General features: G+C 67.9%; 56 protein-coding genes (2 of these 56 cut by a window edge). 21 read left to right on the top strand and 35 right to left on the bottom strand.

Annotated elements, in window-relative coordinates:
- The 6 genes from RN02_RS08480 to RN02_RS08455 all read right to left on the bottom strand — a co-directional run.
- Positions 1–277, bottom strand: the start of a protein-coding gene (locus RN02_RS08480) for an AAA family ATPase (protein ID WP_009615810.1). Its footprint begins 734 nt before the window's first position; 277 of the gene's 1,011 nt are visible here — the first part of the coding sequence; the start codon lies at positions 275–277; its stop codon lies beyond the left edge, outside the window.
- Positions 274–1,548: a DUF4350 domain-containing protein gene (locus RN02_RS08475; RefSeq protein WP_043314075.1), complete on the bottom strand. Its 1,275-nt coding sequence runs from the start codon at positions 1,546–1,548 to the stop codon at positions 274–276. Before RN02_RS08475 ends, RN02_RS08480 begins: the two co-directional genes overlap by 4 nt.
- Positions 1,545–3,116, bottom strand: a complete 1,572-nt coding sequence (locus RN02_RS08470) for a DUF4129 domain-containing protein (protein ID WP_043314074.1) — start codon at positions 3,114–3,116, stop codon at positions 1,545–1,547. Before RN02_RS08470 ends, RN02_RS08475 begins: the two co-directional genes overlap by 4 nt.
- Positions 3,103–4,086 carry a stage II sporulation protein M gene (locus RN02_RS08465; protein WP_043314106.1) on the bottom strand — a complete coding sequence of 328 codons (984 nt, stop codon included), beginning with the start codon at positions 4,084–4,086 and terminating at the stop codon, positions 3,103–3,105. Before RN02_RS08465 ends, RN02_RS08470 begins: the two co-directional genes overlap by 14 nt.
- Positions 4,083–4,808, bottom strand: a complete 726-nt coding sequence (locus tag RN02_RS08460) for an RDD family protein (RefSeq protein WP_043273289.1) — start codon at positions 4,806–4,808, stop codon at positions 4,083–4,085. The genes RN02_RS08465 and RN02_RS08460 overlap by 4 nt, the downstream gene beginning before the upstream one ends.
- Before the next feature lie 90 nt (positions 4,809–4,898).
- Complete coding sequence (locus tag RN02_RS08455; protein WP_043314073.1) at positions 4,899–5,666, bottom strand: integral membrane protein; 768 nt, start codon at positions 5,664–5,666, stop codon at positions 4,899–4,901.
- 116 nt (positions 5,667–5,782) lie between these two features.
- Between RN02_RS08455 and sbcB the strand changes: the two genes are divergently transcribed.
- Positions 5,783–7,216, top strand: a complete 1,434-nt coding sequence (sbcB, locus tag RN02_RS08450; protein WP_043314072.1) for an exodeoxyribonuclease I — start codon at positions 5,783–5,785, stop codon at positions 7,214–7,216.
- A gap of 82 nt (positions 7,217–7,298) precedes the next feature.
- Here sbcB and mvaT read toward each other — a convergent pair whose 3' ends face one another.
- The gene (gene mvaT, locus RN02_RS08445; RefSeq protein ID WP_009615827.1) at positions 7,299–7,673 is read right to left on the bottom strand and encodes a histone-like nucleoid-structuring protein MvaT; all 375 of its coding nucleotides are present in this window, start codon (positions 7,671–7,673) and stop codon (positions 7,299–7,301) included.
- Between the two features lie 251 nt (positions 7,674–7,924).
- Here mvaT and purU point away from each other — a divergent pair, with 251 nt between their 5' ends.
- From purU to RN02_RS08430, 3 genes are all read left to right on the top strand, one after another.
- Positions 7,925–8,776, top strand: a complete 852-nt coding sequence (purU, locus tag RN02_RS08440) for a formyltetrahydrofolate deformylase (RefSeq protein ID WP_009615828.1) — start codon at positions 7,925–7,927, stop codon at positions 8,774–8,776.
- Between the two features lie 185 nt (positions 8,777–8,961).
- Positions 8,962–9,147 (top strand): hypothetical protein, encoded by a 186-nt coding sequence (locus RN02_RS08435; protein ID WP_043314071.1) that lies wholly within the window; start codon positions 8,962–8,964, stop codon positions 9,145–9,147.
- 26 nt (positions 9,148–9,173) lie between these two features.
- Positions 9,174–10,157, top strand: coding sequence for a zinc-dependent alcohol dehydrogenase family protein (locus RN02_RS08430; protein ID WP_043314070.1), 984 nt, complete (start codon positions 9,174–9,176; stop codon positions 10,155–10,157).
- Between the two features lie 212 nt (positions 10,158–10,369).
- On the opposite strand, the gene RN02_RS08425 is transcribed toward RN02_RS08430, so the two are convergent.
- The 3 genes from RN02_RS08425 to upp all read right to left on the bottom strand — a co-directional run bounded on the left by RN02_RS08425 (position 10,370) and on the right by upp (position 13,513).
- Positions 10,370–11,371: a lysylphosphatidylglycerol synthase transmembrane domain-containing protein gene (locus RN02_RS08425; RefSeq protein ID WP_043314069.1), complete on the bottom strand. Its 1,002-nt coding sequence runs from the start codon at positions 11,369–11,371 to the stop codon at positions 10,370–10,372.
- A gap of 210 nt (positions 11,372–11,581) precedes the next feature.
- Positions 11,582–12,871 (bottom strand): uracil-xanthine permease family protein, encoded by a 1,290-nt coding sequence (locus tag RN02_RS08420; RefSeq protein WP_043314068.1) that lies wholly within the window; start codon positions 12,869–12,871, stop codon positions 11,582–11,584.
- Positions 12,872–12,874: 3 nt separating this feature from the next.
- A complete protein-coding gene (upp, locus tag RN02_RS08415) occupies positions 12,875–13,513 on the bottom strand; it encodes a uracil phosphoribosyltransferase (protein WP_009615833.1) in 639 nt (212 codons plus the stop codon).
- Positions 13,514–13,729: 216 nt separating this feature from the next.
- On the opposite strand from upp, the gene RN02_RS08410 reads away from it, so the two are divergent.
- Genes RN02_RS08410 through RN02_RS33875 form a run of 3 tightly spaced genes read left to right on the top strand, consistent with a single transcriptional unit; the run spans position 13,730 to position 14,905 of the window.
- Positions 13,730–14,287 carry a hypoxanthine-guanine phosphoribosyltransferase gene (locus RN02_RS08410; protein WP_009615834.1) on the top strand — a complete coding sequence of 186 codons (558 nt, stop codon included), beginning with the start codon at positions 13,730–13,732 and terminating at the stop codon, positions 14,285–14,287.
- Between the two features lie 3 nt (positions 14,288–14,290).
- Complete coding sequence (locus RN02_RS08405) at positions 14,291–14,767, top strand: WbuC family cupin fold metalloprotein (RefSeq protein WP_043314067.1); 477 nt, start codon at positions 14,291–14,293, stop codon at positions 14,765–14,767.
- Positions 14,768–14,905, top strand: coding sequence for a hypothetical protein (locus RN02_RS33875; RefSeq protein ID WP_177331046.1), 138 nt, complete (start codon positions 14,768–14,770; stop codon positions 14,903–14,905).
- Positions 14,906–15,160: 255 nt separating this feature from the next.
- Here RN02_RS33875 and RN02_RS33705 read toward each other — a convergent pair whose 3' ends face one another.
- The gene (locus tag RN02_RS33705; protein WP_161796238.1) at positions 15,161–15,316 is read right to left on the bottom strand and encodes a hypothetical protein; all 156 of its coding nucleotides are present in this window, start codon (positions 15,314–15,316) and stop codon (positions 15,161–15,163) included.
- A 143-nt stretch (positions 15,317–15,459) separates the two neighbouring features.
- Here RN02_RS33705 and RN02_RS08400 point away from each other — a divergent pair, with 143 nt between their 5' ends.
- The 3 genes from RN02_RS08400 to RN02_RS08390 all read left to right on the top strand — a co-directional run bounded on the left by RN02_RS08400 (position 15,460) and on the right by RN02_RS08390 (position 16,924).
- The gene (locus RN02_RS08400; protein ID WP_009615837.1) at positions 15,460–15,945 is read left to right on the top strand and encodes a hypothetical protein; all 486 of its coding nucleotides are present in this window, start codon (positions 15,460–15,462) and stop codon (positions 15,943–15,945) included.
- Between the two features lie 81 nt (positions 15,946–16,026).
- Entirely contained in the window at positions 16,027–16,314 is a 288-nt protein-coding gene (locus tag RN02_RS08395; protein WP_043314066.1) for a PA4642 family protein, read from the top strand.
- Between the two features lie 208 nt (positions 16,315–16,522).
- Complete coding sequence (locus RN02_RS08390) at positions 16,523–16,924, top strand: VOC family protein (protein WP_009615843.1); 402 nt, start codon at positions 16,523–16,525, stop codon at positions 16,922–16,924.
- A 61-nt stretch (positions 16,925–16,985) separates the two neighbouring features.
- On the opposite strand, the gene mqo is transcribed toward RN02_RS08390, so the two are convergent.
- On the bottom strand, positions 16,986–18,470 hold the full coding sequence (mqo, locus tag RN02_RS08385) for a malate dehydrogenase (quinone) (RefSeq protein WP_009615846.1): 1,485 nt from the start codon (positions 18,468–18,470) through the stop codon (positions 16,986–16,988).
- Between the two features lie 513 nt (positions 18,471–18,983).
- Here mqo and RN02_RS08380 point away from each other — a divergent pair.
- A complete protein-coding gene (locus tag RN02_RS08380; RefSeq protein ID WP_009615848.1) occupies positions 18,984–19,571 on the top strand; it encodes a YajG family lipoprotein in 588 nt (195 codons plus the stop codon).
- 64 nt (positions 19,572–19,635) lie between these two features.
- Here the strand turns inward: RN02_RS08380 and RN02_RS08375 are convergent, their stop codons facing one another.
- Positions 19,636–19,845 carry a hypothetical protein gene (locus tag RN02_RS08375; protein WP_009615850.1) on the bottom strand — a complete coding sequence of 70 codons (210 nt, stop codon included), beginning with the start codon at positions 19,843–19,845 and terminating at the stop codon, positions 19,636–19,638.
- A gap of 271 nt (positions 19,846–20,116) precedes the next feature.
- Here RN02_RS08375 and RN02_RS08370 point away from each other — a divergent pair, with 271 nt between their 5' ends.
- Positions 20,117–20,404, top strand: a complete 288-nt coding sequence (locus RN02_RS08370) for a hypothetical protein (RefSeq protein WP_043314065.1) — start codon at positions 20,117–20,119, stop codon at positions 20,402–20,404.
- 60 nt (positions 20,405–20,464) lie between these two features.
- Here RN02_RS08370 and RN02_RS08365 read toward each other — a convergent pair whose 3' ends face one another.
- Entirely contained in the window at positions 20,465–21,622 is a 1,158-nt protein-coding gene (locus RN02_RS08365) for a 1-acyl-sn-glycerol-3-phosphate acyltransferase (RefSeq protein ID WP_043314064.1), read from the bottom strand.
- Positions 21,623–21,758: 136 nt separating this feature from the next.
- Here RN02_RS08365 and RN02_RS08360 point away from each other — a divergent pair, with 136 nt between their 5' ends.
- From RN02_RS08360 to RN02_RS08345, 4 genes are all read left to right on the top strand, one after another.
- Complete coding sequence (locus RN02_RS08360) at positions 21,759–21,941, top strand: CPXCG motif-containing cysteine-rich protein (protein WP_043314063.1); 183 nt, start codon at positions 21,759–21,761, stop codon at positions 21,939–21,941.
- On the top strand, positions 21,941–22,207 hold the full coding sequence (locus tag RN02_RS08355) for a putative signal transducing protein (RefSeq protein ID WP_043314062.1): 267 nt from the start codon (positions 21,941–21,943) through the stop codon (positions 22,205–22,207). Before RN02_RS08360 ends, RN02_RS08355 begins: the two co-directional genes overlap by 1 nt.
- 18 nt (positions 22,208–22,225) lie before the next feature.
- Positions 22,226–22,843, top strand: coding sequence for an SOS response-associated peptidase (locus RN02_RS08350; protein WP_043314061.1), 618 nt, complete (start codon positions 22,226–22,228; stop codon positions 22,841–22,843).
- A gap of 463 nt (positions 22,844–23,306) precedes the next feature.
- Positions 23,307–24,677, top strand: a complete 1,371-nt coding sequence (locus RN02_RS08345) for a spinster family MFS transporter (RefSeq protein ID WP_043314060.1) — start codon at positions 23,307–23,309, stop codon at positions 24,675–24,677.
- A 276-nt stretch (positions 24,678–24,953) separates the two neighbouring features.
- On the opposite strand, the gene RN02_RS08340 is transcribed toward RN02_RS08345, so the two are convergent.
- From RN02_RS08340 to RN02_RS08300, 9 genes are all read right to left on the bottom strand, one after another.
- On the bottom strand, positions 24,954–28,007 hold the full coding sequence (locus RN02_RS08340; RefSeq protein WP_043314059.1) for a multidrug efflux RND transporter permease subunit: 3,054 nt from the start codon (positions 28,005–28,007) through the stop codon (positions 24,954–24,956).
- A gap of 88 nt (positions 28,008–28,095) precedes the next feature.
- On the bottom strand, positions 28,096–29,208 hold the full coding sequence (locus RN02_RS08335) for an efflux RND transporter periplasmic adaptor subunit (RefSeq protein WP_009615867.1): 1,113 nt from the start codon (positions 29,206–29,208) through the stop codon (positions 28,096–28,098).
- Between the two features lie 223 nt (positions 29,209–29,431).
- Positions 29,432–30,529 (bottom strand): DUF1513 domain-containing protein, encoded by a 1,098-nt coding sequence (locus RN02_RS08330; RefSeq protein ID WP_043314058.1) that lies wholly within the window; start codon positions 30,527–30,529, stop codon positions 29,432–29,434.
- Between the two features lie 139 nt (positions 30,530–30,668).
- A complete protein-coding gene (locus RN02_RS08325) occupies positions 30,669–31,730 on the bottom strand; it encodes an imelysin family protein (protein WP_009615871.1) in 1,062 nt (353 codons plus the stop codon).
- A 10-nt stretch (positions 31,731–31,740) separates the two neighbouring features.
- On the bottom strand, positions 31,741–33,159 hold the full coding sequence (locus RN02_RS08320) for a di-heme oxidoreductase family protein (protein WP_043314057.1): 1,419 nt from the start codon (positions 33,157–33,159) through the stop codon (positions 31,741–31,743).
- 174 nt (positions 33,160–33,333) lie between these two features.
- On the bottom strand, positions 33,334–34,680 hold the full coding sequence (locus RN02_RS08315) for an imelysin family protein (RefSeq protein WP_043314056.1): 1,347 nt from the start codon (positions 34,678–34,680) through the stop codon (positions 33,334–33,336).
- Between the two features lie 128 nt (positions 34,681–34,808).
- Positions 34,809–36,881, bottom strand: coding sequence for a putative bifunctional diguanylate cyclase/phosphodiesterase (locus RN02_RS08310; protein WP_043314055.1), 2,073 nt, complete (start codon positions 36,879–36,881; stop codon positions 34,809–34,811).
- Between the two features lie 193 nt (positions 36,882–37,074).
- Complete coding sequence (gene sodB, locus RN02_RS08305; protein ID WP_043314054.1) at positions 37,075–37,656, bottom strand: superoxide dismutase [Fe]; 582 nt, start codon at positions 37,654–37,656, stop codon at positions 37,075–37,077.
- A gap of 310 nt (positions 37,657–37,966) precedes the next feature.
- Positions 37,967–38,569, bottom strand: coding sequence for a LysE/ArgO family amino acid transporter (locus RN02_RS08300; RefSeq protein WP_043314053.1), 603 nt, complete (start codon positions 38,567–38,569; stop codon positions 37,967–37,969).
- Positions 38,570–38,744: 175 nt separating this feature from the next.
- Here RN02_RS08300 and RN02_RS08295 point away from each other — a divergent pair, with 175 nt between their 5' ends.
- The gene (locus RN02_RS08295; RefSeq protein ID WP_009615882.1) at positions 38,745–39,644 is read left to right on the top strand and encodes a LysR family transcriptional regulator ArgP; all 900 of its coding nucleotides are present in this window, start codon (positions 38,745–38,747) and stop codon (positions 39,642–39,644) included.
- Here RN02_RS08295 and RN02_RS08290 read toward each other — a convergent pair.
- The gene (locus RN02_RS08290; protein ID WP_043314052.1) at positions 39,631–40,683 is read right to left on the bottom strand and encodes a saccharopine dehydrogenase family protein; all 1,053 of its coding nucleotides are present in this window, start codon (positions 40,681–40,683) and stop codon (positions 39,631–39,633) included. The two genes, RN02_RS08295 and RN02_RS08290, sit on opposite strands and share 14 nt — an antisense overlap.
- A gap of 178 nt (positions 40,684–40,861) precedes the next feature.
- On the opposite strand from RN02_RS08290, the gene RN02_RS08285 reads away from it, so the two are divergent.
- The gene (locus tag RN02_RS08285; RefSeq protein ID WP_043314051.1) at positions 40,862–41,851 is read left to right on the top strand and encodes an NAD-dependent epimerase/dehydratase family protein; all 990 of its coding nucleotides are present in this window, start codon (positions 40,862–40,864) and stop codon (positions 41,849–41,851) included.
- An 81-nt stretch (positions 41,852–41,932) separates the two neighbouring features.
- Here the strand turns inward: RN02_RS08285 and RN02_RS08280 are convergent, their stop codons facing one another.
- The gene (locus RN02_RS08280) at positions 41,933–42,202 is read right to left on the bottom strand and encodes a hypothetical protein (protein ID WP_024128440.1); all 270 of its coding nucleotides are present in this window, start codon (positions 42,200–42,202) and stop codon (positions 41,933–41,935) included.
- A gap of 261 nt (positions 42,203–42,463) precedes the next feature.
- Between RN02_RS08280 and RN02_RS08275 the strand changes: the two genes are divergently transcribed.
- The 3 genes from RN02_RS08275 (at position 42,464) to RN02_RS08265 (ending at position 44,289) form a co-directional block, all read left to right on the top strand.
- The gene (locus tag RN02_RS08275; RefSeq protein ID WP_043314050.1) at positions 42,464–43,303 is read left to right on the top strand and encodes an ATPase; all 840 of its coding nucleotides are present in this window, start codon (positions 42,464–42,466) and stop codon (positions 43,301–43,303) included.
- Between the two features lie 258 nt (positions 43,304–43,561).
- On the top strand, positions 43,562–44,047 hold the full coding sequence (locus tag RN02_RS08270) for a hypothetical protein (RefSeq protein ID WP_043314049.1): 486 nt from the start codon (positions 43,562–43,564) through the stop codon (positions 44,045–44,047).
- A complete protein-coding gene (locus RN02_RS08265) occupies positions 44,044–44,289 on the top strand; it encodes a hypothetical protein (protein WP_009615887.1) in 246 nt (81 codons plus the stop codon). Before RN02_RS08270 ends, RN02_RS08265 begins: the two co-directional genes overlap by 4 nt.
- Before the next feature lie 424 nt (positions 44,290–44,713).
- On the opposite strand, the gene RN02_RS08260 is transcribed toward RN02_RS08265, so the two are convergent.
- From RN02_RS08260 to RN02_RS08215, 10 genes are all read right to left on the bottom strand, one after another.
- Complete coding sequence (locus tag RN02_RS08260; protein ID WP_043314048.1) at positions 44,714–45,763, bottom strand: alkene reductase; 1,050 nt, start codon at positions 45,761–45,763, stop codon at positions 44,714–44,716.
- 57 nt (positions 45,764–45,820) lie between these two features.
- Positions 45,821–46,984: an MFS transporter gene (locus RN02_RS08255; protein WP_043314047.1), complete on the bottom strand. Its 1,164-nt coding sequence runs from the start codon at positions 46,982–46,984 to the stop codon at positions 45,821–45,823.
- A 47-nt stretch (positions 46,985–47,031) separates the two neighbouring features.
- Positions 47,032–47,343, bottom strand: a complete 312-nt coding sequence (locus tag RN02_RS08250) for an ArsR/SmtB family transcription factor (protein WP_043273253.1) — start codon at positions 47,341–47,343, stop codon at positions 47,032–47,034.
- Positions 47,344–48,045: 702 nt separating this feature from the next.
- Positions 48,046–48,576 (bottom strand): inorganic diphosphatase, encoded by a 531-nt coding sequence (gene ppa, locus RN02_RS08245; protein WP_009615962.1) that lies wholly within the window; start codon positions 48,574–48,576, stop codon positions 48,046–48,048.
- A gap of 82 nt (positions 48,577–48,658) precedes the next feature.
- Positions 48,659–49,477, bottom strand: a complete 819-nt coding sequence (locus RN02_RS08240; RefSeq protein WP_009615963.1) for a zinc-dependent peptidase — start codon at positions 49,475–49,477, stop codon at positions 48,659–48,661.
- A 7-nt stretch (positions 49,478–49,484) separates the two neighbouring features.
- Entirely contained in the window at positions 49,485–50,144 is a 660-nt protein-coding gene (locus tag RN02_RS08235) for a DedA family protein (protein WP_043314046.1), read from the bottom strand.
- Positions 50,145–50,391: 247 nt separating this feature from the next.
- Positions 50,392–51,282 (bottom strand): substrate-binding periplasmic protein, encoded by an 891-nt coding sequence (locus tag RN02_RS08230; protein ID WP_009615965.1) that lies wholly within the window; start codon positions 51,280–51,282, stop codon positions 50,392–50,394.
- A 92-nt stretch (positions 51,283–51,374) separates the two neighbouring features.
- A complete protein-coding gene (locus RN02_RS08225; RefSeq protein WP_009615966.1) occupies positions 51,375–51,839 on the bottom strand; it encodes a GNAT family N-acetyltransferase in 465 nt (154 codons plus the stop codon).
- A 270-nt stretch (positions 51,840–52,109) separates the two neighbouring features.
- The gene (eutC, locus tag RN02_RS08220) at positions 52,110–52,922 is read right to left on the bottom strand and encodes an ethanolamine ammonia-lyase subunit EutC (RefSeq protein ID WP_043314045.1); all 813 of its coding nucleotides are present in this window, start codon (positions 52,920–52,922) and stop codon (positions 52,110–52,112) included.
- A 10-nt stretch (positions 52,923–52,932) separates the two neighbouring features.
- Positions 52,933–53,649: the 3' portion of an ethanolamine ammonia-lyase subunit EutB gene (locus RN02_RS08215; protein WP_043314044.1), read on the bottom strand. Its footprint extends 678 nt past the window's final position; only the last 717 of its 1,395 coding nucleotides appear in the window; its start codon lies beyond the right edge, outside the window; its stop codon occupies positions 52,933–52,935.

The raw sequence follows: 53,649 nt of genomic DNA, 5'->3' as shown, positions 1-53,649 counted from the left end.
TCAGGTCGGGGGTGAACTGGATGCGCGCGAAGGCGCCGTCGAAGCAACGGGCCAGGGCGCGCACCAGGAGCGTCTTGCCCAGCCCCGGCACGCCCTCGACCAGGATGTGGCCGCCGGCGAGCAGGGCGGTGAGCACGTCGTCGATCACCCCGACCTGGCCGATCAGGGCCTTCTGCAGTTCGTGGCGCAGGGCCTGGGCCAGCTGGCTGGCGCGCTGGCGCTGGGCCGCCGGGTTGGCGGACGGGGTGGCGCTGGGTTCGGGCGTCTGTTCGCTCATAGGGCATTCCTGAGGCTTTGCAGGTGGGCGACCTGGCGGGTGAATTCGGCGGCGCTCATGCGTGGCGCCGGGTAGGGCCGCATGGCCTGGCTGATGGCGCTGACCGGCAGGCGCGTCATGCGCCCGAGCAGTTGCCACTGTTCGGCGATCGGCAGGCGTTCGAAGCCCGGCTGGCGCTGCCGCGCGCGGCGCAGCACGTCGCGCTGCAGGCCTTGCACCAGGGCCACGTGGCCGCGCTGGCGGAGCAGGAAGTCGGCGCCGGCGCGCAGGTGTTCCACCAGTTGCCGGCGGGCGCGGCTGGGCACCGGTTGCAGCGGGCCCTGGCGCTGGCCGGCGCGCCACAGCAGCAGCGCCAGCAGCAGGGCGAGGGCGACGAGCGCCTGCGGGTAGTTGCGCAGCAGCAGGTTGAGCAGGCTGTCGCCGTCGGCGCGGTAGACCAGGGTGACGGCGCTGTCCTGGGTCAGGTACCAGAGCAGCCAGGCGTTGTCGTAGGCGTCGAGGTTGGCGGTCTGCCAGATCCAGTTGTCGGTCAGCACCGTGACCAGGCCGTCGCCCAGCTGCAGTTGCAGCAGGTGGGTGGCGTCGTGGCTGTTGGCCCAGGCGTAGGCGAGGTTCTTCGAGTCGTAGAGGTGGTACTCGGTGTCGAAGCCGATGTAGGCCGGGGCCTGCTCGTTCTCCAGGTAGAGCTTGGTCAGGTCCGGGTAGGCGTCGGCGTCCTCTTCTTCGCCGGCCTTGGCCGGGTCCGCCGCGGGGGACGCTGGCTGCTCGACGCCCTTGGGCGGCGGCACCTTGGCCGGCGGCGTGGCCTCGCCATCGGCCTCGGGCTTGTCGGCGCTGGCGCCCTTGTCCAGGTCCTCGGTCAGGTATTGCTGGATGCCCAGTGGGTCGAGCAGCAGGTCGCCGCTCTTGCCGTCCTTCTCGTCCCACAGGCGCTCGGCGGTGACGATCAGGTGGCCGCCGCGGCGCGCCCAGTCGAGCAGGGCGCGGTTCTGCGCGGGGGTGACGTTCTCGCGGCCGCCCAGCAGGATCAGGGTGTGGCCCTGGCTGGGCAGGTTGTCGAGCACCTCCAGGCCCTTGGCGCTGTCGACCCGCAGGCCGCGGCCGCGGAGGAAGCGTTCGGCGGCCAGGTAGGGGTTGGCCCGCACCTCGGGGGAGGGGCCGTGTTCGATCTTCTCCGGGTAGGGCCGCAGGTTCTGGTACAGGTACCAGGCCACGGCGGCGCCGACCAGCAGCACCAGCACGCCGAGCAGCCAGCGGGTGGAGCGGTTCATGCCGGCGCTCCCGGGCCGAACAGCCGGCGCCAGCCGTCGCACAGCGCCTGGCGCAGTTCGCCGGGCGGCGGGCGGTGGCCGTAGGCGAGGGCCTGCCAGTGGCCGGTCAGCTCCCGCGCGTAGCTGTCCAGCTCGGGTTGCTGCAGGCCTTCCACCTGGCTCAGCACTTCACCTTCGGTGCTGGAGTCGCGCAGCGGCACCCGGTAGTCGTGCAGCAGGCGGCTGAGCAGGGCGCGGTAGAGCAGGCCCAGCGCCGCGCGGGGCTGCTCGTCCCAGAGCCGTTCGGCAGTGCTGGCGACGTCCTCGGGCAGGCTTTCCGGCGCCAGTTCCAGGCCGAACAGCACCGCCGGCGCCTCGCGCGGGGCCTTCTGCGGCAGGCCCAGGCGGCTGGCGAACAGGCGCAGCCATTCGCGGTAGCGCCACAGCAGCAGGACCACGGCGGCGATCAGCGCGGCCCACAGCAGCGTCTGCAGCGATTGCAGGATCAGGCCCAGCGGCCGCCAGTGGGCCAGGGCCTCGAAGAAGGCCTTGAGGTCGTCCTCGTTGCCCTTGCCGGCCTTCTCCCTGGGCGGCTCGCCCAGGCGCCAGCGGGTGACCGTCTCGCTGTTGCGGAAGGGCGGGGCGTCGAGCAGGGCGTCGACGGCCTGGCGCGACTGCTCGCTGGTCAGCTTCTGGTGCAGCAGGCGCGCGGCTTCGGGGCCGTTCGGGTCCTGGTTGGGCAGCGGGCAGCTGGTGGCGCTTTCCGCGGCCCAGGGCGCGCTGCCGGGCAGCATCGCCAGGGCGCCGGCGCACACCAGCAGCAGGGCGTAGGCGCTGCCCACCAGGCGCTGGCGCAGGCGGCGGAACACCAGTTCGATGTCCCAGGCCTCCAGCTCGGTGCGGCGGTTGAGGTAGAGGGTGAAGCCGCAGGCCACGTAGACCGGCTCCCAGACCACCAGGACCAGCGCGTAGAGCAGGTTGGACAGGTGCTCCAGCCACTGCCAGTCGCCTTGCAGGGCGTCCAGCAGGGCCTGCCATTTCCAGTCCGACAGCCATTGCTGCGGCAGCATCAGGTAGAGCAGCGCCATCAGCCCCAGGTACAGGGCCAGCTCGAAGTGCATGCCGACCACCGTCAGCCAGGTGGCGCCGCCGGCGTTGCGCTGGCCCAGCACCACCAGGCGCTGGCTGCGCGCCGCGCCGGCCAGGCCCTCCAGTTGCAGCACCGGCAGGTCGAAGCTGCGCGTCGGGCTGAAGCGCCGCCACAGCAGGCTGGGCAGCAGCTGGCGCCGCAGCAGGCCGGGGAAGGCGCGCAGGGCTTCGCGCAGCGTCGGGGTGTCGGCGAACAGGGCGCGAGAGAGGATGTACAGCGGCAGGCGCTCGAAGGCCGGCTTCAGCCACCAGAAGATCAGGATGGCCAGGCTGGAGTAGTCCCACAGCAACAGGCTGAGCACGGCGAACACCGGCAGCGTGACCAGTGCCCAGCTGGCCATCAGCAGCCCGGCATGCCGCCGCGCCAGGAGCACGCCGAGGTCCAGCGCCTCCCAGGCGCTGCGCGGGCGGATCGCCACGCTGGCGTCAGTCAGGCGCATGGCGTTGGCGTCCGGCGAACAGGAAGTAGCTGCCGACCAGCAGCCAGAGCGCGGCGCCGACGCCGTACTTGACCGTGGCCGGGAAGCGCGTGAGCGAGGACCAGTAGCCCTCGACGAAGGCGGCGACGAGCAGCAGCAGGATCACCCCGGCGACCAGTTGGATGGCCTTGGCCGCTGCCTGGCGCAGTGCCTCGCCGCGGCTCAGGCGCCCCGGGGCGAGCAGTGCCCAGCCGAGCTTGAGCCCGGCGGCGCCGGCGAAGGTGACGGCGGTCAGCTCGAAGGCGCCGTGGCCGATGACGAAGGACCAGAAGGTCTGCACGTAGCCGATCTGCGTCAGGTGGCCGGCCACCGCGCCTATCATCAGGCCGTTGAAGAACAGGAAGAACAGGCTGCCCAGGCCGAACAGCAGGCCGCTGGCGAAGGTCTGGAAGGCGATGCCGATGTTGTTCATCACGTAGAAGGCGAACATCTGCCAGTTGTCCCCGGCGCCGCGCTCGCCCAGCGGGCCCAGGCGTGCGGCGTCGGGGGCGTACATGCCTTCCATCTCCGCCACCCGTTCGGCGCTGAGCACGCTGTAGACCAGGTCGGGGAAGCAGTACACCAGCACGCCCATGAGCAGCAGGGTGCCGTAGAACAGCAGGCTGGCGACGGCGATGGCGCGCCACTCTTCGCGCACCAGGCGCGGGAAGCCGGCCAGCAGGAAGCCGATCAGCCGCGAGCCGAGGTGGCTGCGGTGGCGGTAGAACTGCTGGTGGCCGCGCATGGCCAATTGCTGCAGGTGGTCGATCAGGTGGCTGCTGTAGCCGCGGTCCTGGGCCAGGGCCAGTTGCTGGCAGAGGCTGCGGTAGTCGCTGGCGAAGTCGCCGTCGCGGGTGGATTCCTCGCGCTTGCCGCTCTCCAACTGCTCCAGGCGCTTGGCGAAGCGTTTCCAGTCGTTGCGGTGGCGCTGCTCGAACAGGCTCTGCTTCATGGCGCCAGGCCTCCGCCGAGCAGGCCGCTGGCGATGCCGGCCAGGCGCGCCTCGGCCTGTTCCGCGGGCACGCCCAGGGGCTCGGCGAGAATCCCCGCCAGCTCCTCGCGGCGCGCCGCCGACAGGCCCGCGGCGCGTTCGCTGAAGCCGGTGACGGCGCGCTGCTCGGCCAGGCTCAGCGGGCACGGCGGCAGTTGCGGCGGCACCTGGGGAACCGGCGGCCGGCTCGGCGGCGGGTCGCGGTAGATCACCAGGGTACCGGCGGCCAGGTCGCCCAGGCGCTTGAACGCCGGGTTGGACAGGCAGGCGAGCAGGCCCAGGGTGTAGCCGAAGGGCAGGATGTCGGCGAAGCGCAGCAGGTTGCGCAGCAGCGAGGCGGGCCAGCCGACCGGCGTGCCGTCGTCGTGGACCACGCGCAGGCCCATGACCTGCTTGCCGGGCGAACGCCCCTGGTTGAGCACTTCGAAGAGGACCATGTACCACCAGGTGACGAGGAAGGTGAGCAACAGGCCGAGGCCGGTGCCCAGTTGGCCGAGGAAGGCCAGCAGGATATACATCACCAGCATCAGCAGCACGCGGATGCCCAGGTCGATCAGGTAGGCCAGGGCGCGGGCCACCGGCCCGGCCGGGCGCAGGAGCAGGTCGATGCCTTCCGGGGTTTCCACCTGGTAGCGGGTGTCCAGCGGCGGGCTGGCGGGGCGTGGTGGCGCGGCGGCGATCAAGGGCGTTGGCAGTCGCTAGAGGGAAAGTCCGATGCTAGCCAGCGCCGCCCTGCTAGGCAACCAGGGCGGCGGGCAATTCCGGGCTGTTTCTCAGTTGGCCGGCGGCAAGACGCCGAAGATGGTGCGGTAGAGCACGCCGATGGCGATGAAGGCCAGCGGCAGCGTCCAGACCAGGCCGATCAGCAGCGGGATGGCGCTGAGCAGCATGATCAGGCCGAGCGCCAGGAACAGGCCGAAGACCTTGAACCAGTGCTGGCCGATGGCTTTGCGCGAGGCCTCCATGGCCTGCCAGGGCGACAGACCGCGCTCGGCTACCAGGGGAACCGCCAGGGCGTAGGCGACCCCCAGGTAGATGCCCGGCAGCAACAGCAGCAGGATGCCCAGATAGAACAGTGCGCTCACCGCCAGGGCGGTCAGGAAGATCGGTGTGAAGCGGCTGAAGTAGACGAAGATTTCGTTGATGGTCGTGGGCTGGCCGGCGGCGCGGCGGATGCCGATCATGTTCAGCCCGACCAGTAGCGGGGAACAGAGGGCACTGGAGATGACACCGACGCTGACCTCCAGCGCCTCGTTGCCGAGCGGCGCCGCACCGCCCATGGCGAGGTGGGCGAAAGACAGGATGAAGCCCAGGACGAAGCCGGTCAGGTTGACCGCCACAAAGTAGACGATGGCGCCGGCGATCAGGGTGCCCTTGCTGCCTTTGACGAGGCGCCAGGCCTCGTTGATCAGCCCGTCGACGCTGAAGTTATAGCCGCGTGCCAGGGCCTCCTCGATGCCGGGGGCGCTCGGCCCCGAGGCTGGCTGCTGCAACTGGCTGGCCGGTGTCGCGTAGGGGTTCTGTTCGAATTCCTGGTTCATATGAGCCAATCCCTGGTGATGTGAAAGAAACCGCGCCTACACCATAACCCATACCGAGGTTCCGGGCAGCCCGCAGGGGGATGGTAGACTGCCCGGCCAGGCCAAGGGAGAGCGTCATGACCGCCAGCATCTTCTGGTACGACTACGAGACCACCGGCATCGACCCGCGCCGCGACCGCCCGTTGCAGGTCGCCGGCATCCGCACCGACGAGGCGCTCAACGAGATCGAGGCGCCGCTGAATTTCTACTGCCGCCCCAGCGACGACATATTGCCGCACCCGGCGGCCTGCCTGATCACCGGCATCACCCCGCAGCGCCTGGAAGAGCAGGGCCTGGGCGAAGCCGAGTTCATGACCCGCCTGCACGCCGAGCTGTCGCGCCCGGGCACCTGCGTGGCCGGCTACAACACCCTGCGCTTCGACGACGAAGTCACCCGCTACAGCCTCTACCGCAACTTCTTCGACCCCTACGCCCGCGAATGGCAGGGCGGCAACAGCCGCTGGGACCTCATCGACCTGGTGCGCACCGCCTACGCGCTGCGCCCGGAAGGCATCCAGTGGCCGCTGAACGACGAGGGCGTGGTCACCCTGAAGCTGGAGCGTCTGACCGAGGCCAACGGCCTGGAGCACGGCCAGGCCCACGACGCGCTGTCCGACGTGCGCGCGACCATCGCCATGGCCCGGCTGCTCCGCCAGCGCCAGCCCAAGCTCTACGACTTCCTCTACCGCCTGCGCGGCAAGCACGCGGTGCTCGACCAGGTGCAGTTGCTCAAGCCGCTGGTGCATGTGTCCGGGCGTTTCTCGGCGGCGCGCAGCTTCCTGTCGCTGGTGCTGCCGCTGGCCTGGCACCCGCGCAACCGCAACGCCCTGATCGTCTGCGACCTGGGGCTGGACCCGGCGCCGTTGCTGGAACTGGACGCCGAGACCCTGCGCCAGCGCCTGTACACCCGCCGCGAGGAGCTGGGCGAGGGCGAACTGCCGGTGCCGCTGAAGCTGGTGCACGTCAACCGCTGCCCGGTGCTGGCGCCGCTGGCGGTGCTGCGCGAGCAGGACCAGGCGCGCCTGGGCATCGACCTGGCGGCCTGGCAGGCGCGCGCGCAGGTGCTGGTCGAAGGCAAGCCGCAGTGGCAGGACAAGCTGGCCGCGGTATATGAACAAGAGAACTTCCCCGGCGTCGCCGATCCGGAACAGCAGCTATATGACGGTTTTATCGGCGACCGTGACCGGCGGCTCTGCGAACAGGTACGCCAGGCGGACCCCGTGCGCCTGGGACGAGAACAATGGCCATTCGACGATCCGCGCCTGGTGGAACTTCTGTTCCGTTATCGCGCGCGGAATTTTCCGGAAACTTTGTCTACGGCCGAGCAGGAACAATGGCGGGAGTTCTGCCGTTGCCGGCTGATGCTCGACGAGTACGGCGCGCCCAATACCCTGGCGAACTTCGAAGTGGCTCTGGCCGAACAGCTCGAAAATACTGGGCTGCAGGGTAGGGCATTGCTGCAGGAGTGGCAGGCATATGCCGCGGCTTTGCGTCAGCGTTATTGCCTTTAGTGTTCCGCGAGTTCTTCGCGGGCAATAAAAAACGCCAGCCGAAGCTGGCGTTTTCGCAATGCGCGTGACGCGGCGGGCGGGCTCAGCCCAGCAGGGTGGCCCAGCTCTCGACGGTGTCGGCGCCCCACTTGGCCTTCCATTCCTTGAGCGTCTTGTGGTTGCCGCCCTTGGTTTCGATGACTTCGCCGTTATGCGGGTTCTTGTATTGCTTGACCTTGCGCGCGCGCTTGCTGCCGGTGGCCTTGGCGGCACGCGGGGCCTTGCTCAGTTTGGCGTCCGGATCGAGCAGCGCGAGGATGTCGCGCAGGGACTTGCCATAGCTGCCCATGAGCGTGCGGAGTTTCTCTTCGAACTCCAGTTCCTTCTTCAGCTTGTCGTCCTTTTCCAGGGACTTGAGGCGCTCTTGAAGTTCCTTGATGGCTTCTTCGGTGGCGCGGTACTCATTGATCAGTGACATGTCGGCGTACCTTGTCTTGAGGTCAAGCGTTGCTGGAATATTAGTACTCCCAATAATAGTCAGCCGATTTGTTCGAGTAAACCATTGGATAAAGTTTTCTGGCTACTTAACGTAATATTTAAGTTGCTTCGATAGACGTATTGTCCGCGCACTTAAATCAGGACCTGTCCGAATGTCCCTTGGCGGCGGTCGCGGTTTTCCCGGGCAGCCGCTAGAATGGCGGCCTTCGCGAAGTATCTGGAGCCACACCCATGCGCACTTTCCGACTGGTGATCGCCTGTCCCGACGGGGTCGGTATCGTCGCCAAGGTGAGTAATTTCCTGGCCACTTACAACGGCTGGATCACCGAGGCCAGTCATCACTCCGACAACGACAACGGCTGGTTCTTCATGCGGCACGAGATTCGCGCCGACTCCCTGCCGTTCGACCTCGACGGGTTCCGCCAGGCCTTCGCCCCCATCGCCCGCGAGTTCAACATGGTCTGGCGCATCACCGACTCGGCGGTGAAGAAGCGCGTGGTGCTGATGGCCAGCCGCGAGTCGCACTGCCTGGCCGACCTGCTGCACCGCTGGCACAGCGGCGAGCTGGACTGCGAAATCCCCTGCGTGATCGCCAACCACGACGACCTGCGCAGCATGGTCGAATGGCACGGCATCCCCTACTTCCACGTGCCGGTGGATGCGAAGAACAAGCAGCCGGCCTTCGACGAGGTGTCGCGGCTGATCGACGAGCACCAGGCCGACAACGTGGTGCTGGCGCGCTACATGCAGATCCTGCCGCCGGACCTGTGCCAGAAGTACCGCCACCAGGTGATCAACATCCACCACAGCTTCCTGCCCTCGTTCATCGGCGCCAAGCCCTACCACCAGGCTTCGCTGCGCGGCGTGAAGCTGATCGGGGCGACCTGCCACTACGTCACCGAGGAACTGGACGCCGGCCCGATCATCGAGCAGGACGTGGTGCGCGTGAGCCACCGCGACAACGTCGAGGAGATGGTGCGCCTGGGCAAGGACGTGGAAAAGATGGTGCTGGCGCGCGGTTTGCGCTATCACCTGGAAGACCGCGTGCTGGTGCACGATAACAAGACCGTGGTGTTCGACTGAGGACCTGTCCACGATCTGCTGCGCGTCGGCATAACGGCGTTAAAAACAGGCGAGCGATGCTCATTTAGCGGACTAAACTGCGCTCTCTCGCCTGTTTCTGCCTTGTTCTGCTCTAGCTCGCGAGATCGTAAACAGGCCCTGAGCCGCGTCGGCCGGGCGAACCCGCATTGCAGGAGAGCCCGGCCATGTCCGACGAGAAAGCCCCCGGCACAGCCACCCCGCCGCCCACCCTGGGCGAGGGCTGTACCAGCCGCTACGACATCGATGCGCTGAGCGAGGAGGACGGCACCGAGTTCCCCGGCGCCGCCGAACTCTGGCGCGAACTGCAGGACGACGGGCCGCGCCCCGAGGCGCCGCCGAAGAAACCCTAGCCGATTCGCCCGTGTGGAGGTGACCCATGCGCGCCATGCTGCTCGAACAGGTGGGCCAGCCGCTGCGACTGCGCGAGCTGCCCGTGCCGCAACCCGGCCCAGGTGAGCTGCGCGTGCGCGTGGCGGCCTGCGGGGTGTGCCGTACCGACCTGCACGTGGTCGACGGCGAGCTGCCGGCGGTGCCCCTGCCGGTGATCCCCGGGCACGAGATCGTCGGCTACGTCGATGCCCTGGGCGCGGGCGTCGAGGGTTTCGCCTTGGGCCAGCGGGTCGGCGTGCCCTGGCTGGGGCATACCTGCGGTCACTGTCCGCCCTGTACCCGCGACCAGGAAAACCTCTGCGACGCGCCGCAGTTCACCGGCTACACCCGGCCGGGTGGCTATGCCGAGTACGTGGTGGCCGATGCGCGCTTCACCTTCGCCCTGGGCGAGGCGGGCGACGACGCCGAGCTGGCGCCGTTGCTCTGCGCTGGGCTGATCGGCTGGCGCTCGCTGGTCAAGGCCGGCGACGGCCGGCGCCTGGGACTGTACGGCTTCGGCGCGGCGGCGCACATCGTGCTGCAGGTGGCGCGCTGGCAGGGGCGCGAGGTCTATGCCTTCAGCCGTCCCGGCGACCACGCCGCCGAGGCTTTCGCCCGCTCATTGGGCGCAGTCTGGGTCGGGCCGTCCGACCAGGCGCCGCCGCAGCCGCTGGACGCGGCGATCATCTACGCCCCGGCCGGAGAGCTGGTGCCTGTCGCGTTGCGTGCCGTGCGCAAAGGTGGCCGGGTAGTGTGCGCCGGCATCCACATGAGCGACATCCCGAGCTTCCCCTATTCGATCCTGTGGGGCGAGCGCGAGCTGGTCTCGGTCGCCAACCTGACCCGCCGCGACGGCCTGGAGTTCTTCCCCGTCGCCGCCCGGGCCGGGGTGCGTACCGAGGTGCAGCGCTACCCGCTGGAGCAGGCCAACCAGGCCCTGGACGACCTGCGCCACGGGCGTTTCCAGGGCGCGGCGGTGTTGGTGCCGTAAAGGGTGGGGGCCTGGTGTGGAGGCCCGGCCATCGCGGACGGAGTCCGCTCCTACGACCGTGCCTCCCTGGCGCTGTCTCGCGGTGGCGCTGATGGGTATCGCTTCGCTCAACACCATCCTACGAAAAGCCATGCTTGCTCATGCACCTCCCCATCCGCGCCATTCCCCTGTAGGAGCGCGCCCTGCGCGCGAAACCGCCGGCAGGGCCGGCGCTAGGCGTCGCGGTTGCGCAGGCCGACCAGGCGGCGCAGCAGCGGGCGCCCGGCCATGATGGCGAACACCGGCGCGCCCGCCACCAGGTAGAAGTAGTAGGTCACCACCCGCCAGACCAGGATGGCCGCGGCCGCGGTCGGCTTGCCTACCAGCGGGCTGAGCATCGCCAGCGAGGTCAGCTCGGTGCCGCCGGCGCCGCCCGGCAGCAGGGTGGCCAGGCCGGCGGCCAGGGACAGCAGCTGGATCAGGAAGGTCCAGGCCCAGTGCAGTTCCACGCCCATGGCCTGGAGGATCAGGTAGAGCACCGAGAAGCGCAGCAGCCAGTGGCTGCTCGTGAGCAGGAACACCAGCGCCAGGCGCCGGCGCGGCTGCTTGAGGCTGGTGGCGATGCTGTCGCGGAAGTGCAGCAGCTTGCGCGCCCAGTGCAGGCGCCGCCGCGGCTTGACGCCCAGGCGCGCCAGCAGGCGGCCGTTGGCGCGGATCACCCGGCGCTGGAAGCGCGCCAGCAGCACCACGCCGAACAGGATGCCGCCCAGCAGCACGGCGCTGACCAGCAGCGAGGATTCCAGGTTCGGGCTCAGGCTGTGGGACAGCGTGTAGCACAGCACCACCAGCAGGGCGCTGAGGAAGAACAGCAGGTCGCTCAACTGGTCGACGGCGAAGATCGCGCTGCTCTGCGCCGGGCGCAGGCCGCGGCGGGCCAGCAGGGCCATCAGCGTCAGCGGCGCGCCGCTGCCGCCGGGGGTGGCGTAGAAGGCGAATTCCGAGGCCATGATGATGCCGATCGACTGCCGCTGGCTCAGCGGCCCGGCGCGGCCGGCCAGCAGCACGCGCAGCTTCTGGGCGTTGATCAGCCAGCACAGCAGGATCATGCCGAGCAACAGCAGCAGGTTGTCCAGCGGGAAGCTCGCCAGTTGCTCGAGCATCGGCCGGCCGCCCAGCACCAGCGGCACCAGCGAGGCGCCGAGCAGGGCGATCAGCAGCCACCAGGCGCGGCTCATGGCCGGGCCTCGCGGCGAGTGGGGCGCGCTCCGTTCAGTTCGGGGCGCGGGGTGTTGCGGCAGACGAAAATGACGGTTACCTCCGGGACTGTGCGCTTCCCTCTTCTGTGGACTACCGCTTCGGGCAGGCGTTCGCAGTCGCTGAGGGGAGTCTACGGCAGCCTCGGCAGTGGCGCCCCGGTCCTTTCGTCGGTCCGGGGCATCCGGGGCTCACGGGTGTTCGGTTTCCTTGGCGCCTTCCTCCAGCGCCTTGTTCTGCCAGCCGTCCTCGCCGGGCAGGAGCAGGTTCAGGACGATGGCGACGATGGCGCACAGGGCGATGCCCTTCAGGCCGAAGTCGTCCGGGCCGGTGCCCGAGCCGATCAGCACGCCGCCGATGCCGAACACCAGGGTCACCGAGACGATGCACAGGTTGCGCGCCTGGGACAGGTCGACCTTGTGGCGGATCAGGGTGTTCATGCCCACCGAGGCGATGGTGCCGAACAGCAGGCAGAGGATGCCGCCCATCACCGGCACCGGGATGCTCTGCAGGATGGCGCCGAACTTGCCGACGAAGGCCAGGCCGATGGCGAACGCCGCCGCCCAGGTCATGATCTTCGGGTTGTAGTTCTTGGTCAGCATCACCGCGCCGGTGACTTCGGCGTAGGTGGTGTTCGGCGGGCCGCCGAACAGGCCGGCGGCGGAGGTGGCGATGCCGTCGCCCAGCAGGGTGCGGTGCAGGCCCGGGGTCTTCAGGTAGTTCTTGCCGGTCACCCCGCCCACGGCGATCACCCCGCCGATGTGCTCGATGGCCGGGGCCAGGGCCACCGGGACGATGAACAGGATGGCCTGCCAGTTGAATTCCGGCGCGGTGAACTTCGGCAGCTCCAGCCAGGGCGCGGCGACGATCTTGGCCACGTCGACCACACCGAACATGAACGACAGCGCGTAGCCCACCAGCACGCCGCTGATGATCGGCACCAGGCGCAGCATGCCCTTGCCGAACACCGCGACTATCAGGGTGGTGATCAGCGCCGGCATGGAGATCAGCATGGCGGTGCGGTAGGGGATCAGCTCGGCGCCGTCGCCGGCCTTGCCCATGGCCATGTTGGCGGCGATGGGGGCCATGGCCAGGCCGATGGAGATGATCACCGGGCCGATCACCACCGGCGGCAGCAGGCGGTCGATGAAGCCGGTGCCCTTGATCTTCACCGCCAGGCCCAGGAAGGTGTAGACGAAGCCGGCGGCGACCACCCCGCCCATGGTCGCGGCCAGGCCGAACTGGCCCTTGGCGAGGATGATCGGAGTGATGAAGGCGAAGCTGGAGGCCAGGAACACCGGCACCTGGCGCCCGGTCACCAGCTGGAACATGAGGGTGCCGAAGCCGGCGGTGAACAGCGCCACGTTCGGGTCCAGGCCGGTGATCAGCGGCATCAGCACCAGGGCGCCGAAGGCGACGAAGAGCATCTGCGCGCCGGCGATGACCTGGCGCCACAGCGGGTCGTTGAATTCATCGGCCATGGATCAGTTTTCCTTCTGCTTGGTGCCGAAGATCTTGTCGCCGGCATCGCCCAGGCCGGGGATGATGTAGCCGTTTTCGTTCAGCCCCTGGTCGATCGAGGCGGTATAGATGATGACGTCCGGGTGCGCCTCGGCCACCGCCTTGATGCCCTCGGGCGCGGCCACCAGCACCATGGCGCGGATTTCCCTGCAGCCGGCCTTCTTCAGCAGGTCGATGGTGGCGACCATGGAGCCGCCGGTGGCCAGCATCGGGTCGATGATCAGCGAGCGGCGCTCGGCGATGTCCGGCGCCAGCTTCTCCAGGTAGGTGTGCGCCTGCAGCGTCTCTTCGTTGCGCGCCACGCCCACGGCGCTGACCTTGGCCCCGGGGATCAGGCTGAGCACGCCGTCGAGCATGCCGATGCCGGCGCGCAGGATGGGCACCACGGTGATCTTCTTGCCGGCGATCTTCTCCACCTGCACCGAGCCGGCCCAGCCGGGGATCTCGTAGTTCTCCAGCGGCAGGTCGGCGGTCGCCTCGTAGGTCAGCAGGGCGCCCACTTCCTGGGCCAGCTCGCGGAAATTCTTGGTGCTGATATCGTGGCGGCGCATCAGTCCGATCTTGTGGCGGATCAGGGGATGGCGAATCTCGTGCACGGGCATGGACGGGGTCTCCGGGAGAGGGCTGGCAAAAAATTGCGGTAGCGTAAAGCATCTTAGGGGCAGTTGGCAGTCGGTGCGCGACAAATAGCCGCCGGCCGCCTACTGCCGGAACCCGCCTGGCCTGGCGCGGGATTGTCGGCGACTTTCGTCCGCCGGTACTTGCTCCAGGGCAGAGGGATGGGTACCTTTGCGCACTTTTTCCGGGAGAGCCCGCCAATGTCCGTCGATCTCGCGCACATCCGCCAAGTCATGGCCGAAGCCGATTGCCTGTACAACGACGCCGAAGTGGACGCCGCCATCGGCCGTGTCGCCCAGGCGATCAACGCGGACCTGGCCGAGCGCAACCCGGTGGTGTTCTGCGTGATGAACGGCGGGCTGATCTTCTCCGGCAAGCTGCTGCCGAAGCTGGACTTCCCCCTGGAGCTGTCCTACCTGCACGCCACCCGCTACCGTAACGAGACCACCGGCGGCGAGCTGTTCTGGAAGGCCAAGCCGGAAATCTCCTTCATCGACCGCGACGTGCTGATCGTCGACGACATTCTCGACGAAGGGCACACCCTCTCGGCGATCATCGACTTCTGCCGCCACGCCGGCGCCCGCGAAGTGCACACCGCGGTGCTGATCGACAAGGACCACGACCGCAAGGCGCGCCCGGACCTGAAGGCCAACTACGTCGGCCTGTCCTGCGTGGACCGCTACATCTTCGGCTACGGCATGGACTACAAGGGCTACTGGCGCAACGCCCCGGGCATCTTCGCCGTCAAGGGCCTCTGAGCCGTGGCCGGGCCGCGTTTCCTCGACCAGGCCCTGTTCGCCGGGCTGGCCGGTCAGGCGGCCGCCAGCCCGCGCCGCCGCCAGCACCACAACCTGCACGCGATGGAAGAGCCCTGCCATCGCCTGCTCAATGCGCTGCAGCCGGACACCTACGTGCAGCCGCACTGCCACCGCAGCCCCGACAAGGCCGAGAGCATCATCGTGCTGAAGGGGCGCCTGGGCCTGCTGATCTTCTCCGAGGCCGGCGAACTGCTCGCCACCCGTGAGCTGTCGCCCGAAGGCGACTGCCCCGGCGTGGACCTGCCGCCGGGCACCTTCCACGCCCTGGTGGCGCTGGCGCCGGACAGCCTGATCTTCGAGTGCAAGGCCGGCCCCTACCAGGCCCTGGCCGACGACGAACGCGGCGCCTGGGCCCCGCGCGAGGGCGAGCCCGGCGCGGCTGAATACCTGGCCTGGATGCGGGCGCAGTTCCCCGCCTGAGTGCGAGGCTTTTCGCCGCAGGTGGTGTTCCCGCAGACCTCCTGGGGCGGCGGCAAGGCCAGCGGCATGGGGCGCGAGCTGGGGCCCTGGGGGCTGTCGGCGTTCCTCGGCATCAAGCACATCACCGCGCCGCGCTGACACATCGTAGGAAGCACGGTCTTGCAGGCTGCGCCGAGGTGCTCTTCGTAGGATGGGTTGAGCTTGCGATACCCATCGGGCCATGGTGATGGGTATCGCTTCGCTCAACACCATCCTACGGGGGGCTGTGTTTGCCGGAGGGCATAGCAATGTAGGGCGCATAGCGCCTACGCCCGTCTTGCAGGCAGCGCCGAGCTCGCCTGCAACGTAGCGGACTTTGTCCGCGATAGCCGGACTCCTAAGCGTGTTTAAAGGCTAGGGCAGGGACACGGCGCAAAGGTCCTCCACCAGCGCCTGCAGGGCCTGGTTGCGGCCCGCATCGTCGCGCAGCAGCAGGCTGTGCTCGATGCCGTAGCCGAGCCGTTCGGCGAGCAGCGGGCGCAGGTCGAGGTCGGAAACGTTGTGCAGCATGGGGCCTCTGCCTCCGTCTGGCGGCATGTGAGCGAGCGAATGCATCGAATCTTATCGATGCGTGAAAGCCCCCACCACGTACCTGTACGAGTGCCGCCGGGCCCGTGCTAGAGTGCCGGACGAGTTTTCCCGCGGGGTTCACGATGACGTTGCGCCACCTGTTCTGCCTTGCCTTCCTGGCCTTCTCCGGGCCGCTGTTCGCCGCCGCTGCGCCGGTGGCCCATGCCCAGTTCCTGCCGCCGGACGACAACAATCTGCGCGGCGAGGCGCCGGAACAGCAGCAACTGCTGCAGGTCACCGAATACAGCGTGGTGCTGGGCAACCAGCGCCAGTCAAACCAGCAGCCGATCCCGATCACCACCCCGGCGCTGCTGCGCCTGAAGGGCAAGCCGCTGAACAAGGGTGGCGCCGTGACCCAGGTGCTGATCAGCTTCGACAGCGAGGGCAAGAGCCTGAAGAAGCCCAGCTACGACGCCGCCAGCCGCACCCTGAGCCTGTCCTACCCGGCAGCGTCCTATACCCAGCTGCTCGACCTGCTGCGCCATGGCCCGGTGTTCTGCCAGTTCCTCAGCTATCCCAACGGCCACGTCTGGGCCGACCTGCACAGCGGCGCCGTGCGCCTGCGTTGAGCCGGCGCCCGCCGCGGGGTTACACTGCCCGCCTTTGATGACGGCCGGGCCGTCGACTGGTGCCGTAGAGAGAAGCGAGCGATGCGTAAAGACAAGAAGCAGGTGATTGGCGAAGAGATCGGCGACGAGTCGATCAAGCTGTTCCTCGAGGTCGAACCGGCCGACGACACCCCGCCGTCGCTGCACAAGCTGATCAAGGCCTACCGCGGCCTGCGCATCGACGATTTCGAGCGCTTCGTGAAGTTCTTCGTCGAGGCCGGTTACGACCTCGGCGCGAAGAACGCCAAGGGCGAGGACTTCGTCGCGCTGATCCGCGACCAGCGCCAGGCCGAGCCCTACATCGAGGTGATCGAAGCCGTCCGCGGCTGATCGGCCTTACCGTGAAGAAGCCCGCCGCGTGCGGGCTTTTTCGTGCCTGATGCCTGCCCCGTAGGATGGGTGGAGCGAAGCGATACCCATCGCCATGGCCGCATGGGTTTCGCAAGCTCAACCCATCCTACGAAGAGCGCATCGGCGCAGATCCCCCGCCCCCCGCCTAGACTTGCAGGTAGAACAACGACAAGGTGAGGACGCCGACATGCATGTACAGCCCTATCTGTTCTTCCACGGCCAGTGCGACGAAGCCATCGCCTTCTACCAGCAGGCCCTCGGCGCGCAGCTCAACGCGCTGATGCGCTACGAGGAGGCGCCGGGGCCGCTGCAGGTGCCCGACGGCTGGTGCGAGAAGGTCATGCATGCCAGCCTGCAGATCGGCCAGACCGAGGTGCTGATGTCCGACGGCCGCGGCGAGCACGAAGCGCCGTTCAATGGCTTTTCGCTGCACCTGGCCCTGCACAGCGTGGCCGCCGCCGAGAAGGCCTTCGCCGCGCTGGCCGAGGAGGGGCAGGTGGACATGCCGCTGGAGAAGACCTTCTGGGCGCAGCGCTTCGGCATGCTCCACGACCGCTTCGGCGTCGGCTGGATGATCAGCGCTCGCTGAAACGAAGGCTGCACAAACGAAAAGGCCCGCCGGATGGCGGGCCTTTTGCGCTGGCGCTGGATCACTGATCCAGCTGCAGCTTCTGCCAGGTGTAGGCGTTGATCTCGCGGTACGCCGAGGCATCGGTCTCCAGCTGCTTCTCGCGGGCCGGGAAGATTTCCTTGAGCTTGGCGCCCCAGGCTTCGGACTTGTACTGCTGCGGGAAGCAACGCTCCAGCAGGCCGAGCATGATCGACACGGTGACCGACGCGCCCGGGGAGGCGCCCAGCAGGGCGGCGATGGTGCCGTCCTCGGAGGCCACCAGCTCGGTGCCGAACTGCAGGATGCCGCCTTTCTTGGCGTCCTTCTTGATGATCTGCACACGCTGGCCGGCGGTTTCCAGGCGCCAGTCGGCCGGGTTGGCCAGCGGGTAGAACTTGCGCAGGCTTTCCAGGCGCTGGTCCATGGACTGCATGACTTCGCGCACCAGGTAGCGGGTCAGGTCCATGTTGTCGCGGGCGACCGCCAGCATCGGCATCAGGTTGCTGCCGCGCACCGACAGCGGCAGGTCGAGGAAGGAGCCGTGGCGCAGGAACTTGGTGGAGAAGCCGGCGTAGGGCCCGAACAGCAGGGACTTCCTGCCATCGACCACGCGGGTGTCCAGGTGCGGCACGGACATCGGCGGGGCGCCGACCTCGGCCTGGCTGTAGACCTTGGCCTGGTGCTGCTTGACCACCTCGGGGTTGTCGCAGCGCAGCCACTGGCCGCTCACCGGGAAGCCGCCGAAGCCCTTGCTTTCCGGGATGCCGGACATCTGCAGCAGCGGCAGCGCGCCGCCGCCGGCGCCGAGGAAGACGAACTTCGCGCGGATCTTGCGCGACTGGCCGTTCTGGGTGTTCTTGATGTCGACGATCCAGTCCTGGCCGTCGCGCTCAAGGCCCACGACCTTCTGGAAGTAGCTGACCTTCGCGCCGTCCTGCTTGCCCAGACGGGCCAGCAACTGGTTGGTCAGGGCGCCGAAGTTGACGTCGGTGCCATGCTCGACGCGGGTGGCGGCGACCTGCTCGTCGGCCGGGCGGCCGGGGATGGTCAGCGGCGCCCACTGGCCCAGCTGCTCGCGGTCCTCAGTGTAGACCATGGACTCGAAGGCGTGGTGCTGGCTCAGCGTCTCGAAGCGCTTCTTCAGGAAGGGCACGTCCTTGCCACGGACGAAGCTCAGGTGCGGCACCGGGTTGATGAAGTTGCGCGGATTGCCGAAGCCCTCCTTGTCCACCAGGTGCGCCCAGAACTGCTTGGACACCTCGAACTGGGCGTTGATCTGCACCGCTTTCTTGATGTCGATGGAGCCATCGGCGGCCTGCGGCGTGTAGTTCAGCTCGCAGAGGCCGGCGTGGCCGGTGCCGGCGTTGTTCCAGGGGTTGGAGCTCTCGATGGCTCCGGACTCCTGCAGTTCGACGATCTCCAGGCGGGTGCCGGGTTCGACTTCCTTCAACAGGGTCGCCAGGGTTGCGCTCATGATGCCGGCGCCAACCAGCAGCACATCCAACGCTTCGTGTTCGTTCGCCATTCTCGCTCGCCACACTCTCGTGAAGTAGTGAAAAACCTTCAAATCACGCTCTTATGGAGACGTGAAGCTCAAAGGGGGTCGTCGCTGCGGGCGGGTCCGGACTCGGTACGGAGGGGACTCGCGGCAATCCTTGCCTGAAAGTGTCGTCGCAACGATCGGTACAAAGCGCGGGACCGGTGGCCACGGCGCAATTGGCGACTCTCTAGGAGGGTGTGACAGGCCGACGGGCGCAAGGCTGTCGTGCTGTGGGACCCGATCAGGAGGCGTCCTTATAATCGGGGCGCGATTATAACGACGAAAAGCAAAAAAAGCCCTCGTACTTAGACTTTTTTCCGAGTTCCGGTCACCGGATTTCCTATTTTTGCACCAATGTGGTGCGACACGCCCTTGCGCATGTCGCCGCCAAGGAACCTGCAACAAAGTGCCAGCGTCCAAGCTGCAGAGCGCTATCAGGGCGCTCCGACGGCCGGTATACTGCCCGCCGTTCCGAGCCCAACCCATGGAGACACGAACATGTTGCAGCGCCTGTTGCTCAGTCTGATCGCCGCCGGCACCCTGGCCTTGTCCGGCTGTGCCCTCAGCCCGCAACAACTGAACCCGGACCCGGTATTCAAGGGCCAGCCGGTCGCCGTCGGCCAGGGCCAGCCGGTGGTGGTGAAGGTGGTCGACGGCCGCCAGAGCACCGAGCTGGGCACCCGTGGCGGCCTCTACTCGGAGACCAGCGCGGTCACCGTGCGCAGCCAGGACGTGATTCCCAAGCTGCAGGCGCAGACCGAGGCGGCGGTGCGCCTGCTCGGCTTCACTCCCTCGCCGAACGCCTATAACGCCCCGACCCTGACCCTCACCCTGGCCGAGCTGAAGTACCAGTCGCCCAAGGACGGCATCTACGTCACCGAGGCCACCATAGGCGCGACCTTCCGCGTCGACGTGCAGGCCGGCGGGCGCCGCTACAACGGCCGCTACGGCTCCAGCCTGAACCAGCGCTTCGGCATGGCGCCGAACCAGCAGACCAACACCAAGCTGGTCAGCGACGTGCTCAGCGACGCCCTGGACCGCGTGTTCAAGGACCCGACCATCGGGCAGACGCTGAACCAGCGCTGATCGTCCTGGCGCGAATGAAAAAGCCCGGCACTCGCCGGGCTTTTTCGTTCATGGTCGCGGGAATTCAGGCGGCGGCCTGGCGGAACGGGTCGGTCTCGTAGGCCGGCTGGCGCTCGTCGGCTTCCGGCAGGTCCAGGTGTTCGTGGCCGCAGGCCTGGCAGTACACCAGCCAGTGGTCGTCCTGGACGTTGAAGGAGAGGTCGGTGACCACGGCTTCGATTTCATCCAGGTGTTCGATCAGGTAGGCGCTTTCGTGGGGTACGATTTCGAGCATGGCGAATCTCCTAGGCGGGATACCGGATGGCGAAAGGTGACTAGCCAGTCACGTGCCAGGTGTCGGAAAAGGCTTAGAACCCTTCTCGATAAGGCTGACGTTCGTCGTGAATAAGACGACCGAACTGGCTGCGCCATCCTCCTGACAGATACAATCGGGCGTCTTTCTTTCAGTCCTGTGACGCACCCGCTGCGGTTCGTCGCTTCGTACAGAACTCGGCCTTGGCGCTTTCTGGCTTCCGGGCGTGCAGTCCTGAAGTGTGGAGGTCGTGATGTCGCTGCAGGCGCTCTGGAATCTGTTCCAGGCCCATCCCGCTCGGGTTCTCAACGACCTGGCATTGTTCTTCGCCCTGGCCGGCGCCTGGCTGCTGCTGGCCACCCGCCGGCGCGAGCGCCAGGCCTTGCAACGCCTGGTCGCCGGTGGCGAGGGCGTGGCCGCGCCGCTGGCCGAGGCCGAGCCTTCGACGGCGAAGATCAACCGCTTCTTCTACCTCTTCGGCTTCGCCTGCCTGGCCCTGGCCGTCGCGCTGAGCCAGTACAGCACGCACCTGCCGGGCTGAAAACGCACCGTCACGATGCAAAAGGGCGCCCATGGGCGCCCTTTTCGTTCATGCGGTGGCTCAGGCCTGCTTGAGCCGGTATTGGTTCAGCACCGGGTTGGCGTACTGCAGGACCAGGTAGGGGCGGTGCTCCGGCGGGCAGGCCTGCAGGCGCTGCTGCCACTGCTCGCGGGCCCGGCGCAGTTCCTCGGCGCCGAACAGACTCTCGGCGCCGGGCACGGCCAGGGCCGGGTCGCGCAGCTCGGACATCTCGTAGGCCAGGTAGTGCACCGGGAACAGCCGGTAGTTGCCGAGGATCTGCCGGTCCAGGGCGGCGGCCAACTGCTTGGCGTCGGCGTAGTCGCCGTCCATCTCGGCGCCGAAGTTGATCTGCACGCGGCCTTTGTAGCCGGTGATGCCCTGGGCGATGCTGGCGTCGTCCTCGCCCGGCGCCTTGCGGTACTCGCCGGTAGTGGCGCGGGTGTACAGCTCGCGGGCCTTGGCGGCGTCGCAGGGGTCGTATTCGTAGCTGATCGACACCGGGATCAGGTGCAGCTCGCGGACCACCTCGGCGAAGGGCTCGTCCTTGCGGCTCATGTGGAACATCTTGAGGATCGCCGAGTCGGTGCGGTCGTCACCGTCCTTGGCGCGGCCCTCGGCCTGGGCGATCCACACCGACTCGCCGTCGTGGCGGATCGAATGGTTGATGTAGGCCGAAAGGGTGGTGTAGGCCGCCAGCTTCTCGCGCCGGCCGCTGATCGAGCGGTGCACGATGAAGCTCTTGTTCAGGCGCATCAGGTCGCTGACGAAGGGCCGCTGCAGCAGGTTGTCGCCGATGGCGATGCGCGGCGTCGGCAGCTTGGCGTGGTAGATGGCGTAGTTGCAGAACGCCGGGTCCATCACGATGTCGCGGTGGTTGGCGATGAACAGGTAGGCGCGGCCGCTCTTGAGGTTGTCCAGCCCGGAGTAGGTGACGCCGTCGGTGGCGTGCTCGATGGTGCGGTCGACGTAGGGCTCGCACTTGTCCTGCAGTTCCACCACGCTGCGGATGCCGGTGACCTCGCGGGCCAGGCGGTGGGCGATCAGCGGGCGCAGCAGCCAGCCGAAGGGGCGCGACAGGCGCGGATAACGATAACGCGCCAGAATACCCAGGAAGGCGTCGTCGCTCAGCAGGCGCTGGAGAACGGCCGGGACTTCGGCGTCGTTGTACGGTCGGATGGCTTCGAACTCGCCCATCATGCTCTCTTGTTCATGGGTGTAACTGGCACGGCACGCGTCTGGCGCGGGCCTCTCCCCCGGAAAACCGACCATGCCCGCGGGCCTGGCCGGATAAAAAGACCGCGGGAGTATAACGGAAGTCACAGGGGACCTTCAGATGCTCGAGACCCAGGCTTACCGCTGCCCCTATTGCGGGGAAGCGGTCGAGGCCGTGCTAGACCTCTCCGGCGGCGACCAGAGCTACTATGAAGATTGTCCGGTGTGTTGCCGGCCCATCCTGTTCCAGCTGTACACCGACGGCGCCCAGTGGACGCTGGAGGTTCACCGGGAGGACGACTGATGCAGCGAGTCTACGAACCGGCCGACCTGGCCGAGGCCGAGTTGCTGGCCGGCATGCTGGCCAGCGAGGGCATCGATTGCCACCTCGGCGGCCGCCACCTGCTCGGTGGCATCGGCGAGCTGCCGCTGCACGGGCTGCTGCACCTGTGGGTCGACGACGATGCGGCGCAACAGGCGCGGGAGCTGATCCAGGCGTACAATGCCGCGCAGCCGATGCCCGGCCCGGCCGACGAGTTCGGCCCGGCCAGCGGCGTGCTGCTCTGTTGAGGCCGCGCTGGAGCGCCGATGACCGCCCGCTTTGCCCTGTTCCGCTGGACCCGCGAGCTCGCCGAGCTGCCGGGCTTTCCCAAGGACCACCCGCCGCACTGGAACCTTGCCCCCGGCGCGCAGCTGCTGATGCTGCGCGAGGAGGCCGGCGTGCGCCGCGCCGACCTGGCGCGCTGGGGCCTGACCCCGGCCTGGCTCACCGACCTGTCGCGCACCCCGGCCCACGCCCGCGCCGAGACGCTGCACGAGCAGCCGATGTTCCGCGAAGCCTTCGCCCGCCGCCGCTGCCTGGTGCCGGCCAACGGTTTCTACGAATGGCGCGGCGTGCGCAAGCGGCCCTACTGGGTGGCCGGCGCCAGCGGCCTGAGTTATTTCGCCGCAGTCTGGGAGGCCTACCCGGTGGACGGCCACACCTGGCTGAGCCTGGCCCTGGTGACCCAAGCGGCCGGTCCGCTGCGCCGCCCGTTGCTGCTGGAGAGCGAGGAGGACAGGGCGCTCTGGCTGGGGGACGAGACGCCGCTGCCTAAGTTGCTGAGCCTGCTGGCGCGGCCGCAGGTGCGGCTGCGGGAGCAGGCGTTGGCGAGCATAGTCAACGATCCGGCTTGCGATGGGCCGGAGTGTTTGACGCCGGCTTGATGCGGGGGCGCTGAAGGGGCTTTTCGTAGGAGCGAGCTTGCTCGCGAACCGGGTTCACCGGTGGCTTCGGTGTCTTGGTTTGGCCCCTTTCCCTCTCCCTAACCCTCTCCCTGAAGGGAGAGGGGACCGTTCGGCGCGGTCTGGTTTTCCCGAGTCAGCCGGCTAGCATGGTGATTTCCGGCTGAAACCATTCCTTCTCTCGGCACGGCGTGGCCCCCTCTCCCTTCAGGGAGAGGGCTGGGGAGAGGGAGCGGAGTCAATCTGTCGCACCTCGACAACCGGGAGGCACCCTTCGCGACCAAGCTCGCTCCTACGAAAAACCTTCCCCACCATCCGCCTTATCATCCAGAGGCCCCCACTCGCATTCAGCAGCCTGATAGTGCGCGCCAGCTTCCCCCTCGCTTGCCTAAGCTGCACTCCACCCCTTCGCTCTGGCCGCGTTGGCGGCGAACAGGAGTTCGGCATGCACAATAACAACAACGGCTACCCCTCCAGTGCCGTGGCCTGGTCCACGGTGGCGATCCTCATGGTCGCCTACGTCCTGTCGTTCATCGACCGGCAGATCCTCAACCTGCTGGTCGGGCCGATCCGCCGCGACCTGGCCATCAGCGACACCCAGATGAGCCTGCTCATGGGGCTGTCCTTCGCGCTCTTCTACACCCTTTGCGGCATCCCCCTCGGGCGCATGGCCGACAGCCGCAGCCGGCGCGGGCTGATCACCGTCGGCGTGCTGATCTGGAGCGCCATGACCGCGGCCTGCGGCCTGGCCCGGCAGTATTGGCAGTTCCTGCTGTTCCGCGTCGGCGTCGGCGTGGGCGAGGCGGCGTTGTCGCCGGCGGCCTATTCGCTGATCGCCGACAGCTTCCCGGCGCAGCGCCGGGCCACCGCCATCAGCGTCTATTCCATGGGCATCTACCTGGGCTCCGGGCTGGCCTTCCTGCTCGGCGGGCTGGTGATCAAGTTCGCCTCGGCCCAGGGCGACGTGCACCTGCCGCTGCTCGGCGAAGTGCGCCCCTGGCAGCTGATCTTCCTCATTCTCGGCGCCGCCGGTGTGCTCTTCACCCTGCTGATGCTGGCGGTGAAGGAGCCGCAGCGCCACGGCGTGGGCGCCGGCGTCGAGGTGCCGATGCGCGAGGTCGGCGCCTACCTGCGGGCCAACCGCAAGACGGTGATCTGCCACAACTTCGGCTTTGCCTGCATCTCCTTCGCCAGCTACGGCAGCGGCGCCTGGGTGCCGACCTTCTTCGTCCGCACCTACGGCTGGGACGCCGGCCACGTCGGCGTGGTGTACGGCAGCATAGTGGCGGTGTTCGGCTGCCTGGGCATCGTCTTCGGCGGGCGCCTGGCCGACCGCTGGGCCAAACGCGGCAGGACCGACGCCAACATGCGCGTGGGCCTGCTGGCGGCCTGCCTGGCGCTGCCGCTGTCGGTGACCTTCCCGCTGCTGGACGACGCCAACCTGGTGGCCCTGCTGATGGCGCCCACGGTGTTCTGCCTGAGCATGCCCTTCGGCGTGGCGCCGGCGGCGATCCAGGAGATCATGCCCAACTCCATGCGCGGCCAGGCCTCGGCCATCTACCTGTTCGTGGTCACCCTGTTCGGCCTGGGCGTGGGCCCCACCGCGGTGGCGCTGGTCACCGACTTCGTGTTCCACGACGACATGGCGCTGCGCTACTCGCTGCTGATCGTCACCAGCCTGGCGCTCCTGGGCGGCGTGCTGCTGCTGGGCATGGGCCTGAAGCCCTACCGCCAGAGCCGCGAGCACCTGCAGAACTGGAGCCTGCAGCGCGAACCCGGGCAGGACAAGGGCGGGATGCAGCGGCAGCCGGCGTAGGGCGTATAACCGTTCGCGGTTATACGCCGCCACACCCAAACCCATGCCCGGTTTCGCGGTCAGGACCGGAGCGCTCCGGACAGGCGCTGCGGGTTCGAATCCGCAGCGGCCCGGGGCCGAGGCCAAACGGCGGATAACGTCGAACGTTATCCGCCTACGCTGCGCCGAGGTGCCTTTCGTAGGATGGGTTGAGCTTGCGAAACCCATGCGGTCACGGTGATGGGTATCGCTTCGCTCCACCCATCCTACGGGGGAGAGGCAGGACTCTGTCCGCGTTCAATGCGCCGGCGTCGGCTCGGCCACGGGCGCCAGGTCCTTCTTCGCCACCAGCGTGTACACGCACGGCAGCACGAACAGGGTGAAGAGCGTGCCCACGGTCATCCCGGTGGCGATCACCACGCCGATGTCGAAGCGGCTCACCGCGCCGGCGCCGGTGGCCAGCAGCAGCGGGATCACCCCCAGGACCATGGCCGCGGTGGTCATCAGCACCGGGCGCAGGCGGATGGCCGCGGCTTCTTCCACCGCCTCGCGCACGCCCAGGCCGCGTTCGTGGCGCAGCTGGTTGGCGAACTCGACGATGAGGATGCCGTGCTTGCTGATCAGCCCGATCAGCGTCACCAGGCCCACCTGGGTGTAGATGTTCAGGCTCGACAGGCCGAGGAACAGCGGCACCAGCGCGCCGCAGATCGACAGCGGCACCGTGACCATGATCACCAGCGGGTCGCGGAAGCTCTCGAACTGCGCGGCCAGCACCAGGAAGATCACCGCCAGGGCCAGGCCGAAGGTCAGCAGCAGGGCGTTGCCTTCCTGGACGAACTGCCGCGAGGCGCCGGCGTAGTCGAAGGCGAAGCCGCGCGGCGACTCCTGCTCGGCGATCTGCTTCACGGTGTCGATGGCGTCGCCCATGCTCACCAGCGGCACGCCGGAGACGATCGCCGAGTTCAACTGCTGGAACTGGTTGAGCTGGCGCGGCCGCGCGCGCTCGTGCAGGGTCACCACGGTGGACAGCGGCAGCAGCTCGCCGCGGCCGTTCTTCACGTAGTAGCTGCCCAGCCACTCGGGGTTCTCGCGGAAGCGCCGCTCGACCTGGGCGATCACCTTGTAGCTGCGCCCGTCGATGGTGAAGCGGTTGATCTCGCCCTCGCCCAGCAGGCTGGCCAGGGTGATGCCCAGGTCCTGCATGGACACGCCCATCTGCGCCGCCTTGGCGCGGTCGATGTCGACCACCAGCTCCGGCTTGTCGAAGGCCAGGTCGAGGTCGAGGAAGGCGAACTTGCCGGATTCCTCGGCGCGCTTCTTCACCCGCTCAGCCACCTGCAGCAGCGACTCGTAGTCGCTGGCGGTGTTGATCACGAACTGGAACGGCAGGCCCTCGCCGGTGCCCGGCAGCGACGGCAGGTTGAAGCCGAATATCTGCAGGCCGGGGATCTTGTCCAGCTCGGCCTGCACCGCGTGGAGCAGCTCCATCTGGCTGCGCTCGCGCTCGTCCCAGGGCTTGAGCAACATGCCGCCGATGCCGCTCTGCACACCGTTGTAGCCGTTGATCTGGAACGCCGAATAGTACTCGGGGAAGGTGCGGAAGATGCGCTCGAACTCGCCGGTGTACTTGTTCAGGTAGTCCAGGTTGGCGGTCTGCGGCGCGTTGGCCATGAGGAAGACGATGCCCTGGTCTTCCTCCGGCGCCAGTTCCTTGTGGGTGAACACCAGCAGCAGCGGGATGATCGCCAGCACCAGCGCGCCGAACACCAGTACCACCGGGCGGTTGTCCAGGGTGGCGTGGAGGCTGCGCTGGTAGCGTCGCTTCAGGCCTTCGAAGAGCAGGTCCAGGCGATGCGCCAGGCCGCTGGGGTTCTCGTCGTGGCGCAGCAGGCGCGAGCACATCATCGGCGACAACGTCAGCGCGACTACCCCGGAGATGATCACCGCGCCGGCCAGGGTGAAGGCGAACTCCTTGAACAGCGCGCCGGTCAGGCCGCTGAGGAAGCCGATGGGGGCGTACACCGCGGCCAGGGTGATGGTCATGGTGACCACCGGCACGGCGATCTCCCGGGCGCCCTCGATGGCGCCCTGGAAGGGCGACTTGCCGTCCTCGATGTGGCGGTGGATGTTCTCCACCACCACGATAGCGTCGTCCACCACCAGGCCGATGGCGAGCACCATGGCCAGCAGCGTCAGCAGGTTGATGGAGTAGCCCATCAACTGCATGAAGAACAGCACGCCGATCATCGACAGCGGGATGGTCACCACCGGGATCAGCACCGAGCGGAAGGCGCCGAGGAACAGGAAGACCACCACGATGACGATCAGGATGGCCTCGCCGAGGGTCTTCACCACCTCGTCGATGGAGGCCTGGATGAAGCGCGTGGCGTCGTAGGCGATGGACACCTTCAGGTCCGGCGGCAGCTGTTCCTCCAGCTCGGGCATCTTGGCGCGGACTTCCTTGATCACGTCCAGCGGGTTGGAGCTGGGCGTGCCCTTGATGCCGATGTACACCGAGGGGATGCCGTTGAACGAGCTGACCGAGTCGTAGCTGGCCGCGCCCAGTTCCACCCGCGCCACGTCGCTCATCAGCACGCGGCGATCGCCGAGGGTCTTCAGCGGGATGGCGGCGAAGGCCTGCGGCGATTTCAGGTCGGTGGCGGCGTTGACGCTGGTGACCACCAGTTCGCCCTTCACCTCGCCGGCGGCGGAGAGGAAGTTGTACTTGCGCACGGCGTCGTCGATGTCGCTGGCGGTGATGCCGTAGGCGGCCATCTTTACCGGGTCCAGCCACAGGCGCATGGCGAACACCTGGTTGCCGAGGATCTCGGCCTCGGCGATGCCCGGCAGGGTGGCGAGCTTGGGCTGGATCACCCGCGACAGGTAGTCGGTGATCTGCGGGTTGTCCATGTGCTCGCTGTAGAAGCTGATGTACATCAGCGCCGAGGCGTCGGCGGCTTCCTTGTCCAGCACCGGGTCCTCGGCGTCGGGCGGCAGCTGCGTCTTCACCTCGCCGATCTTCGACAGCAGCTCGGTCACCAGGCGGTCGGTGTTGGCGCCGATGTGCGCGTAGATGGAGATCACCGAGTAGTTCTGCCGGCTCACCGAGGTCATGTAGTCGATGCCTTCGGCGCTGGCCAGGCTCTGCTGCAGCGGCTGGGTGATGTAGCCCTGGATGGTCTCGGCGTTGGCCCCGGCGTAGAAGGTGGTGACGGTGATCAGCGCGTTCTCCATCTGCGGGTATTCGCGGATCACCAGGCGGCTGAAGGCCTGCATGCCGAGCAGGACGATCAGCAGGCTGACCACCGTCGCCAGCACCGGGCGGCGGATGAAGGGATCGGTAAAGGCCATGGTTCAGTCCTTTGTCGTTGCGCCCGCGCGGCCGTGGCCGGGCGGGGTTCGGCGGCCGCGCGGGCCGCCCTGGTGCTTGGGTTGCGGCTCAGCGCACGTCGTCGACGATGGCCACCGGGGTGCCGCTGTCCAGCTTGAGCTGGCCGCTGGTCACCACCTGGTCGCCGACCTTCAGGCCGTCGAGGATCACCGCCTTGCCTTCGCGGCGCTCGCCGACCTTGACGAAGCGGCGCTCCACAGCCAGCAGCGGCTGGCCCTTGGCATCGTTCTGCGGTTTGCCGTCCTTGTCCTGCTTCGGCCCCACCACGTACACCGAGTTGCCGTACAGGGTGAAGGCGATGGCGGTCTCCGGCACCACCACGCGCTGCGCGGTTTCCGGCAGCTGCACCTCGAGGCTGGCGAACATCCCCGGCAGCAGCTTGCCGTCGGGGTTGGCCATGGCCGCGCGCACCTGCAGGTTGCGCGTCTCGTTGTCCACCCGCGGGTTCAGCGCCTGGATGCGCGCCTCGAACACCTGGCCCGGGTAGGCCGCGACAGTGACCAGCACGCGCTGGCCGACCTGCAGGCGGGGGAAGTCCTGTTCCGGCAGGAAGAAGTCCACCAGCAGGGTGGAAAGGTCCTGCAGGGTGGCGATGGGCGTGCCCGGCGAGACGTAGTCGCCGACGTCCACCTGGCGGATGCCGATGGTGCCGCCGAAGGGGGCCAGCACGCGCTTCTTCGCCAGCGCCGCCTTGAGCTGCGCGACCGTGGCGCTGGAGCGCTGCAGCTGCGCGGCCAGGCGGTCGAACTCGCTCTTGGAGATGGCCTGGCGGCCGACCAGGCTGCGGCCGCGCTCGAACTCCACCTGGGCCAGGTTGAGGTCGGCCTCGGCGGTGCGCAGGGTGGCGGCCTCGACGTCGTTCTCCAACTGCACGATGGGTTGGTCGACGCGGACCTTCTCGCCGGAGGCGAACAGCACCTGGCGCACGGTGCCCGAGGCTTCGGCGGTGAGCACCACGCCCTGGTTGGCGCGCAGGGTGCCGATGGCCGGCAGGCGGCTCTGCCAGGTGAGCTCTTCGGCCTTGACCGCGGTGACGCTGACCGGCGGGCGCGGCGCGGTGAACTGGGCGATCTGCTTCTGGATGGAGAAGTACTTGGAGCCGGCGAGCACCGCGACTATGACGGCGACCGCGCCGAGCATGATCAGCATGCGGCGCAACATGTTCCTGTTCCTTGGTAAGTGCCTGGCGGCTCTGCGCTGCGAGGGGCCCGTTCCTGTATGACCGGCCCTGCCTTCGCGGGACTGCATCGGTTCCCGGAGCCTGGCGGGAATGCCCCGTTGCGGGGCAGAAGTGCGCACATTAGACGGAGTTCGCTGCCGCGTCAAAGTGCCTTGATTGCAGGACGTTTCCCCTCGCGGGGGATTTAGCGCGGCCCTGCGCGGTTCAGGACGCCAGGTGCAGGTGGTTGTCCCAGAACGCCGGCGGCAGTTGCAGCGCCTCGGCGGCGATCTTCTCGCCGCGGCAGTCGTAGAGGCGGCAGCGGCCCTGGCCGGAGGTGACCACGAAGCCGTCCTTCACCGCGCCGACGCCGGCGCAGTCGGGCAGCGGCGCGTCCAGGCGCAGGGCGCCGCTGTCCAGGTCCCAGATGAAGAAGCGGTTGCCGCGCGGCGCGGTCAGGGCCACCAGGCGCAGTTCGTCGTGCACCGCCACGCTGGCGGTGTACTGGACCATGGCCTGGCGCTGTTCCTCGCCCAGCGGGAAAGGCTGGAAGGGCTGGCCGGGGCGCTTGATGGCGAGCAGGTCGGCGGCCTCGTGGGCGTCGCCCATGAACTGCTGGCAGGCGACGATGGTGCCGTCGGCGGCGATGGCCAGGTGGCGCACGCTGTTCATCTGCTGGGGCAGGGTTTCCTTGGAGACCAGCGAGCCGTCGCGGCGCATCAGCACCAGGCTCGGTTCCATGGCGTCGAGGTTCATCTCCACCCGGCTTTCGGCTTCGGTGCGGATGCCGCCGTTGGCCACCACCAGGGTTTCGCCGTCGGGCAGCCAGGCCACTTCGTGGGGGCCCAGGCCATGGGTCGGCACTTCACCGGCGTGCGCCAGCTTCTCGCCGTCGAAGCGGTAGATGCCGAGCAGGCCGCGGCCGGGGTCGGTGGTGTCGTTCTCGGTGGCGTAGAGCCACTCGCCGTCCTTGTGCCACACGCCGTGGCCGTAGAAGTGGCGGTCCGGCTGCGAGTCCAGTGTCTGCAGCAGGCGGCCGTCCTCCAGGCTCACCAGGTAGCTCTGGCGCCCCGGGCGGCGGGCCACGAACAGCGCCAGCGGCAGCGTCGGGTGCTGGACGATGGCGTGGCAGCGCAGGCCCACCTCGGTGGCGAACGCGCAGCTGCCGTCCAGGCGGTAGCCCACCGCGTAGTGCTTGCCATCCGCGTCGTCGCGGGCGGACAGCAGCAGGGGCTCCTTGCCCTTGCGCGACAGCGTCCAGCCACCGAAGGAGAGGGCGCCGAGCAGCAGGCTGCCCAGGCCGATCACGTGACGTCGCAGCATGGCGTTCACCTCTTTCACTTCATTCACCCCTGATCCGGCGAGCTAGAGCCAGGCCAGGCGGAGAGACACGGCGAATGCGGAGTTCGCATCTGCGAATTCGACGTGTCTGTCCAACGACGCATGGCCGACGCTCGACTGGTCAGTCGCCGTCGTTGGCGTTGAAGCCCAGTTGCACGTTCAGCGCCTTGGCCAGTTCGCCCTCGTGCAGGCGGTGGACCACGTTCAGGCTGTCGTACAGCTCGTTGAGCTGCTTGACGCCGGCATCGTCCTTGAGCAGTTCGCCCAGGGGCTGCTTGAGCGCGGCGAACTTGCCGTGGACGTCGGCGTAGGCGGCGTCGATCTTGCCGGCCAGGTCCTTCTGCTCGCTCGGCAGCAGGGCGCGCAGGCCCTTGCCGTCGGTGCCTTTCCACAGCGCCTCGGCGCCATTCAGGCTCGACTCCAGGCTGGCCAGGGAGATGTCGCTGCGCCAGTTCTCGGCCTGGAACGGCTGCGGGATGCCCTTGCTCTGGCGGCCCAGCGGGGTGCCGAGCTTCTTCTTCAGCATGTCCAGGGCGGTGACCTGCACGCGCATCATCTCGGCGATGGCCTCGTGGGCGTCGGCGTAGCGCTCGTTGGGGAACTTGCTCATCTGCGCGAGCATGCCGTTGTCGGCCTTCCAGCGCGTCAGGATGTCCTGGGCCAGGGCCTGCTGGTGTTCGCCGATGGCTTCCAGCAGCGGGCAGTAGCGCGCGCGGGTGGCGGCGTCGGCCAGGTCGATCCTGGCGTCGAAAAGGATGTATTCGTAGGCGGTCAGGCCCTGCACCACCACGCTGGACTTGGCCAGGGTGGCGGGGGTGATCTGCGCGTCGCCGTTGAGCAGTTGCTCGACCTGGCGCGCCACCAGGTTCTTCTTGTCCGGGTAGAACTGCACCTGCCAGGCGCGGTTGCCCTCGGCCAGCGGGCCGATCAGCAGCGGCTGCAGCTCGGCCCAGGCCTTCTGCGCGGCGACGAAATCGGCGCGAGCCTTGGCCAGCTCTTCCTTGCCCTGGCAGAAGGCCAGGGCGCTGGCGGCCAGGGCGCGGTCGGCGTCGACCCAGCGGCTGTAGGCCGGCAGGATCACCTGCTGGGCCAGCGCGGCGCTGGTGGTCGCCTGCGGGTCCTGCGGCGAGCAGGCGCCCAGGGCGATGGCGAGGCTGGTGAGCAGTAGTCGGGGGCGGAACATGTTCGGCTCCTTAGAGTGAATTCAGGAAGTCCAGCAGGGCGCTGCGCTGCGCGGCGTCGAAGGCCAGTACCCGCTGCCTGGCCGCCTCGGCCTCGCCGCCGTGCCAGAGCACGGCTTCCAGCAGGTTGCGCGCGCGCCCGTCGTGGAGGAACTGGGTATGGCCGTTGACCACCTCGGTCAGGCCTATGCCCCACAGCGGCGGGGTGCGCCAGTCGCGTCCGCTGGCGAGAAATTCCGGGCGATTGTCCGCGAGTCCCTCGCCCATGTCATGTAGTAGAAGGTCGCTGTAGGGGCGGATCACCTGGTTGGCCAGCTCCGGCTCGGCGGCGTCGGGCCCGGTGGTGAACTTCGGGGTGTGGCAGCCGGCGCAGCCGGCCTGGTGGAACAGCGCCTTGCCGGCCAGCACCTGCGGGTCGTCGACCTTGCGCCGCGCCGGCACCGCGAGGTTGCGCGCGTAGAAGGCGACCTGGTCGAAGATGCGCTGGCTGACCTCGGGCTTGCCGCCGTCGACGGCCTGGCGGCAGTCGACCTGGGCCTCGGTGCAGTCGTCGCTGGGCAGCAGGGGGCTGGTCAGGCCCATGTCGCCGGAGAAGGCGTGGGCATTCTGCTGCGCCACGTCGGGTTGCCCGGCCTTCCAGCCGAAGCGGCCGAGCACGGTCTGCTGGCGGGCGTCGTCCCAGACGCGGTTGGCGCGGCCGCGGATGCCGTCGCCGTTGCGGTCCTCGGCGTCGGCATTGGCCAGGATCGCCGCTTCGGGGATGGCCTCCAGCAGGCCCAGGCCGATCATCGGCGGGGCGACGCGGGCGGAGAACTGGGTGTCCGGGTGCATGGGGCCGTAGCCCAGCTCGGTGAGGCGCAGGATGGGCTTGCGCAGCTCGACCTCGGTGCCGTCCTTGAAGCTCACCTTCACCGGCTGGTAGTCCATGCGCACCCGCGCCTCGGGGGCCACGCCGGGAATCGCCGAGTCCTGCAGCTGGCCGCCGTAGACCGGCTCGGGCACCACGCCCAGGCGCTTGAGCGTGCGTGCGTCCTCGGCGCCGGCGGGAATCGACAGGCGCACCAGCATGGACACCGCGTTGATGTCCTTGGGCCCCGGCGGATGGCCGCGGCCGTCCTTGATGTGGCAGTTCTGGCAGGCGTTGGTGTTGTACAGCGGCCCCAGGCCGTCGCGCGCGGTGGTGGTGGTGGGCGCGATCACCCAGGGGTTGCGGAAGAAGCTGTTGCCCACGCTGAAGTCCAGGCGGCGGCTGGGCGTGAGGTTGCCCGAGGGCATGGAGTAGGCGTTGCGGTCGGCCTGGTACACGGTGGCGCCGCCGCCGGACAGGGCCTCGCCCGGTTCGGCCACCGCCTTGGGCTCTTCGCGACCGCAGCCGGCGAGGGCCAGGGTGGCGAGCAGGGCGGCGAGGGCTGCGGTTGGACGGCGGTACATCGAGGCGATCCAGGCTGAAAAACGGGCGGGCCATCTTAGCAGTTGGGCAAATGCAAATATGAAAAATTTGTATTCGCTATTGCCGTGTGGCCCGGATGAAACGCCAAGGCCCCGGTTCACGGGGCCTTGGCTTGGCCAGTGCGCTGCGGCCGGTTGCCGCAGCGCGGGCGTCGATCAGAACTGGTGATCGGCGTTGTCCGGCTTCAGGTCCTGGATGCCCAGGGCGGCGGCGGCTTTCTCGATGGCGCCGGTCTGCTTGACCAGGGAAGCGATGGCGTCGCTGATGATCTTGTGGTCGGCCTCGTCGGCCGGGGCGATCATCTGGTCGAAGTGCACGCCATCCTTCTCGGCGCGGTCGACGATGGCCTGCATCTTGGCCTGGGTGGCGTCGAGGTCGGCCTTCAGGTCGGTGTTGGCCTGGGCATCGGCCTTGGCCACCAGGTCGGCCACGCTCGGGCCCTTGACCACGCTGCCGTCCACGCGCTTGTACTCGCCCAGGTAGATGTTGCGGATGCCTTCGGCGTTGAAGTACAGGGTGTGGTGGGTGTTGTCGCTGAAGCAGTCGTGCTCGTCTTCGGTGGAGTTGGCTTCCAGGGCCACCTTCATGCGCTCGCCGGCCAGCTCGCCCAGGGACAGGCTGCCCATGCCGAAGAAGATCTTGCGCAGGTTGGCGTCGGCGCCGTCGGCTTCCAGCTTGGCGCGGTAGTTGTCGGCGACGCCGGCCTTCCAGTTGCCGACCATTTCTTCCAGCTGGGCCACCAGCAGGTCGGTGACGGCCTTCAGGTAGGCCGCGCGACGGTCGCAGTGACCGTTGCTGCAGTCCTTGCCCTGGACGTAGTCGGTGTAGGGGCGGTTGCCGGCGCCGGGCTTGGTGCCGTTGAGGTCCTGGCCCCAGAGGAGGAACTCGATGGCGTGGTAGCCGGTGGCGACGTTGGCTTCGGAACCGGCCACTTCGTTCAGGCTGGCCAGCTTCTCGCCAGTGATTTCCTTGACGTCGATCTTGTCTTCGCCGACCTGGATCTCGGTGTTGGCGACGATGTTGGCGCTGGCGGCCGGGTTGCCCTCGGCGTGCTGGTAGTCCTTGGCGACGTAGTCGATCAGGCCTTCGTCCAGCGGCCAGGCGTTGACCGCGCCTTCCCAGTCGTCGACGACCTTGTTGCCGAAGCGGAAGGCTTCGCTCTGCGAGTAGGGCACGCGCGCGGCCAGCCAGGCCTCGCGGGCGGCCTTGAGGGTTTCTTCGCTGGGCTTGGCGAGGAAGGCGTCGACGGCCTTCTGCAGGGCCTGGGCGGTAGTCAGGGAGTCGCTGAAGACGGCCTCCGCCATGTCCGCGTAGTTCTTCACCACGGCCTTGACCGCGGCCTCGTCGACCTTGGCGGCGGCCGGGGCGGCGCTCTGGGTGCTGGCGGCCGGGGTGGCTGCCTGGCTGGCCGGGGCGGAAGCTTCTTTCTTGTCGTCGCCGCAGCCGGCGAGGGAGATGGCGATGGCCAGCAGGCTGGCGGTGGCCCAGGGCATACGAGTCATGACGGGTTCCTTAGCATGGGGTGGCGCGAAAATAGGATGCGCAAAGAAAGCGGCAACATAATGCGAAAGATTTGCATTTTTGAAAAGGCCGCGCTTGCGATTTGCCAGCAGCCTTCACAACGGGGGGATCAGCGGCGTTCGATGCTGGAGCTGCCGGCGGCCTCGGCCAGGCGCCGCGCCTGCTTCAGATAGAGGGTCAGCTCGCGCGCCGGCAGCGGCTTGCTGTACAGGTAGCCCTGCCCCTCGTGGCAGCCCTGGTCGATGATGTAGGCCTCCTGCTCGAGGGTCTCCACGCCCTCGGCGATGACCTGCATGCCCAGGCTCTTGCCCAACTGGATGATGGCCCGGACGATGGTGGCGTCGTCGTCGTCCTGCAGCAGGTCCTGGACGAAGCTCTTGTCGATCTTGATCTTGTCCAGCGGCAGGCTCTTCAGGTAGCTGAGCGAGGAGTAGCCGGTGCCGAAGTCGTCGATGGCGATCAGCGCGCCGGCGCGGCGCAGGCTGAGCAGGTGCTGGGCGGCGGTGGAGATGTCTTCCATCAGGCCGGTCTCGGTGACTTCCAGCTCCAGCGAGCGCGGCGGCAGGCGGTGGATCTGCAACAGGTTGCTGACCACCCTGGGCAGGGCGTTGTGGCGCAGCTGCACGGTGGACAGGTTGACCGCCAGGCGCAGGTCGTCGAAGCCCTGGTCGTGCCATTCGCGCAGTTGCTTGCAGGACTGGTCGAGCACCCATTCGCCGATGGAGAAGATGCTGCCGTTCTGCTCGGCCAGGGGGATGAACAGGTCCGGCGCGACCCAGCCCTGGGTCGGGTGCTGCCAGCGCAGCAGGGCCTCGACGCCGACCACGCGGTGGTCGCGGTAGTCCACCTGCGGCTGGTAGACGATGTGCAGCTCGTTGCGCGACAACGCCTCGCGCAGGTCCTTCTCCAGCTCGCGGCGGCGGCGCATCTCGCTGTCGACGCTGGCGATGTAGAACTGGTAGCGGTTGCGCGAGCGGGTCTTGGCCAGGGTCATGGTCTGCTCGGCCTTCTGCAGCAGCTTCTCGGTGCTCTCGCCATCCTCGGGGTAGAGGGTGATGCCGATGGTGGCGCGCAGCTGCACCGGCTGCTCGTCGAGCTGGAAGGGCAGCTCCAGGTCGTCGAGGATCTGCTGGGCCAGTTCCGCCGCCTCGTAGGGCTGCTCGATGTCGGCCTGGACCAGGGCGAACTGGTCGCCGCCCAGGCGCGCCAGGGCGCCGAGCTGGGCGCTGTGGCCACGCAGGCGGTCGGCCAGGGCGATCAGCAGTTGGTCGCCGAACTGGTAGCCGTGCTGTTCGTTGATGCCCTTGAAGTCGTCCAGGCCCAGGCACAGCACCGCCACGCGGCGCTCCTCGCGGCCGGCGTCGGCGAGTATCTGGTCCAGGCGCTGCTGCAGCAGCTTGCGGTTCGGCAGGCCGGTGAGGAAGTCGTACTGGGAGATGCGCAGCAGGCTGTTCTCCGCCTCGCGGCGCAGGTGGCCGTTGCGCTCGATGGATTCCAGCAACTGGTTGGCGGTGTTGATCCACAGCCCCAGTTCGTTGTGCTCGTGGCCGGCCAGCATCGGCAGCTTGTGCTCGCCGGGGCGGTCGGGGTTGATGCTGGTGAGGTGGTCGATGATGCGCCACAGCGGCTTGGTCAGCAGCCAGTGGTAGACCAGGAACAGCACCAGGCCCATGGCCAGGGCGCGGAGGATGCCGGAGAGGAAGATGATCACCGAGGTGACCACGAAGTCCTGGCCGTAGGGCGCGGTGTCCAGGGTGATCTTCAGGTCGCCGTAGTATTCGCCGGGCTCGCCGCGGCCGACCAGGCGGATGGAATAGTGCTGCTCGGGGCCGAGGATGGGGTCGGTGAGCCAGCGGGTGGGGGAGTCCAGCAGCGGGCGGGATTTCTCCGCCAGCATGGGTTCGTCGGGGTGGCCGATGGCGGCGTAGCGCACCGCTTCATGCTGGAACAGGCCTTCGAGCACCTGCATGGCCATGTCGCGGTCCAGGCTGTACACCGCCTGGGTGGACGGGTCGCGGACCATGGCGAGGATCCGCTGGGCGTCGTTGTGCACCGCCTGCCGCGCCTTGTGGGCGTCGAAGACGATCTGCGCGCAACTCAGGACGACACCCACCACCAGCGCCGCGAGCAATACGACGCGCAGCAGCTTGAGGGAGAGCCTGTGCCGGGGGTCCAGTTTCAAGGGTGCTTTCCTTGTTCATCGCCATCCGGCGAAAGACAGGTCTGAGTATTGGCAAACGGAGCTTTGACGTCAAAGGGCCATCACCCTTTTTCCGACCAAATCCGACTCTCAGGTTAGCCGAGCCTTGTCCTTCTGGCGCGCAGAAAGCAGAAACCCGGCTTCAGGCCGGGTTTCCGCGGAGCAACCGAGGGTATCAGGCAGCGAAGTTCTTCGCCACGTAGTCCCAGTTGACCAGGTTCCAGAAGGCTTCGACGTACTTCGGACGCAGGTTGCGGTAGTCGATGTAGTAGGCGTGTTCCCACACGTCGCAGGTCAGCAGCGGGGTGTCGCCGCTGGTCAGCGGGTTGCCGGCGCCGATGGTGCTGGCCAGGGCCAGGGAGCCGTCGGCCTTCTTCACCAGCCAGGCCCAGCCGGAGCCGAAGGTGCCGATGGCGGTCTTGGTGAACTCTTCCTTGAACTTGTCGAAGGAACCGAAGGCGGCGTTGATGGCATCGGCCAGGGCGCCGGTGGGCTGGCCACCGCCGTTGGGAGCCAGGCATTCCCAGTAGAAGGTGTGGTTCCACACCTGGGCCGCGTTGTTGAAGATGCCGCCCGAAGAGGTCTTGACGATGTCTTCCAGGCTCTTGCCTTCGAACTCGGTGCCCGGGATCAGGTTGTTCAGGTTCACGACGTAGGTGTTGTGGTGCTTGTCGTGGTGGTATTCGAGGGTTTCCGCGGAAATGTGCGGCTCAAGGGCGTTCTTGGCGTAAGGCAGCGGCGGCAATTCGAAAGCCATGGTGTTTCTCCTATTTCCTCAGGTCAGGGCTAGCGCGGCGAACGCGCGACCGGTACACGGGGCCGGTTCGGTGATTGTCGCGGCATCCGTACGTAGCGCCCCTGCTCCGCAGAGCGAGGCGCGCGTCGGGTGCGTCCAGCAGGCCTGGCAGGCTGGCGCCGCGAACCTCGGATCATAGCACCCGCCCCCCGGCATATCCACGCAGCAACTGTAGGGGCAAAGCCGCGCGCCAGTGCCGGTGCGGGGCGTTCCCGCGCACTGGGGTCGACTGCCGCGAGGCTTCGGGGTTCGATCTGTTTCGTCGCCGGGCTCAGGCGGCGAACACCAGTTGGCTGGCCATGCCGAGCATCATCACCGCCACCATCAGGTCGACCAGGCGCCAGGTGGCCGGGCGCGCCAGCCAGGGCGCGAGCCAGGCGGCGCCCAGGGCCAGGGTGAAGAACCATAGCAGCGAGGCGCTGGCCGCGCCCATGGCATAGGCGCCGGGGGCGGCCTGCTGGGCGCCGAGGGAGCCGATCAGCAGCACGGTGTCCAGGTACACGTGGGGGTTGAGCAGGGTCACCGCCAGCGCCGCCATCAGCACCGCGCGGCGCGAGCGCGGACCGGTCTGCCCGGCCTCGCCCATGGCCTGCGGGGCGATGGCGCGGCGCAGCGCCTTGGCGCCGTACCAGGTCAGGAAGATCACCCCGCCCCAGCGGGCCACGGCCAGCAGCGTGGGGTTTTCCGCCAGCACCTTGGCCAGGCCGAACACCCCGGCGCTGACCAGTACGGCGTCGCACAGCACGCAGAGCGCGGCCACCGAAAGGTGGTGCTCGCGGCGCAGGCTCTGGGCCAGGACGAAGGCGTTCTGCGCGCCGATGGCGATGATCAGGCCGGCGGCCACCAGCAGGCCGTTGAGGTAGCTCTGCCACATGTTCAGGCTCTCCCTTGGCAGTTGGAGCACTGGCGGGGCAGCGAGGAAACGGAGAGGGTCAGGCCAGGCATGGTCGGGCTCCGGTGGGCGGGTTCGAGGGGGAATGCCTGGCGAGTCTGGGGGTTGTGCCTGTATAAGGAAAACGAATCCTGTTGATGTCTCATTAGGAAAACTGATGTTCGACTACAAGTTGCTGGCCGCCCTGGCGGCGGTGGTGGAGCAGGGCGGCTTCGAACGCGGCGCCCAGGCCTTGGGCCTGTCGCAGTCGGCGATCTCGCAGCGCATCAAGCTGCTCGAAGCGCGCGTCGGCCAGCCGGTGCTGGTGCGCGCGGCGCGGCCGCAGCCCACCGAGCTGGGCCGCCGCCTGCTCAACCACGTGCAGCAGGTGCGCCTGCTGGAGGGCGACCTGCAGCAGTGGGTGCCGGCGCTGGACGAGGGCGGCTCGCCCGAGCGCCTGCGCCTGGCGCTCAACGCCGACAGCCTGGCGACCTGGTGGGCCGCTGCCATCGGTGATTTCTGCGCCGAGCGCCGGGTGCTGCTGGACCTGGTGGTGGAAGACCAGGAGGTGGGCCTCAAGCGCATGCGCGCCGGCGAGGTGGCCGGCTGCCTGTGCGCCAGCCCGCGGCCGGTGGCGGGTGCGCGCAGCGAGCCGCTGGGAGCGATGCGCTACCGCGGCCTGGCCAGCCCGGCGTTCGTCGCCCGGCATTTCCCCGAGGGCGTGCGCGTCGAGGCCCTGGCGCGGGCGCCGGCGATCGTCTACGGCCCGGATGACCAGTTGCAGCACCGCTACCTTGCCGACCTCGGCGTGGACGGCACCTTCATCTACCACCTGTGCCCCTCGTCCGAGGGCTTCGTGCGCATGACCTGCGGCGGCCTGGGCTGGGGCCTGGTGCCGGAGCAGCAGGTGCAGGGCGAACTGGCCCGCGGCGAGCTGGTGGAACTGCTGCCGGGCCAGGTCATCGACGTGCCGCTGTACTGGCACCACTGGCGCAACGGCGGCGAGCTGCTCGCCGCGCTGACCGCCCACCTGCTGCGCCGGGCCGCCGCCAGCCTGGTGCCGATCAGCCGCGGATGACGATGCGCCCGCTGCCCGGCAGGGCCTCCACGCAGCGCGGGCCGAACAGCTGCGAGGGCGTGAAGTAGCCGCCGGGGCCGTCGTGGCCGAGCAGGTGGCGCACGGCCAGGAGCACGCCGTGCACGGTGACGTCGTAGCCGTTGGCGGTCTCCAGGCGCGCCGTGCGCCGCTCGCCGCGGCCGTTGCGCACCTCGCCCCAGACCCAGGTGCGCAACCGGCCGCGCGCCTGCTCGTCGGGGCCCTTCACGCGCCGCTGCACCTGGCGCTTGAGCCAGTGCTGGACGCCGTCGCGGCCGAGCAGCGGGCGTAGTGGGTCGATCAGGCGCATGCCCATGGCCGCCAGCGGCGGCGCCGGCAGGTACACCTCGATGTTGGGGATGCCGGTGCTGTAGAAGGCGGTGGCGACGTCGCCCCAGGGAATGCTCACGGCATGCTTGAGGCCGCGGCCGAAGTCGATGTCGCGGCGCTTGTAGCCCAGCGGCACCTCCACCAGGCGGCCGTCGCGGCGCACCTTGCCGCCCAGCTTCAGGCCTTCCACCGTGGTCGCGGCGGTGCCCGGCGAGAGCCCGCTGCCGGTGTCGAAGCCCAGCGCCAGTTGGGTTGCATCGGGTAGGGCCTCGGCCAGGCAGGCGGCGACGCAGTCGGTGGGGATGACGTCGAAGCCGACGCCGGGGCAGACCACGCAGCCGGCGGCGCGGGCGCGTTCGTCCAGGCCGTGGGCGTGTTCGAAGACGCCGATCTCGCCGGTGATGTCGACGTAGTGCGTGGCATTGGCCAGGCACGCCTCCAGCAGCGGCGCGGCGGTGGCGGAGAAGGGCCCGGCGCAGTTGGCCAGCACGGCGACGTCGGCCAGGGCCGCGCCCGCGCCCTCGGCGCCGAATACCCGGCACTCCAGGCCCAGCACGCTGCCCAGCGCCTGCACGGCGGCGGGATCGCGCCCGCCCAGCAGCGGGCTCAGGCCCTGGCGTCGGGCCTCCTCGGCCAGCAGGCGGCCGGTGTAGCCGTTGGCGCCGTAGATCATCCAGTAGGGCTTGCTCATTCGGGGCCTCGCACAGGGAACGGGGAAGGATCGCCGGGGTTCTAACCGGCCTCGACGCCGGCTGTCACCCGGCCGCGAGTCGGGCGGCTCGCAAGGACGCCGTTCTGGCGTGCGCGGCCAGCGTGGCCGGGCGGGTGGCCTGCTAGAGTCGGCAGACAACAACTATAGAGGTGCGTGCATGAAGATTCTGGTCACCGGCGCCAGCGGGTTCATCGGCGGGCGTTTCGCCCGCTTCGCCCTGGAACAGGGCCTGGCGGTGCGCGTCAACGGCCGCCGCGCCGAGGCCCTGGAGCCGCTGGTGCGGCGAGGCGCGGAGTTCATGCCGGGCGACCTGGCGGACGCGGCCCTGGTGCGGCGCCTGTGCGAGGGCGTCGATGCGGTGGTGCACTGCGCCGGCGCGGTGGGCGTGTGGGGCCCCTACGAACACTTCCACCAGGCCAACGTAGTGATGACCGAGAGCGTGGTCGAGGCCTGCCTGAAGCAGGGCGTGCGGCGCCTGGTGCATCTGTCCTCGCCGTCGATCTACTTCGACGGCCGCGCCCACGTCGGCCTGAACGAGGACCAGGTGCCGACGCGCTTCGCCAACCACTACGGCGCCACCAAGTACCAGTCGGAGAAGGTCGCCCTGGGCGCCGCCGAGTTCGGCCTGGAGGTGCTGGCGCTGCGCCCGCGCTTCGTCACCGGCGCCGGCGACACCAGCATCTTCCCGCGGATGATCGCGGCGCAGCGCAAGGGCAAGCTGAAGATCATCGGCAAGGGTCTGAACAAGGTCGACTTCACCAGCATCCAGAACCTCAACGACGCCCTGTTCAGCGCGCTGCTGGTCACCGGCACCGCGCTGGGCCAGGCCTACAACATCAGCAACGGCCAGCCGGTGCCGCTGTGGGACGTGGTCAACTACGTGATGCGCCGCCTCGACCTGCCGCCGGTGACCGCGCACATGCCCTATCCCCTGGCCTGGTCGGTGGCGGCGCTGAACGAAGGCCTCTGCTACCTGCGCCCGGGCCGCCCCGAACCGGTGCTGACGCGCATGGGCATGGCGGTGCTGGCCAAGGACTTCAGCCTGGATATCAGCCGCGCCCGCCAGTTCCTCGGCTACGAGCCGCGCGCCAGCCTGTGGGACGCGGTGGACGAATTCTGCGACTGGTGGAAAGCCAGCGGGCTCTGACGTATCCGTCGCGGCTTTCGTAGGATGGGTAGAGCGCAGCGAAACCCATCGCCCGGGATCCTGCTGCACCCGACCCCGCCGTCACCCGCGCAACGGCCCCGAGTAATGCCGCTGCCCGGACTCGCTGGGCAGGAAGCTCGGCTCCTGCACCACCCGCGGCAGGCGCACGCCGCTCAGCTCGCTGAGGCGCTGGCCCAGCTCGCGGGTGTCGTCCCGGCTGGAGCCCTCGCAGGCGCGCAGCATGAGCGCGATGGCATCGGCTTGCTGGAACCGGATGTCCAGCGCCTGTTCCTCGCGCAGACGGCGGCGCAGTTCGCGCATGCAGTCCAGGATGGCCTTGTTGAATTCGATCACTCAACTCCCTCCCCGCAGTGGGCGCCAGGGCGGCGCCGGTGCGGAGGCGGAGCAAGGCATATGCCATACTGTCGCCTTGCCACTATTTCCGCGGCCTGGCGGGAACCCCGGCCGCGCCGGCGTGGTCTCTGCCAGGGCCCGTGCGCGCCGCCGCGGTGCGCCGCGCCCCCCGATGGCGCGCTGTCCAAGCCGTCGGCGCGAACGGATATACTGCGCCCTGCGCAGGCGCCATGCCGCTTTCCCCCACAGGTTTCCTTCATGCGTAACGACAGTTTCGACGACTTCGACGATGTGCCCAGCCTGACCACCGACGCCGCCGACCGCGACGAGTTCGGCCACCATCCGCGCCGCGTCTACGAGCCCGGTGGCCAGCGCCTGGCGCCCCAGCCCAAGGGCGGCGCCAGCACCGGGCCGCTGTGGGCGCTGGTGGCGGCCATGGCCATCGCCCTCGGCGGCCTGGCCTGGTGGAGCCACCAGCAATTGGCGCTGATGGAGCACCAACTGATCGCCACCCAGGAAAGCTTCGCCAAGATCAGCGAGGAAGCCGCCGGCCGCCTCGACGACATCCGCGGCAAGTTCGTCCAGAACGAGTCCTCGGTGACCAGCGAGCGCGAGCAGCTCAAGCTGCAGGTCAAGCAGTTGCAGGGCCGGCTCGCCGACCAGGCGCGCCAGCAGCAGGACTCGCTGTCGCAGATCGACGGCCAGCAGGCCAAGCGCCTCGACCAACTGAGCAACGAACTCAAGGCCCAGCAGGACAGCGCCGCGCAGCTGATCGCCCAGCTCGACGGCAAGATCAAGTCGCTGGCCGACGAACAGGCCAAGGTGAAGAGCCTGCAGGGCGACCTGGCCACCGCCAACACGCAGATCCAGAGCCTGAGCGCCGACATCGCGGCACTGAAGAAGCGCGGCGACCAGAGCCAGTCGATCAAGAGCATCCAGGACGACCTGCTGATCCTGCGCAGCGAAGTCGAGGGCAAGCAGGGCCAGCAGGGCGGCAGCACCGCCGAGTTCGACGCCTTCCGCGCCCAGGTCACGCGCAACATCAACGCGCTGCAGGCACAGGTGCAGAACCTCCAGCAGCAGTTGACCAATCGCTGAGCCCCGTGTAGCGGGCCCTGCCCGCGATTCGCGCGCAGGGCGCGCTCCTACATGGGAATGTGCGGAGCGAATCTTATCCGCGATAAGCATCAGGCCTGCACTGGGGCTGGATCGCGGATAAATCCTATAGCGCTCATACGACCTGGAATGTCCAGGCTCTTGTATGCATGTCAGCACTTTCGTCTTTGTGCTCCGCGGGCTATGCCGGGCAAAGCGATTCCATTCTGCTAGGGCCTTTTATGGACAAAGGCTCGGTATGTGGAGACGCAACAACGATCGATTTGCAGCAGCCGGGGCATCTGTTTTGCGCTGACCAGCATCCGTTTGCAGCCCCATGAACGCAATCGCCTGAGGTTGCTGCGCTATTCATCGACGTCGCTGCCGAATCAGGATGTCGCCGACTTCGTCATTGAAGTCTTCGACTATATGCAGGTCAAAGACAGGGAATGCAGTCTTGAAGTCGCCCTGTCCGAACCGCTGACTCGACAAGTGGCGGATGCTCTAAATAGGCAGAATCTCCAGGTCGCGCTCACCCTGAGTGGCATTGCCGGGGGCCTGGTAGGCTTCGGCAACAAGTTTGCCGGTATTGCCGCAGGTGGGGCGGTAAGAAAGTACTCACTTTCTCGGCTGAGGAGTTTTCATGCCGGCGACAGGATATTGAGCGTGGCGGCCAGTGTCAGTGGCGGTATCGGTCCCCAGGCCACCTTGCAATCGACTCTGATTACCCGAGCCCACCCGACATGATGCTCAGCGAGTTAATCCATCTGTTCGTCGCCTTTGTCCTGATGCTGGTGCTGTTCCGCTGCGTGAGGAAAAGTTCCAGCAGGACTTGGCTGGCGGTGGCGCTGGTGTTGATAGGGGGTGTGTTGATGTATTGGCAGCCACCATTCCGGCTGTGGATGATCGACTTGCCGACAGTGGGATTGTTCGGTTTCATCATCGGCGTCTGCTTCTTTTACGAACGCAACAAGGCGGCAGACGAGTGAGGGACCTCGCTAAGATTTATTGTCGCAAGCGGGCCCTGCCCGCGATTCGCGCGCAGGGCGCGCTCCTGCATGGTTTGTAACGGTATTCACCGGTGGCTTTCGTGCTTTGGGTTGGCTCCGTTTTCTCTCCCGGAAGGGAGAGGGACCGTTCGGAGCGCTTGGATGGAGTCAGCCGGCTAGCCCAGAGACTGCCGGTTAAAGCCAGGCCCCCTCTCGGCACGGTCTAGCCCCCTCTCCCTTCAGGGAGAGGGCTGGGGAGAGGGGCTCTTAACCCTCAACTGAAGCGATACCCCATCACCCACCACCGCATGGGTTTCGCAGGCTCAACCCATCCTACGAAAAGCGCGCCGGCGCAGTTGGCAACATATCCGCCGCAAACGAAAAGGGCGCCTCCAGGAGGCGCCCTTTTCTTCATGCCCTGTCCTTACAACCGCGGGTAATCCAGATACCCGACCGGCCCCTTGGCGTAGAAGGTCTCCGGATGCGGCTCGTTCAGCGGCGCGTCCTTGGCCAGGCGTTCCACCAGGTCCGGGTTGGCGATGAAGGGGATGCCGAAGGCCACCGCGTCCGCCTTGCCGCTGGCCAGCCAGGCGTTGGCGCTGGCCTTGGTGAAGCGCTCGTTGGCGATGTACGGGCCGCCGAAGATTGCCTTCAGTTTCGGGCCGATGCTGTCGGGGCCTTCCTTCTCGCGGGTGCAGATGAAGGCGATGCCGCGCTTGCCCAGTTCGCGGGCCACGTAGCCGAAGGTCGCCAGCGGGTCGGCATCGCCCATGTCGTGGGAGTCCATGCGCGGCGCCAGGTGCACGCCGACGCGGCCGGCGCCCCAGACTTCGATGGCGGCGTCGGTGACTTCCAGCAGCAGGCGCGCGCGGTTCTCGATGGAGCCGCCGTACTGGTCGGTGCGCTGGTTGGTGCTGCTCTGCAGGAACTGGTCGAGCAGGTAGCCGTTGGCGCCGTGGATCTCCACGCCGTCGAAGCCGGCGGCCTTGGCGTTCTCGGCGCCCTGGCGGTAGGCCTCGACGATGTCGGCGATCTCTTCGGTCTCCAGCGCGCGCGGGGTGACGAACTCCTTGATCGGGCGCACCAGGCTGACGTGGCCGGCCGGCTTGATGGCGCTGGGCGCCACCGGCGTTTCGCCGTTCAGGTACAGCGGGTCGGAGATGCGGCCGACGTGCCACAGCTGCAGGAAGATGCGCCCGCCGTTGGCGTGCACGGCCTTGGTCACGTTGCTCCAGCCGCGCACCTGGTCGTCGGACCAGATGCCGGGGGTGTCGGGGTAGCCGACGCCCATGGGCGTCACCGAGGTGGCTTCGCTGAGGATCAGGCCGGCGTCGGCGCGCTGGGTGTAGTACTCGGCCATCAGCGCGTTGGGCACGCGGCCCTCGTCGGCGCGGCAGCGGGTCAGCGGGGCCATGATGATGCGGTTCGGCAGTTGCAGGTCGCCGAGGGTGATCGGGTCGAAGAGCGTGGTCATTGCTGCGGTGCTCCGTTACGGGATGTTCGGTGAGGGTTCGGTGGATGTTCGATAGGTTCAGTCCAGGACGGGCTGCGTCTGGTTGGGCTTGCCGCTGAAGGCGATCATCACCGCGATCAGCGCCAGTACTGCGAGCAGGGCGCCGGCCAGGGGCACGCGGGTCAGCCCCAGGCCATGGTCGATGACGCTGCCGCCGACCCAGGCGCCGATGGCGTTGCCGACGTTGAAGGCGCCGATGTTCAGGGTGGCGACGAGATTCGGCGCGCTCTGGCCGACGCGCACCACGTTGACCTGCAGGGCCGGCACGGCGGCGAAGGCGGCCGCGGCCCAGACGAACAGAGTGATCTCGGCCGGCAGCAGCGAGTGGCTGGTCCAGCTCAGCGCCGCGGAAACCACGGCCATGGTGGCGAACACCCCGGCCAGGGTGGTGCCCAGGCGCCAGTCGGCGAGGCGGCCGCCGAGGATGTTGCCGAAGGTCAGGCCCAGGCCGATCAGCACCAGGGTCCAGGTCACGCCGCGCGGCGACACCTGGGTGACTTCGCCGAGCAGCGGCGCGACGTAGGTGAACAGGGCGAACACCGCGGCGGAGAACAGCACGGTGGTGGCCAGCGCCAGCCACAGCTGGCCGCTGCGCAGGGCCGCGGCTTCCTGGCGCAGGTCCACGGCCTCTTCGTCGTGCCCGGCGGGCAGGATGCGCCACAGGCCGATGAGCGCGAACACGCCGATCACCGTCACCACCCAGAAGGTCGAGCGCCAGCCGGCGACCTGGCCCAGCGCGGTGCCCAGGGGCACGCCGAGCACGTTGGCGAGGGTCAGTCCGGTGAACATCAGCGCCACGGCGGAAGCCCGGCGGTTGGCCGGCACCAGGCCGGCGGCGACCACCGAACCGATGCCGAAGAAGGCGCCATGGCACAGCGCGGTGACGATCCGCGCCAGCATCAGCATGCCGTAGCTGGCGGCGACGGCGCAGAGGAAGTTGCCGAGGATGAAGATGCCCATGAGCATCAGCAGCGCGCGCTTGCGCGGCAGCTTGGCGGTCAGCAGCGCCATGATGGGCGCGCCGATGGCCACGCCGAAGGCATAGCCGCTGACCAGCCAGCCGGCGCTGGGGATGGACACCGCGAGGTCGCCGGCCACGTCCGGCAGCAGCCCCATGATGACGAATTCCGTGGTGCCGATGGCGAACGCGGACAAAGCGAGGACGAGAAGCGGAAGGGGCATGCGCCTGCTCCTGAAAAAAGTGGGACGTTCTAGGCAGTTCGCTGCGACTACAGCGCTTCGCTCAAGTGGCGAACAAAGGCCGCGATGGTGTCTTCATTGCGTTTGAAGAAGTGCCACTGGCCGATTTTCCGACTGGTCACCAATCCGGCGCGCTGGAGGGTGGCCAGATGCGCCGACACGGTGGATTGCGACAACCCGGTGCGCTGGTCGAACTTCCCGGCGCAGACGCCGATGGCGAAAGGCTGGTGCTCCTGCTCGTCGAAATAGCGCTCCGGCTCCTTCAGCCAGCGCAGCATGTCGCGCCGCACGGGGTGGGCCAGGGCCTTGAAGATCTCGTCGAGGTTCAGTGCTTCGCTCATCGCTGCCTTTGTGTGTATCGCTTGGGAACGAACTATATATCGGTGAAAAGCGATATGAATTCGTTTGGGTCGATGATGATGATCGATGGGGTTGATAGTAGGCGAGCGGAGGGCGGTCCGGCTTTAGATCCTGTCTCCTGCAGAACCCGGAGCGGTGGCTGGGGTATCCCGATTGCCAGTAACAGGCAACTGGTGCGAAGAGAGGCAGAGGACTCCAGTGGGCTGCCGTACCTGGAGTACGCCGCGTTGGACGAGTTTCTCGAGCGCTTCGCCCCCCTCTGGGCCTGGCGCCTCTTTAGGACGCCAGGTTCACAGGAAACAAGCGCCTTGGGAGCATCGACGCCTCGAGGTCTCATATCGATCCCTACGCACGTTCGATGGTGACTTGTGTTGCCCTGGCAGCGGTCGAGACGAAGCGTCTCCCGGGCGGATGGGGGATTCCCGCGGGCATTAAAAAAGCCGGCTTGTGGCCGGCTCTTCAGGGGGTGGCCCGTCCTTACTTCTGGTAAGCAGCGACCGCCTTTGAATGCTGTGGACGCGGCTCTGGGACCGGCGTCTTGGGCGCGCACTTTAGCAAATTCGGCCGGGCTTGCCTAATGGCTTTTCCGCCAGGCGCCGTCGTTGCGACGGACGTGACCGCTACGCGCAGAAAAAAGCCCCGCGCGGGGCGGGGCTTCTTCGTGGCGGGTCACCCCGCGACCATCACTTGGCCTGGAAGGCGGCGACGGCCTTGGTGATGTAGGAGCGCGCTTCTTCGGCGTTGCCCCAACCTTCGACCTTGACCCACTTGCCCTTCTCGAGGTCCTTGTAGTTCTCGAAGAAGTGCTTGATCTGCTCCAGCAGCAGGGCCGGCAGGTCGGTGTATTCCTTCACGTCGTGGTACAGCACGCTCAGCTTGTCGTGCGGTACGGCGATCAGCTTGGCGTCGCCGCCGGCTTCGTCGCTCATGTTCAGCACGCCGACCGGACGGGCGCGGATCACCGAACCCGGGGCCACCGGGTAGGGGGTCACGACCAGCACGTCCAGGGGGTCGCCGTCGTCGGCCAGGGTGTTGGGGATGAAGCCGTAGTTGGCCGGGTAGAACATCGGGGTGGCCATGAAACGGTCGACGAACAGGCAGTCGGTGTCCTTGTCGATCTCGTACTTGATCGGCGCGTGGTTGGCCGGGATCTCGATGGCGACGTAGATGTCGTTCGGCAGGTCTTTGCCAGCCGGGATGCTGCTGTAGCTCATGGACGACTCCAAGGGGGTTGGTCGGGCCGAAAAAGTGCGGCGGATTATAGGCAGATTGCCGTGGCCAAGCCACAGACATCGCTCAGTGCGCCGGAGTTTCCTGATAGTCGGGGTGCTCGCGCTGCAGTCGCTGCAGGCGCGCAAGCGGATCTTGCCGGTAGAACAGCCCCAGTTGCTCGTAGACCTTCGGATAGGCTTGGTGCAGCAGGTCCGGGGCGGTGAAGAAGTATTCGCTGGTGACGGCGAAGAATTCCGCCGGGTTCTCCGCCGCGTAGGGATCGATGGCGGTGTGCGCCTCGGGATGGCGATCGAGCTTGCGGTTCATCTCGTCGTAGGCCGATTTCATGGCCGCCGACCAGTCGCCGATGCGCATGTCGCGGTGCAGCGGCGGCAGGCCGTTGGCGTCGCCGTCGAGCATGTCCAGCTTGTGCGCCAGTTCGTGGATCACCAGGTTGTAGGCGTCCCAGCCGCCGCCGTTTTCCACTCCGGGCCAGGCCAGCACCACAGGGCCCTGCAGCGAGGTTTCGCCGCTGCGCTCGTCGTCGAACTCGTGGATCACCCCGGCCGGGTCGCGGTGCTTCTGCGGGCTGAGGAAGTCGTCCGGGTAGAGCACCAGCTCGTGGAAGCCGCCGTACCAGTTCAGCTCCGGCAGGTGCAGCAGCGGCAGCTGGGCCTGGGCCGCCAGCAGCAGGCAGCGGAAGTCGTCCAGCTCGACGCCGGGCAGGGCGGTGAGGTGCTTGTCGCGCAGGAACAGCAGCGCCCGCTCGCCGAGCAGGCGCAGTTCCTCTTCGCTCAGGCCGTCGAGGATCGGCAGGTGGCGCAGCACCTCGGCCCACAGCTGGGCGTCCAGCGGGTGGCGGGCGAGGAAGCGCCGGCGGCGCCAGGCGCTGAACGACCACATCGCGGTATCAGCGCTCCGAGGCCTGCGGCTTGCCGTTGCGCGCCAGCTTGTGGCGGATCACGCCGATCAGCATGGGCACCAGGGAGAAGGCGATGATGGCGATGATCATCACCGAGAGGTTCTGCTTGATGAAGGGCACGTTGCCAAAGAAGTAGCCCAGGGTGACCAGGCCGCCGACCCAGGCGACGCTGCCGGCGACGCTGAAGAACAGGAAGCGCAGGTAGGGCATGTAGGCCATGCCGGCGACGAAGGGGGCGAAGGTGCGCACGATGGGCAGGAAGCGCGCGAGGGTCACGGTCTTGCCGCCGTGGCGCTCGTAGAAGGCGTGGGTCTGGTCCAGGTAGTCGCGGCGGAACACCTTGGAGTCCGGGTTGCTGAACAGGCGCTTGCCCAGGGTTCGGCCGATCACGTAGTTGGTGCTGTCGCCGCTGATGGCCGCGAACAGCAGCAGGCTGCCCAGCACCCACGGGTCCATGCCGCCGGTGGCGCAGATGGCGCCGGCGATGAACAGCAGGGAGTCGCCGGGGAGGAAGGGCGTTACCACCAGGCCGGTTTCGCAGAAGATCACCAGGAACAGGATGGCGTAGATCCAGGCCCCGTAGTTGTTGACCAGCAGCGAGAGATAGGTGTCGAGATGCAGAACGAGGTCGATCGGGTTGAAATCCATGAGGCGCCTTGAAAACCGCGTGGTGAACTGCCGAGCCCGGCATTATAGGCACCCCCGCGTTGCCGTGGGGCGCGCTTTGTCGCAGGCGTCTGCCCACGACAGGTTGCAGGATATTACAGCGCGCGAGTGAAAAGACTGTCGGCATGAAGGCTGCAGTTCCGCAGTGGAAATCTCTGTCGGAACCTCGCCCGATGTCCCTGTCCGGGGGCGCTTTTGGCGCCGGTGCGGCTGTCGAAGCGGGGCCGGGCTAGCGCAGGCTCGCCTGCCAGTCCAGGGTTGGCGCCGCTGGGCGGTTGTCGGCGCCTTCGCGGGCGCGGTCGTGGCCGGCGGCGCCTGGTACCTGCTCGGCTAGCGGGTGTTCGGCCACGGCGCGGATGCCCTGGGCGGTTTCCAGGTGGGCGTCGGCGATCAGCTGTTGCAGGCGCCCGCTCTGGCGCAGCGTGCGCAGGCCGCGGTCGAGGTTGGCGGCCAGCGCCTCGCCGCCGGTGCGGGTCTTGGGAATCAGCACGTAGAGGGGCTTGACCTCCAGCGGCGGTTCGATGAATTCCAGTTGCTCGCGCAGCGCCGGGGCGTTGCGCGCCAGCAGATGGTAGCCGGTGTAGCGGTCCACCACCGCCAGGTCGAGGCGCCCGCGCAGGAGTTTTTCCAGGTTCTGCCAGTCGTTGTTGACCACTTCCTTGGTGAGGAAGTCGGCCTTGTCGAAGTCCGCCTGGTTGACGTAGCCGCGCACCACGCCGATGCGGTAGGGGCGCAGGCTGTCGAGGTCGCCGGCGCGGTAGGCGATGGCGCGGTCGCGGCGGTGGAAGAAGCCCAGTTGCGAGTCCAGCAGCGGCATCGAGGTGTAGAAGTCGCGGCTGCGGTCGGCCGACAGGTAGGCCGGCATCAGGGCGTCGTAGTGACCTTCGCGGGTTTCGTTGAGGGCCCGCTGCCAGGGCAGGAACACCCGCTCGGCGCGGTCACCGTTGAGCGCCAGGGCTTCGTCGAGGATGCGGCTGGCCAGGCCCTGGCCGGGCAGGTCGGCGCCGACGTAGGGCTCCCAGTCGAGGGTGGCCACGCGCAGGGTATCGGCCTGGACGGTGCCCAGGCCGAACAGCAGGAGCAGGGAGAAGTGACGCAGTAGACGCTGGGGAATGCCCATGGAGCCCCTTAGCCGCCGAACGCCGGGCGGCACGTGCGATGCTTCACTGTAATGCTGGCGTTAAGCCATTGCCAGCGTAATGCGCCCTCGGCTTAGACGAGATCGTCGCTGATGGGCAGGATGTAGTTCTTGAACTCGGTGTCCTCGCGGAAGCCGATGGACTCGTAGACCTTCTGCGCCACTTCGTTGTTGGTGCTGGTGGACACGCGCATGCGCACGGCGTTGGTTTCCCGCGCCATCTGCCGGGCGTGCTGCAGCAGGTGGTCGGCCACCAGCTGGCGGCGGGCGTCCTCGGCGACGTAGATGTCGTTGAGGATCCACACGCGCTTGAGCGACAGCGAGGAGAAGCTCGGGTACAGCTGGCAGAAGCCCAGCAGCTTGTCGTCGCTGTCGTCCGGCAGCGCCAGGTAGATCACCGATTCCTTGCGCTTGAGGCGCTTCTCGAGGAATTTCCGCGAGGATTCGGGGTAGGGCAGCATCCCGTAGAACTCACGATACTTGACGAACAGCGGGGCGAGCAGGTCGAGGTGATCGAGGGTGGCTTGCACGATGCGCATGGGCGGATCTCTGCGTTCGGTGAATGGGCTGCTGTCACGATGCAGGTGCTGTGCCAGCACAGCACTGCCCGGATGCTGCACCAGAAATCGTTGAAAGCGCAATCCAAGCGAGCGTTTGATCGACAGTGGTGTTTCGGCCGGACGCAGGGCAATTGTCCTGCCGGCTGCGCCGAGGCGCTTTTCGTAGGATGGGTTGAGCCTGCGAAACCCATGCGGTTGCGGTGATGGGTATCGCTTCGCTCAACCCATCCTACGAAGCAGGAGCGTGCCCTAGCGCCCCGCCAGCAGGAAGTTGACCCCCGGCCCCTGGCCTTCCAGCGTCGGCAGTTCCGCCTCGTCCTTCAGGTTCACCCCCGAGAGCTGACGGCGGCAGGCTTCGCGCATCAGGTACAGCAGGCGGTGGGCGGCCATGCCGTAGCTCAGGCCTTCCAGGCGCACGTTGGAGATGCAGTTGCGGTAGGCGTCGTTCAGGCCGACCTTCGGCGCCCAGGTGAAGTACAGGCCGAGGCTGTCCGGCGAGCTGAGGCCGGGGCGTTCGCCGATGAGGATGACCACCATCTTCGCCCGCAGCAGTTCGCCCACCTCGTCCGCCACCGCCACCCGTCCCTGTTGCACCAGGGCCACCGGCGACAGGCTCCAGTTCTCGGCCGCGGCCATGTCTTCCAGGCGTTCCAGGAAGGGCAGGGCATGACGTTGCACGGCCAGCGCGGAGAGTCCGTCGGCCACCACCACGGCCAGGTCGTAGCCCGCGGGGTTGGCCTCGCCGTGCTGGCGCAGCAGCGCCGCCGAGTCTTCATTCAGGCGGCGGCCCAGGTCGGGGCGCTGCAGGTAGGTGTGGCGGTCGGCGGCGGCGCTGTGCAGCAGCAGGCTGGCGCGCCCGCGTTCGGCCAGGGCGGCGCTCAGGCCGGCGTGGTCGAAGCTCAGGTGCACGGCGTCGCGGGCCTGGGCGTGGGCGAACTGGAAGTCCAGTTGCGCCCTGGTCGGCAGGCTGGTGCCGGCGCGGCCCAGGGCGATGCGCGCGGGGGTCAGGCGGCGCAGTTCCTGCCAGGGGTTGGGGGTGGCGGTGGACTTCTCTTCGCTCATCCGCGCGTCCTCAGTTCAGTTGCGCCAGGGCCGGGCGGAACGCCGGCGGCAGTTGCTCGGCCAGGCGCACCTTGCCTTCGCGCTGCTGCAGGATGTGCATGCGTTCCAGCCACTGCTCGAACTCCGGCGCCGGGCGCAGGCCCAGGCTCTGGCGGGCGTAGAGGGCGTCGTGGAAGGAGGTGGTCTGGTAGTTGAGCATCACGTCGTCGGAGCCGGGGATGCCCATGATGAAGTTGATGCCGGCCACGCCCAGCAGGGTCAGCAGCATGTCCATGTCGTCCTGGTCGGCCTCGGCATGGTTGGTGTAGCAGATGTCGCAGCCCATGGGCACGCCCAGCAGCTTGCCGCAGAAGTGGTCCTCCAGGCCGGCGCGGATGATCTGCTTGCCGTTGTACAGGTATTCCGGGCCGATGAAGCCGACCACGGTGTTCACCAGGAACGGCTTGAAGTGCCGGGCCACGGCGTAGGCGCGGGCCTCGCAGGTCTGCTGGTCGACGCCGTGGTGGGCGTTGGCCGAGAGCGCGCTGCCCTGGCCGGTCTCGAAGTACATGAGGTTGTCGCCCAGTGTCCCGCGCTTGAGCGACAGGCCGGCCTCGTAGCCTTCCTGCAGCACCGCCAGGCTCACGCCGAAGCTGGCGTTGGCCGCCTCGGTGCCGGCGATGGACTGGAACACCAGGTCCAGCGGCGCGCCGCGGTTGATCGCCTCGATGGAGCTGGTGACGTGGGT

The sequence above is a fragment of the Pseudomonas sp. PI1 genome (assembly GCF_000812405.1).
GTDB lineage: Bacteria > Pseudomonadota > Gammaproteobacteria > Pseudomonadales > Pseudomonadaceae > Pseudomonas > Pseudomonas citronellolis.
The sequence above is the reverse complement of the archived record's forward strand: the minus strand, read 5'-3'. Positions and strand labels throughout refer to the sequence as shown.

Excerpts from the sequence above, each read along its gene's own strand:
- RN02_RS08475 (WP_043314075.1), bottom strand. The coding sequence starts at position 1,548 with ATGAACCGCTCCACCCGCTGGCTGCTCGGCGTGCTGGTGCTGCTGGTC.
- RN02_RS08470 (WP_043314074.1), bottom strand. The coding sequence starts at position 3,116 with ATGCGCCTGACTGACGCCAGCGTGGCGATCCGCCCGCGCAGCGCCTGG.
- RN02_RS08465 (WP_043314106.1), bottom strand. The coding sequence starts at position 4,086 with ATGAAGCAGAGCCTGTTCGAGCAGCGCCACCGCAACGACTGGAAACGC.
- RN02_RS08455 (WP_043314073.1), bottom strand. The coding sequence starts at position 5,666 with ATGAACCAGGAATTCGAACAGAACCCCTACGCGACACCGGCCAGCCAG.
- sbcB (WP_043314072.1), top strand. The coding sequence starts at position 5,783 with ATGACCGCCAGCATCTTCTGGTACGACTACGAGACCACCGGCATCGAC.
- mvaT (WP_009615827.1), bottom strand. The coding sequence starts at position 7,673 with ATGTCACTGATCAATGAGTACCGCGCCACCGAAGAAGCCATCAAGGAA.
- purU (WP_009615828.1), top strand. The coding sequence starts at position 7,925 with ATGCGCACTTTCCGACTGGTGATCGCCTGTCCCGACGGGGTCGGTATC.
- RN02_RS08435 (WP_043314071.1), top strand. The coding sequence starts at position 8,962 with ATGTCCGACGAGAAAGCCCCCGGCACAGCCACCCCGCCGCCCACCCTG.
- RN02_RS08430 (WP_043314070.1), top strand. The coding sequence starts at position 9,174 with ATGCGCGCCATGCTGCTCGAACAGGTGGGCCAGCCGCTGCGACTGCGC.
- RN02_RS08425 (WP_043314069.1), bottom strand. The coding sequence starts at position 11,371 with ATGAGCCGCGCCTGGTGGCTGCTGATCGCCCTGCTCGGCGCCTCGCTG.
- RN02_RS08420 (WP_043314068.1), bottom strand. The coding sequence starts at position 12,871 with ATGGCCGATGAATTCAACGACCCGCTGTGGCGCCAGGTCATCGCCGGC.
- upp (WP_009615833.1), bottom strand. The coding sequence starts at position 13,513 with ATGCCCGTGCACGAGATTCGCCATCCCCTGATCCGCCACAAGATCGGA.
- RN02_RS08410 (WP_009615834.1), top strand. The coding sequence starts at position 13,730 with ATGTCCGTCGATCTCGCGCACATCCGCCAAGTCATGGCCGAAGCCGAT.
- RN02_RS33705 (WP_161796238.1), bottom strand. The coding sequence starts at position 15,316 with ATGCTGCACAACGTTTCCGACCTCGACCTGCGCCCGCTGCTCGCCGAA.
- RN02_RS08400 (WP_009615837.1), top strand. The coding sequence starts at position 15,460 with ATGACGTTGCGCCACCTGTTCTGCCTTGCCTTCCTGGCCTTCTCCGGG.
- RN02_RS08395 (WP_043314066.1), top strand. The coding sequence starts at position 16,027 with ATGCGTAAAGACAAGAAGCAGGTGATTGGCGAAGAGATCGGCGACGAG.
- RN02_RS08390 (WP_009615843.1), top strand. The coding sequence starts at position 16,523 with ATGCATGTACAGCCCTATCTGTTCTTCCACGGCCAGTGCGACGAAGCC.
- mqo (WP_009615846.1), bottom strand. The coding sequence starts at position 18,470 with ATGGCGAACGAACACGAAGCGTTGGATGTGCTGCTGGTTGGCGCCGGC.
- RN02_RS08380 (WP_009615848.1), top strand. The coding sequence starts at position 18,984 with ATGTTGCAGCGCCTGTTGCTCAGTCTGATCGCCGCCGGCACCCTGGCC.
- RN02_RS08375 (WP_009615850.1), bottom strand. The coding sequence starts at position 19,845 with ATGCTCGAAATCGTACCCCACGAAAGCGCCTACCTGATCGAACACCTG.
- RN02_RS08370 (WP_043314065.1), top strand. The coding sequence starts at position 20,117 with ATGTCGCTGCAGGCGCTCTGGAATCTGTTCCAGGCCCATCCCGCTCGG.
- RN02_RS08365 (WP_043314064.1), bottom strand. The coding sequence starts at position 21,622 with ATGATGGGCGAGTTCGAAGCCATCCGACCGTACAACGACGCCGAAGTC.
- RN02_RS08360 (WP_043314063.1), top strand. The coding sequence starts at position 21,759 with ATGCTCGAGACCCAGGCTTACCGCTGCCCCTATTGCGGGGAAGCGGTC.
- RN02_RS08355 (WP_043314062.1), top strand. The coding sequence starts at position 21,941 with ATGCAGCGAGTCTACGAACCGGCCGACCTGGCCGAGGCCGAGTTGCTG.
- RN02_RS08350 (WP_043314061.1), top strand. The coding sequence starts at position 22,226 with ATGACCGCCCGCTTTGCCCTGTTCCGCTGGACCCGCGAGCTCGCCGAG.
- RN02_RS08345 (WP_043314060.1), top strand. The coding sequence starts at position 23,307 with ATGCACAATAACAACAACGGCTACCCCTCCAGTGCCGTGGCCTGGTCC.
- RN02_RS08340 (WP_043314059.1), bottom strand. The coding sequence starts at position 28,007 with ATGGCCTTTACCGATCCCTTCATCCGCCGCCCGGTGCTGGCGACGGTG.
- RN02_RS08335 (WP_009615867.1), bottom strand. The coding sequence starts at position 29,208 with ATGTTGCGCCGCATGCTGATCATGCTCGGCGCGGTCGCCGTCATAGTC.
- RN02_RS08330 (WP_043314058.1), bottom strand. The coding sequence starts at position 30,529 with ATGCTGCGACGTCACGTGATCGGCCTGGGCAGCCTGCTGCTCGGCGCC.
- RN02_RS08325 (WP_009615871.1), bottom strand. The coding sequence starts at position 31,730 with ATGTTCCGCCCCCGACTACTGCTCACCAGCCTCGCCATCGCCCTGGGC.
- RN02_RS08320 (WP_043314057.1), bottom strand. The coding sequence starts at position 33,159 with ATGTACCGCCGTCCAACCGCAGCCCTCGCCGCCCTGCTCGCCACCCTG.
- RN02_RS08315 (WP_043314056.1), bottom strand. The coding sequence starts at position 34,680 with ATGACTCGTATGCCCTGGGCCACCGCCAGCCTGCTGGCCATCGCCATC.
- sodB (WP_043314054.1), bottom strand. The coding sequence starts at position 37,656 with ATGGCTTTCGAATTGCCGCCGCTGCCTTACGCCAAGAACGCCCTTGAG.
- RN02_RS08300 (WP_043314053.1), bottom strand. The coding sequence starts at position 38,569 with ATGTGGCAGAGCTACCTCAACGGCCTGCTGGTGGCCGCCGGCCTGATC.
- RN02_RS08295 (WP_009615882.1), top strand. The coding sequence starts at position 38,745 with ATGTTCGACTACAAGTTGCTGGCCGCCCTGGCGGCGGTGGTGGAGCAG.
- RN02_RS08290 (WP_043314052.1), bottom strand. The coding sequence starts at position 40,683 with ATGAGCAAGCCCTACTGGATGATCTACGGCGCCAACGGCTACACCGGC.
- RN02_RS08285 (WP_043314051.1), top strand. The coding sequence starts at position 40,862 with ATGAAGATTCTGGTCACCGGCGCCAGCGGGTTCATCGGCGGGCGTTTC.
- RN02_RS08275 (WP_043314050.1), top strand. The coding sequence starts at position 42,464 with ATGCGTAACGACAGTTTCGACGACTTCGACGATGTGCCCAGCCTGACC.
- RN02_RS08265 (WP_009615887.1), top strand. The coding sequence starts at position 44,044 with ATGATGCTCAGCGAGTTAATCCATCTGTTCGTCGCCTTTGTCCTGATG.
- RN02_RS08260 (WP_043314048.1), bottom strand. The coding sequence starts at position 45,763 with ATGACCACGCTCTTCGACCCGATCACCCTCGGCGACCTGCAACTGCCG.
- RN02_RS08255 (WP_043314047.1), bottom strand. The coding sequence starts at position 46,984 with ATGCCCCTTCCGCTTCTCGTCCTCGCTTTGTCCGCGTTCGCCATCGGC.
- RN02_RS08250 (WP_043273253.1), bottom strand. The coding sequence starts at position 47,343 with ATGAGCGAAGCACTGAACCTCGACGAGATCTTCAAGGCCCTGGCCCAC.
- ppa (WP_009615962.1), bottom strand. The coding sequence starts at position 48,576 with ATGAGCTACAGCAGCATCCCGGCTGGCAAAGACCTGCCGAACGACATC.
- RN02_RS08240 (WP_009615963.1), bottom strand. The coding sequence starts at position 49,477 with ATGTGGTCGTTCAGCGCCTGGCGCCGCCGGCGCTTCCTCGCCCGCCAC.
- RN02_RS08235 (WP_043314046.1), bottom strand. The coding sequence starts at position 50,144 with ATGGATTTCAACCCGATCGACCTCGTTCTGCATCTCGACACCTATCTC.
- RN02_RS08230 (WP_009615965.1), bottom strand. The coding sequence starts at position 51,282 with ATGGGCATTCCCCAGCGTCTACTGCGTCACTTCTCCCTGCTCCTGCTG.
- RN02_RS08225 (WP_009615966.1), bottom strand. The coding sequence starts at position 51,839 with ATGCGCATCGTGCAAGCCACCCTCGATCACCTCGACCTGCTCGCCCCG.
- eutC (WP_043314045.1), bottom strand. The coding sequence starts at position 52,922 with ATGAGCGAAGAGAAGTCCACCGCCACCCCCAACCCCTGGCAGGAACTG.